The sequence below is a fragment of the Paenibacillus sinensis genome, assembly GCF_019904155.1.
GTDB classification, from domain to species: Bacteria; Bacillota; Bacilli; order Paenibacillales; family Paenibacillaceae; genus Paenibacillus_AQ; species Paenibacillus_AQ sinensis.
In genome coordinates this window covers 113,803-171,473 of record NZ_JAHCMB010000191.1, presented here as the reverse complement: position 1 = coordinate 171,473, position 57,671 = coordinate 113,803, and the positions used below count along the sequence as shown (strand labels likewise).

Annotated in this window: 53 protein-coding genes and 1 pseudogene (1 of these 54 running past the window's edge); 25 read left to right on the top strand and 29 right to left on the bottom strand. The window is 52.2% G+C overall.

The features are described 5' to 3' along the window. The 8 genes and pseudogenes from KIH86_RS24000 to KIH86_RS23965 form a co-directional block, all read left to right on the top strand. Nucleotides 1-563, top strand: partial view of a hypothetical protein gene (locus tag KIH86_RS24000; protein ID WP_223085910.1) — the 3' portion only. 43 nt of this gene lie to the left of the window's left edge; 563 of the gene's 606 nt are visible here — the last part of the coding sequence; its start codon lies beyond the left edge, outside the window; its stop codon occupies nt 561-563. Nucleotides 564-616: 53 nt separating this feature from the next. Further along, nucleotides 617-847, top strand: coding sequence for a hypothetical protein (locus KIH86_RS23995; protein WP_223085909.1), 231 nt, complete (start codon nt 617-619; stop codon nt 845-847). A gap of 251 nt (nt 848-1,098) precedes the next feature. Further along, nucleotides 1,099-3,087: a hypothetical protein gene (locus KIH86_RS23990; RefSeq protein ID WP_223085908.1), complete on the top strand. Its 1,989-nt coding sequence runs from the start codon at nt 1,099-1,101 to the stop codon at nt 3,085-3,087. An 83-nt stretch (nt 3,088-3,170) separates the two neighbouring features. After that, nucleotides 3,171-3,506, top strand: a pseudogene (locus KIH86_RS23985) (glucosaminidase domain-containing protein); the annotation flags it as partial. Nucleotides 3,507-3,510: 4 nt separating this feature from the next. Then, nucleotides 3,511-7,869 (top strand): LPD38 domain-containing protein, encoded by a 4,359-nt coding sequence (locus KIH86_RS23980; protein ID WP_223085907.1) that lies wholly within the window; start codon nt 3,511-3,513, stop codon nt 7,867-7,869. Beyond that, on the top strand, nt 7,866-8,018 hold the full coding sequence (locus KIH86_RS23975; protein WP_223110695.1) for a hypothetical protein: 153 nt from the start codon (nt 7,866-7,868) through the stop codon (nt 8,016-8,018). Before KIH86_RS23980 ends, KIH86_RS23975 begins: the two co-directional genes overlap by 4 nt. 358 nt (nt 8,019-8,376) lie before the next feature. Further along, complete coding sequence (locus KIH86_RS23970; protein ID WP_223085906.1) at nt 8,377-9,225, top strand: N-acetylmuramoyl-L-alanine amidase family protein; 849 nt, start codon at nt 8,377-8,379, stop codon at nt 9,223-9,225. Nucleotides 9,226-9,237: 12 nt separating this feature from the next. Next, the gene (locus KIH86_RS23965; RefSeq protein ID WP_223085905.1) at nt 9,238-9,594 is read left to right on the top strand and encodes a phage holin, LLH family; all 357 of its coding nucleotides are present in this window, start codon (nt 9,238-9,240) and stop codon (nt 9,592-9,594) included. A 1,057-nt stretch (nt 9,595-10,651) separates the two neighbouring features. Here the strand turns inward: KIH86_RS23965 and KIH86_RS23960 are convergent. Further along, nucleotides 10,652-10,930 carry a hypothetical protein gene (locus KIH86_RS23960; protein ID WP_223085904.1) on the bottom strand — a complete coding sequence of 93 codons (279 nt, stop codon included), beginning with the start codon at nt 10,928-10,930 and terminating at the stop codon, nt 10,652-10,654. 381 nt (nt 10,931-11,311) lie between these two features. Between KIH86_RS23960 and KIH86_RS23955 the strand changes: the two genes are divergently transcribed. The 8 genes from KIH86_RS23955 to KIH86_RS23925 all read left to right on the top strand — a co-directional run bounded on the left by KIH86_RS23955 (nt 11,312) and on the right by KIH86_RS23925 (nt 19,313). Next, nucleotides 11,312-11,776, top strand: coding sequence for a DinB family protein (locus KIH86_RS23955; RefSeq protein ID WP_223085903.1), 465 nt, complete (start codon nt 11,312-11,314; stop codon nt 11,774-11,776). Nucleotides 11,777-11,832: 56 nt separating this feature from the next. Next, the gene (locus KIH86_RS23950; protein ID WP_223085902.1) at nt 11,833-12,018 is read left to right on the top strand and encodes a hypothetical protein; all 186 of its coding nucleotides are present in this window, start codon (nt 11,833-11,835) and stop codon (nt 12,016-12,018) included. Nucleotides 12,019-12,320: 302 nt separating this feature from the next. Continuing rightward, nucleotides 12,321-16,523, top strand: coding sequence for a DUF2252 family protein (locus KIH86_RS23945; RefSeq protein WP_223085901.1), 4,203 nt, complete (start codon nt 12,321-12,323; stop codon nt 16,521-16,523). A gap of 284 nt (nt 16,524-16,807) precedes the next feature. Beyond that, nucleotides 16,808-17,428 carry a hypothetical protein gene (locus KIH86_RS23940; protein ID WP_223110693.1) on the top strand — a complete coding sequence of 207 codons (621 nt, stop codon included), beginning with the start codon at nt 16,808-16,810 and terminating at the stop codon, nt 17,426-17,428. After that, nucleotides 17,370-17,900: an accessory gene regulator B family protein gene (locus KIH86_RS23935; RefSeq protein WP_223085899.1), complete on the top strand. Its 531-nt coding sequence runs from the start codon at nt 17,370-17,372 to the stop codon at nt 17,898-17,900. Before KIH86_RS23940 ends, KIH86_RS23935 begins: the two co-directional genes overlap by 59 nt. Then, nucleotides 17,897-18,022 (top strand): hypothetical protein, encoded by a 126-nt coding sequence (locus KIH86_RS29895; RefSeq protein ID WP_262416535.1) that lies wholly within the window; start codon nt 17,897-17,899, stop codon nt 18,020-18,022. Before KIH86_RS23935 ends, KIH86_RS29895 begins: the two co-directional genes overlap by 4 nt. A 4-nt stretch (nt 18,023-18,026) precedes the next feature. Beyond that, on the top strand, nt 18,027-18,758 hold the full coding sequence (locus KIH86_RS23930; protein WP_223085898.1) for a hypothetical protein: 732 nt from the start codon (nt 18,027-18,029) through the stop codon (nt 18,756-18,758). Nucleotides 18,759-18,932: 174 nt separating this feature from the next. Further along, on the top strand, nt 18,933-19,313 hold the full coding sequence (locus tag KIH86_RS23925) for a LytTR family transcriptional regulator DNA-binding domain-containing protein (RefSeq protein WP_223085897.1): 381 nt from the start codon (nt 18,933-18,935) through the stop codon (nt 19,311-19,313). Nucleotides 19,314-19,381: 68 nt separating this feature from the next. Here the strand turns inward: KIH86_RS23925 and KIH86_RS23920 are convergent, their stop codons facing one another. Then, entirely contained in the window at nt 19,382-22,243 is a 2,862-nt protein-coding gene (locus tag KIH86_RS23920) for an S-layer homology domain-containing protein (protein ID WP_223085896.1), read from the bottom strand. Nucleotides 22,244-22,521: 278 nt separating this feature from the next. Between KIH86_RS23920 and msrA the strand changes: the two genes are divergently transcribed. Then, nucleotides 22,522-23,487 carry a peptide-methionine (S)-S-oxide reductase MsrA gene (msrA, locus tag KIH86_RS23915; RefSeq protein WP_223085895.1) on the top strand — a complete coding sequence of 322 codons (966 nt, stop codon included), beginning with the start codon at nt 22,522-22,524 and terminating at the stop codon, nt 23,485-23,487. Nucleotides 23,488-23,629: 142 nt separating this feature from the next. On the opposite strand, the gene KIH86_RS23910 is transcribed toward msrA, so the two are convergent. From KIH86_RS23910 to KIH86_RS23900, 3 genes are all read right to left on the bottom strand, one after another. After that, nucleotides 23,630-24,931, bottom strand: coding sequence for an ABC transporter substrate-binding protein (locus KIH86_RS23910; RefSeq protein ID WP_223085894.1), 1,302 nt, complete (start codon nt 24,929-24,931; stop codon nt 23,630-23,632). 114 nt (nt 24,932-25,045) lie between these two features. Continuing rightward, complete coding sequence (locus tag KIH86_RS23905) at nt 25,046-25,882, bottom strand: carbohydrate ABC transporter permease (RefSeq protein ID WP_223085893.1); 837 nt, start codon at nt 25,880-25,882, stop codon at nt 25,046-25,048. Beyond that, nucleotides 25,882-26,841, bottom strand: a complete 960-nt coding sequence (locus KIH86_RS23900; RefSeq protein ID WP_223085892.1) for a carbohydrate ABC transporter permease — start codon at nt 26,839-26,841, stop codon at nt 25,882-25,884. The genes KIH86_RS23905 and KIH86_RS23900 overlap by 1 nt, the downstream gene beginning before the upstream one ends. 149 nt (nt 26,842-26,990) lie before the next feature. Here KIH86_RS23900 and KIH86_RS23895 point away from each other — a divergent pair, with 149 nt between their 5' ends. Then, nucleotides 26,991-28,832 carry a cache domain-containing sensor histidine kinase gene (locus KIH86_RS23895; RefSeq protein ID WP_223085891.1) on the top strand — a complete coding sequence of 614 codons (1,842 nt, stop codon included), beginning with the start codon at nt 26,991-26,993 and terminating at the stop codon, nt 28,830-28,832. 7 nt (nt 28,833-28,839) lie between these two features. Continuing rightward, nucleotides 28,840-30,456 (top strand): response regulator, encoded by a 1,617-nt coding sequence (locus KIH86_RS23890; RefSeq protein ID WP_223085890.1) that lies wholly within the window; start codon nt 28,840-28,842, stop codon nt 30,454-30,456. A 139-nt stretch (nt 30,457-30,595) separates the two neighbouring features. On the opposite strand, the gene mgrA is transcribed toward KIH86_RS23890, so the two are convergent. From mgrA to KIH86_RS23875, 3 genes are all read right to left on the bottom strand, one after another. Next, nucleotides 30,596-31,585 (bottom strand): L-glyceraldehyde 3-phosphate reductase, encoded by a 990-nt coding sequence (mgrA, locus tag KIH86_RS23885; RefSeq protein WP_223085889.1) that lies wholly within the window; start codon nt 31,583-31,585, stop codon nt 30,596-30,598. Between the two features lie 118 nt (nt 31,586-31,703). Beyond that, a complete protein-coding gene (locus KIH86_RS23880) occupies nt 31,704-32,546 on the bottom strand; it encodes an AraC family transcriptional regulator (protein WP_223085888.1) in 843 nt (280 codons plus the stop codon). 170 nt (nt 32,547-32,716) lie between these two features. Next, complete coding sequence (locus tag KIH86_RS23875; RefSeq protein WP_223085887.1) at nt 32,717-33,028, bottom strand: (2Fe-2S) ferredoxin domain-containing protein; 312 nt, start codon at nt 33,026-33,028, stop codon at nt 32,717-32,719. A 341-nt stretch (nt 33,029-33,369) separates the two neighbouring features. Between KIH86_RS23875 and KIH86_RS23870 the strand changes: the two genes are divergently transcribed. Beyond that, nucleotides 33,370-34,152, top strand: a complete 783-nt coding sequence (locus KIH86_RS23870; RefSeq protein WP_223085886.1) for a general stress protein — start codon at nt 33,370-33,372, stop codon at nt 34,150-34,152. 177 nt (nt 34,153-34,329) lie between these two features. Here KIH86_RS23870 and KIH86_RS23865 read toward each other — a convergent pair whose 3' ends face one another. Further along, nucleotides 34,330-35,541 (bottom strand): YhgE/Pip domain-containing protein, encoded by a 1,212-nt coding sequence (locus KIH86_RS23865; protein WP_223085885.1) that lies wholly within the window; start codon nt 35,539-35,541, stop codon nt 34,330-34,332. A gap of 137 nt (nt 35,542-35,678) precedes the next feature. On the opposite strand from KIH86_RS23865, the gene KIH86_RS23860 reads away from it, so the two are divergent. Continuing rightward, nucleotides 35,679-36,254, top strand: coding sequence for a TetR/AcrR family transcriptional regulator (locus KIH86_RS23860; protein ID WP_223085884.1), 576 nt, complete (start codon nt 35,679-35,681; stop codon nt 36,252-36,254). A 175-nt stretch (nt 36,255-36,429) separates the two neighbouring features. On the opposite strand, the gene glpX is transcribed toward KIH86_RS23860, so the two are convergent. The 4 genes from glpX to KIH86_RS23840 all read right to left on the bottom strand — a co-directional run bounded on the left by glpX (nt 36,430) and on the right by KIH86_RS23840 (nt 40,144). Continuing rightward, nucleotides 36,430-37,422, bottom strand: coding sequence for a class II fructose-bisphosphatase (glpX, locus tag KIH86_RS23855; protein WP_223085883.1), 993 nt, complete (start codon nt 37,420-37,422; stop codon nt 36,430-36,432). A 101-nt stretch (nt 37,423-37,523) separates the two neighbouring features. Then, on the bottom strand, nt 37,524-38,324 hold the full coding sequence (locus tag KIH86_RS23850) for a pyruvate, water dikinase regulatory protein (protein ID WP_223085882.1): 801 nt from the start codon (nt 38,322-38,324) through the stop codon (nt 37,524-37,526). 19 nt (nt 38,325-38,343) lie between these two features. Further along, the gene (locus KIH86_RS23845) at nt 38,344-38,988 is read right to left on the bottom strand and encodes a helix-turn-helix transcriptional regulator (protein WP_235775570.1); all 645 of its coding nucleotides are present in this window, start codon (nt 38,986-38,988) and stop codon (nt 38,344-38,346) included. Nucleotides 38,989-39,199: 211 nt separating this feature from the next. After that, the gene (locus KIH86_RS23840) at nt 39,200-40,144 is read right to left on the bottom strand and encodes a DMT family transporter (protein WP_223085880.1); all 945 of its coding nucleotides are present in this window, start codon (nt 40,142-40,144) and stop codon (nt 39,200-39,202) included. Nucleotides 40,145-40,283: 139 nt separating this feature from the next. Between KIH86_RS23840 and KIH86_RS23835 the strand changes: the two genes are divergently transcribed. Continuing rightward, a complete protein-coding gene (locus tag KIH86_RS23835; protein ID WP_223085879.1) occupies nt 40,284-41,774 on the top strand; it encodes an aminotransferase-like domain-containing protein in 1,491 nt (496 codons plus the stop codon). Nucleotides 41,775-41,841: 67 nt separating this feature from the next. Here KIH86_RS23835 and KIH86_RS23830 read toward each other — a convergent pair whose 3' ends face one another. The 10 genes from KIH86_RS23830 to KIH86_RS29655 all read right to left on the bottom strand — a co-directional run bounded on the left by KIH86_RS23830 (nt 41,842) and on the right by KIH86_RS29655 (nt 51,168). Continuing rightward, nucleotides 41,842-43,248 (bottom strand): nucleoside recognition domain-containing protein, encoded by a 1,407-nt coding sequence (locus tag KIH86_RS23830; protein ID WP_223085878.1) that lies wholly within the window; start codon nt 43,246-43,248, stop codon nt 41,842-41,844. Then, a complete protein-coding gene (locus KIH86_RS23825; protein WP_223085877.1) occupies nt 43,226-43,957 on the bottom strand; it encodes a FeoB small GTPase domain-containing protein in 732 nt (243 codons plus the stop codon). The genes KIH86_RS23830 and KIH86_RS23825 overlap by 23 nt, the downstream gene beginning before the upstream one ends. Continuing rightward, complete coding sequence (locus KIH86_RS23820) at nt 43,954-44,208, bottom strand: FeoA family protein (RefSeq protein ID WP_223085876.1); 255 nt, start codon at nt 44,206-44,208, stop codon at nt 43,954-43,956. The genes KIH86_RS23825 and KIH86_RS23820 overlap by 4 nt, the downstream gene beginning before the upstream one ends. 197 nt (nt 44,209-44,405) lie before the next feature. Next, a complete protein-coding gene (locus KIH86_RS23815; protein ID WP_235775569.1) occupies nt 44,406-45,497 on the bottom strand; it encodes a GerAB/ArcD/ProY family transporter in 1,092 nt (363 codons plus the stop codon). Nucleotides 45,498-45,501: 4 nt separating this feature from the next. Then, nucleotides 45,502-45,735 carry a hypothetical protein gene (locus KIH86_RS23810; RefSeq protein ID WP_223085875.1) on the bottom strand — a complete coding sequence of 78 codons (234 nt, stop codon included), beginning with the start codon at nt 45,733-45,735 and terminating at the stop codon, nt 45,502-45,504. Nucleotides 45,736-45,759: 24 nt separating this feature from the next. Further along, nucleotides 45,760-47,010, bottom strand: a complete 1,251-nt coding sequence (locus KIH86_RS23805; protein ID WP_223085874.1) for a Ger(x)C family spore germination protein — start codon at nt 47,008-47,010, stop codon at nt 45,760-45,762. Then, nucleotides 47,007-48,110, bottom strand: coding sequence for a GerAB/ArcD/ProY family transporter (locus tag KIH86_RS23800; protein WP_223085873.1), 1,104 nt, complete (start codon nt 48,108-48,110; stop codon nt 47,007-47,009). The genes KIH86_RS23805 and KIH86_RS23800 overlap by 4 nt, the downstream gene beginning before the upstream one ends. Then, nucleotides 48,107-49,615 carry a spore germination protein gene (locus KIH86_RS23795; protein WP_223086092.1) on the bottom strand — a complete coding sequence of 503 codons (1,509 nt, stop codon included), beginning with the start codon at nt 49,613-49,615 and terminating at the stop codon, nt 48,107-48,109. The genes KIH86_RS23800 and KIH86_RS23795 overlap by 4 nt, the downstream gene beginning before the upstream one ends. 376 nt (nt 49,616-49,991) lie before the next feature. Then, entirely contained in the window at nt 49,992-50,564 is a 573-nt protein-coding gene (locus KIH86_RS29660) for a phosphodiester glycosidase family protein (RefSeq protein ID WP_235775568.1), read from the bottom strand. Continuing rightward, entirely contained in the window at nt 50,503-51,168 is a 666-nt protein-coding gene (locus KIH86_RS29655; protein ID WP_235775567.1) for a copper amine oxidase N-terminal domain-containing protein, read from the bottom strand. The genes KIH86_RS29660 and KIH86_RS29655 overlap by 62 nt, the downstream gene beginning before the upstream one ends. 292 nt (nt 51,169-51,460) lie before the next feature. On the opposite strand from KIH86_RS29655, the gene KIH86_RS23785 reads away from it, so the two are divergent. Continuing rightward, a complete protein-coding gene (locus KIH86_RS23785; RefSeq protein WP_235775566.1) occupies nt 51,461-51,790 on the top strand; it encodes a TipAS antibiotic-recognition domain-containing protein in 330 nt (109 codons plus the stop codon). Nucleotides 51,791-51,893: 103 nt separating this feature from the next. Here KIH86_RS23785 and KIH86_RS23780 read toward each other — a convergent pair whose 3' ends face one another. From KIH86_RS23780 to KIH86_RS30020, 5 genes are all read right to left on the bottom strand, one after another. Continuing rightward, a complete protein-coding gene (locus KIH86_RS23780) occupies nt 51,894-52,640 on the bottom strand; it encodes a glycerophosphodiester phosphodiesterase (RefSeq protein ID WP_223085872.1) in 747 nt (248 codons plus the stop codon). Between the two features lie 102 nt (nt 52,641-52,742). Continuing rightward, nucleotides 52,743-53,753: a LacI family DNA-binding transcriptional regulator gene (locus KIH86_RS23775; protein WP_223085871.1), complete on the bottom strand. Its 1,011-nt coding sequence runs from the start codon at nt 53,751-53,753 to the stop codon at nt 52,743-52,745. Between the two features lie 188 nt (nt 53,754-53,941). Continuing rightward, nucleotides 53,942-54,190, bottom strand: a complete 249-nt coding sequence (locus KIH86_RS23770; RefSeq protein ID WP_223085870.1) for a glutaredoxin family protein — start codon at nt 54,188-54,190, stop codon at nt 53,942-53,944. After that, a complete protein-coding gene (ytxJ, locus tag KIH86_RS23765; protein WP_223085869.1) occupies nt 54,187-54,513 on the bottom strand; it encodes a bacillithiol system redox-active protein YtxJ in 327 nt (108 codons plus the stop codon). The genes KIH86_RS23770 and ytxJ overlap by 4 nt, the downstream gene beginning before the upstream one ends. Before the next feature lie 213 nt (nt 54,514-54,726). Beyond that, nucleotides 54,727-55,233, bottom strand: coding sequence for a hypothetical protein (locus tag KIH86_RS30020; RefSeq protein WP_316503291.1), 507 nt, complete (start codon nt 55,231-55,233; stop codon nt 54,727-54,729). 209 nt (nt 55,234-55,442) lie between these two features. Here KIH86_RS30020 and KIH86_RS23755 point away from each other — a divergent pair, with 209 nt between their 5' ends. Then, nucleotides 55,443-56,141, top strand: a complete 699-nt coding sequence (locus KIH86_RS23755) for an SAM-dependent methyltransferase (protein WP_223085868.1) — start codon at nt 55,443-55,445, stop codon at nt 56,139-56,141. A 157-nt stretch (nt 56,142-56,298) separates the two neighbouring features. After that, nucleotides 56,299-57,201, top strand: coding sequence for a L,D-transpeptidase family protein (locus KIH86_RS23750; protein WP_235775565.1), 903 nt, complete (start codon nt 56,299-56,301; stop codon nt 57,199-57,201). A gap of 226 nt (nt 57,202-57,427) precedes the next feature. On the opposite strand, the gene KIH86_RS23745 is transcribed toward KIH86_RS23750, so the two are convergent. Then, the gene (locus KIH86_RS23745) at nt 57,428-57,613 is read right to left on the bottom strand and encodes a YvrJ family protein (protein ID WP_223085867.1); all 186 of its coding nucleotides are present in this window, start codon (nt 57,611-57,613) and stop codon (nt 57,428-57,430) included. Nucleotides 57,614-57,671: the final 58 nt, after the last annotated feature.

Below are 57,671 nucleotides of genomic sequence, written 5' to 3'. Positions count from 1 at the left end.
CCGTGCTGACATTCTCACCACAGATTTACGGAGCTGGAGCTAAACTGCTTGGAAGTAAAGTAGATAACACGCTTGATATAAAGTTGAATGGAAAATCAATAGGACAGGGCGCAGTAATCAATGGGACCAGTTACTTGCCTGTTAGGTCAACTGCTAAAGCCTTGGGACTGGAGGTTAAAGTGGATAGTACAACGGTTGATCTTACTGGTAAATCGAGCGAAGAACTTTCTGCGATAGCTAAAGCTGAACAGAAAGAAATGACGGATAAAGAGAATAAAGAAAATAAAATAACTGACCTCACGGCACGTATTGAAAAATCAAAGAAGGATATATCCGGATACGAAAGTGCGATTGATGCAAGCCAATCTAACGTTACATCTCGCAAAGCACAGCTTGATGCCGCAAATTCGAATCCTAATCTCGCTCAAGTATACAAGGACCGGGCACAAAGTAACTACGACGAAGCTGTTATATCTTTAGAGTTAGCAAAAGCTAGCCTTGAAGCCGAGAAAAAGAATCTTGCTGACCTTGAGGCGCAACTTGCCGCACTTCAAGCACAATAACATACAAAAAGGACTCTCTTATGAGGGTCCTTTACTATTAGGAGGAATGAGATATGGAAATCACAAAATTATTTGACGAGTCACGGTATGTCCGTGTGGTAGGAAATCAAAAAGAAGCGTCAGTTATTCAGCACATTCTTGAATTTCTTGCTCAAAAAGGATACACAGTAAAGCAAGCTGTCGATATCTTGGAAAAGTCGAAGAGCATTGCTTTCGGCTGCACTCCACTATCCAGTGATTACCCCATTAGTAGTTCCAAGGAGGAGCAGATTCATCAAGAATAGACTTTTCTAGTACTTTAGAAATGTCGTTTCTTACTTCTAAATATAACTTTGCGAAATCTTCAACTGCACCCACTCCGTTCTGGTAGTGGAGTTTGATGTATTCTATAGTCAAATTATGAATTAAGTCTTTTTCCATATTTCACCTCCAAATCTACCACACGAACAGACCAATTATACAAGTTGTGGATGATATTGGATATGCAGAGTCTGCAAATGAGCAGGCTCTTTTTCTATTGCAAAGGAGGAACAACATGGCCACTCCAACAGGATACGGAACAGCAATACGAGATAGCTTAGTCAGCAAAGGAGTGAAAAACTCCGACATCGGCTATAACTCAAACAATGGATACATCACTGTAGGCGGTAGTGATTTCATGAAGCCGTCAAAGGTACTGAATGGTGTATCTTACGATACATCGAACAATTTTAACAACGCATGGGCGAATTATCAGAAATCGGTTGGGAACACGTCTCCGGTTTATTCTCCTAAAAACACCGGATCGTCAGCGACCGCATCAGGAGTATCCAGTGCGTCAAGCAGCCCATACGGAACGGTAGGCGTCCGAAACAGCCTTCAAGCGTCTGGATACAATCCGAGCAGCATTGGCTATCAGAACGGCGTGGTTACGGTTAACAACCAACCGTTCATGAACGCTCCGAACATCAACGGCACAACGTATGCAACGCCTGAATCCTATAACCAGGCACTCAGCAACTACCGGATCAACGATCTGCAAGGCCAGATTTATAACAATATGTCATTGCCAACCAATCAATACACCTCGCAGATTGACAATCTGATTAGCCAATTGCAGTCACAGGCACAGACTCAATCCAACATAGATGCCTACTCTACGCCTGAATACGCTGCGTACCAAGCACAGTCTGACCGTAGAGCAAATGAAGGCACACGGGCCGCACAGGAATCGCTAGGTTCGTCTGGATTCGGTCGTTCGACTATGCTTAGCGATCGCGCTCAAGGCATCCAGAACGGAGAGAGAGAATATTTGGAGACACAAGTCGTACCGCAGATCCTAGCCAACGAACAGGCAAAACGCCAGCAAGAGTACAACAACTTATCATCGTTGCTCACACCTTTGGCTAATCAGCAATCTGTTGCAGAAAGTCGCGCACAAACTGAAATGAATAACCGGTACAACGCCTTGAATGCACTCACGACAGAGAACCAGCGCGGACTTGATAACAGACGGGCTGATGCTGCACTCACCGGATATTACTTAACACCGCAACAGCAAACGCTGATCGATTCACTTTACACGCTGAAGCAACAGGCTGAGCAGCCTACAACCACTAAGGACCAACGAACATCATTAAGCAGCCAAGCGGATAATATCCGTAGCCAGTTGCAAGCATCGGGATTAGACATTAGCAGTCTTGGTGCTAATACTAGCCTTGCAAATGCTATAGCTTCTAATCCTGGACGTACACTTCAAGGACAAGCATTGGACGACCAAGAGGCGCAGCAAGCTTGGGAGAATAGGTTTAACTATGGTAATGCGATCGGTCAATTTTCCAATGGTCAGAAGACCTTGGAATCAAAGAATCAAGCATTTAACCAAAATGTCACTATGGCTCAGCTTACCGGATACCTTCCAGATGGTACGCCGACATCAGAACAGCAGCAGATTCATCTTCAGAATCTCTGGACCGTTGCTCAGCAAACCGGTGTCATTCCGGACGCGCTTGCTACCTTATACGGTTTGCCCAAGGGTACACAGACACAAGATGCATATCAATTTGCTGTTAACTCTGCTAATGACAGTCGTGGTCTTGATATTTCTCAATATAATGCTAAGACATCAAGAATGGGTACAGAGTCTGACATTAAAAACAGCAATGACAACAATTTATTCAAGTCGTGGGAAGCATCTGGAACGGCTCCTGCTGGCTTAGAAGCGTATGGTATCAAGTCAGGTACTCCGTGGTACGAAGGTGCGCAGCAGATTCAAGACAATCAGCTTACGGCAAGCGAAGTTCTGAAAAACATAAAAGACCTATATACCGTACCTGTGTATACAACTAATGCAGCAGGAAAGCAAGTGGATTCTGGAAAGACTCAGATCACCAAAGACCCGACTCAGCGAAAGGCAATGTTTAACAATGTAGCTGATGCCGGTTTGAGCGATGCAGCTACAATGCAAGTCCTGTCTTCGCTAGGATTTAGCAAAGAGGAAATCCAGAAGTATTATGACGAGGGCATTGGCTCGGGGGAGCAGTAAGCCCCACGGCAACGGCTAGTGGGGCTAAACTAAATAATACACTAGGCGGAACCCTAAAAAACAAGGGTGATGTATTCGCAGCTGCCGGCAAGCAATACGGAGTTGACCCTGCGCTCCTGGCCGCAATTGCTGTCCATGAAACCGGAAACGGAACCAATCCGGGATCAAGAAATCGTAACAATGTGGGCGGCATGATGCGTTCTGACGGTAAAGGACAGCAGAGTTTCAATTCAATCGATGATGGGATTTATGCTCTGGCTAAGCTGATTAAAAACAGCTACTTGGACAAAGGACTCACAACTATAGAGCAAATCCAGAAGAAATATTCGCCGGTTGGAGCTTCCAATGATCCTAAAGGGCTCAATAACTACTGGGTTAGTGGCGTGACTAAGTATTACAATATGTTCTCCGGAGGTTGATTGTATGGCCGGATATGATTTTAACGAATACCGAAAGAGACGTACCGGAAACACATCTTCCGGCGGGGGAGCATCAAGCGAAGGAGGCTTAGACTTCGCCGCCTACCGTAACCGCAAAGTCGATGCGTCCAATGTTCCATCAGGTTCACCGACCGGAACGCCCATGACTGATCTGTTCAAGTCCACCGGCGGAATGATCGACATGAATCCTCTGAACTCTACGTTATCCCGGGCCGTTGCTGGCGACCCGGGAGCCGTTCAGACTTATCGTCAAGCCACGGGTGTGGATGTCAATCAGACAAGAGAACAGCCGAAGACCAAGACTCAAAAGCTCATGGATGCTGTTGATACGTTCAACGCATTTTCCAACCGGCTCAGATCGGCTGTAACCTTTGGCGGTACGGAGGCGATTGACAGGTTATTTACCAAGATCGGCCCCGAGGAATCCCGTAAATTCGTGCAGGACGAATTGGATCGTGCTAAAAATGTGAAAGGCGGTATGATTGCAGACATTGCGGGTTCACTGATTCCAGGTGAAGCTACATATCGTCTTGGAACGAGTCTGGTTTCTCCACTTCTTAAGAACGCTCCTAAAGCCGTTCAACTGCTGGGCAGAGGCGCTGCCGGAGGGGCTCTTTATCAGACAGGCCTTGAAGCCGGACAGCTGGCGAATCAAGCGCTTGGCGGACCAAGTGAGTCTTTGGCTAATCGAGCAAAGGATATCGCAACCACAGCCGCATTAGGCGGAGCTGGTGAGCTTGCTTTTGCTGGACTTGGCTCAGCGCTTAGTAAGGTATTTCGCAGAAATAATATACCGGAAGAAGCTGCATCTGAACTTATCCCTGCCGTAAGTCGAAGAGAAACCTTGGCATTACCAGAAGGACGCGGAACAGTACGTCAATCTCTCGCATCTGAGCGCTCTAATCTATCATCAAATGCTGATCCTATCATCAATCCAACCGACTGGAAGCCTGAACCATTGGCGATCACAGAAGGTACAGCTCCAGGACCTACAGTAGCGCGTACCGGTACATTGTCAAACCCATACCGGCAGAAGTTCGAAAGCCTAATTGATGAAGCGAAGAAGCATGAATTCACTCCAGGCCGAGAAGATGCAGAGCTTGAAAACCTATGGTCGCAGATGGCCGGACCCAATGATCCAAGTCTTGACGAACTCATAACGCTTGCGTATAAGCCGCGTACAATGCCTCAACGCGGTATGGTACAGGCAGCACGTAGCAATCAGGAAGCTCGCGCTGTTGCTGGTGTGGGGAATCCTGTACGGTCCGCTAATGAAGCTTATCCATCGTCCGTAACAGGTGAAGCAGCAGCGCCTAGAACGCTTGTAGGACGTGCTGGAGCAACGCCTAACGCAAACACAGGACGTTCGAATATCAGTCAACCGCTTGAAGGACAGCAGCTAACCCGTGATCAGCAGATCAACGCTAAGATTAGCGCAGGAGGACAAATCGACCAAAACGACATTGAATATCTCTTAAACTCAGGAGGAAATGTACAGGTAGATGATATTCCAAACTTCTCTGCACTCCGCAACCGACCTAGAACCGAAGTGAATCCTGAAGTTAATCCGGAAATATCTACACCAACTCCTGCACACGAACCGGCAGCACCTATGCAACAGGACGTTATGTCCGCACTATTTGGAGATCAAAACATGGGCATTGTCGCTGGCGGAGGAAGTCGTATCGGTGGCCCAGTTGATACAGCAGACCAAATTGTACGAAGCAGCATTAAGAACGACAAGGAAGGAATAAAGCAATCTATTGCTGCGCAAGCTCGTTCGACATATCAAAACTTGGTGGACAGCCTTTCTCCACTAAAGCGCGTCGGTGAAGATGTATACGAATCGGCAATGGACGCGCAGCGGGCAAATCAGCTTGCGAATACGATCGTTCGAGATAAATTTGTGAACATGGAAGGGCAAGTTATTGGCGAAAGTTTGAACGATATCTTCAAAAAGGTTGCTCGCGGACAGGACAAAAATTTTCTTGACTTCCTCAACCTGAAGCGCGCTACTACTCGAATGGCTCGTGGAGAACGGGTATATGCCAAAAACCTGAACATGACGCTGGATAAAGTGAATAACAAGCTTCAAACGCTGGAGCAACGTCACCCTGGATTCGAAAATATAGCCAATGACTATTACAACTTCTGGAATAATGTTCGTCAGCTCGGCGTTGATGAAGGCTTGATTAGTCAGGAAACTAAGCAAGCTTTGGAAACTGCTGAACCTTACTACGTTCCGCAGCGCCGTCAATTCAAAAGGTCTGAGAAGCCTGGTCAAAAATTTCTTGCCAAGACCTCAAAGACAGCATTCAGCGGGCAGAAAGCACCGATTCAGAGTGTTAATCCGAATGGTTCAGGAAGAGACATCGTAGATGCCCGCAAATCAACCATAGAGGCTATTGGATCGTGGACGAATGCTATCCTGCGGAACCGCACCATGCAGAGCATAGTAAAGGCTGTAGATGCTGATCCGGACAAGTTCAGCGGCGTGATTGAGTTCGCGGATATGTCAGACAATGTACGTCAGTCCTCAATCAAAGAATTGAATGACCTGATCGAGCGAGACGGCATAGAAGGCATGTTGGAGTCACTGGACAAGGATTTTGACCTCTTGTTCAACAAATCCAAGGAACTCATGAACAAATCAGATGAAAATGTAGTCCGCGCTATGGTAGACGGAAATCCGGTATACCTGAAGGTGCACGATCCGGAAGTGCTTAAAGCTCTGCTTGGGATGGGCCCGCAAGCTTCGAACGTGCTGATTGACGTTATGGCCGCATTTTCTAATGCAACAAAACGCGGTGCTACTGGTGTTCTTGCCCCGGTATTTGCCGTAAAAGGCGCTACGATGGACCTTGTGCAATCGGCTATTCAGTCTAAAAGCCCGCTTAAGCAGACAGCGTACACCGTGTACAGCATCCTGAGTGGTGTTGGCGATGCTCTTAACATACCAGGACTCCGAAACTGGGCCCAGGAATACCGGCGCGCTGGAGGTGGATATTCGGCGCTGCTTCGCGGTGAGAGACAGCTTAACAAGAGCCTGGACGAACTTTCGCGCGATCCCTTCTTGTCGCCAAAAGGTGTCGTGAAAGGCGTTAAGAAGGCCGCTATGGCCCCTTTGAATATGCTTGAGAGTGTCGGCAGTATCGCTGAAAACGCTCCGCGTATCGCTGCCTCCAAGATTGAGCGCCAGTCACTCGGTAATGAGATCACTCCGGAGAATATTCGTAAAGTCATGTCTGCCGGCCGCGAAGCAACGATCAACTTCAGCCGAAAAGGTGCAATATCCCGGGACATTGAAGCATTCGTTCCATACAACAATGCAGCAGTACAGGGAACATACCGTGTCCTTCGTGCATTCAAAAAGAATCCAGTACGTACCGTTGCGGCTATTGGCGCTCTTTCAGTTGCTCCAAAGATGTACGAATATGCGCAATTCGCTGATGACCCGGATTATCAAAACTTGCCAGAGCGAGAGCGTATGCGGTATCTGATCGTCAAGAAGAACGACGATGGAACATTTACACGCATTCCGATGGACCCGGCATACAACAGCTTTGGAGAAGCAACAATTGCTGCACTACGTGCATTCAAGGACAATGATCCTCAAGCATTCAAGGGATTTGCTGATGCTCTGGCTAACGCATGGACGCCACCGATGGTTACCGGCGCACTTCAAGGAATCACTAAGGGAACTGGGGCGGAAGGAAGCATTGCAGGTGTAGTAAATTCAACAATCGCAGCGCCTTTCGTAGCCAGCGTATCTAATCAAAGTTTCACCGGACTTCCGATCGTTTCGAAATCTCTGCAAGATCGCAGCCGTCCATATCAATATGACGAGCGTACAAGTTCCATAGCCAAAACGCTTGGAAAATACCTGGATATGTCGCCGCAGAAGGTTGATTACATTATGCGGTCTTATGGCGGTGACCCGGCTCGTCTTTTGCTTCCGCTCACTTCAGATGTGGGTAAAGGAAATGTTCGCAACACGTTGCTGAAGAACTTCATCGTCGATCCAGCATTCAGCAATACACTAACCGATGATTTCTACACGGCAAAAGATAAGCTTAATCAAGCCTATGCTGACTACAACGAGGCTGGTGTTGAACTTCCATCGTGGTATGACGATAACCTTAGAAAAGAGCTTAACTCTACGTCTCGGAATTCGGTATCTAGCCAGCTTGCAGACCTTCGCGACTACAAGCGTGAAGTTACCGCAGACAAATCCATTAGCAACGAAGAACGCACGGCGAAACTGCGCGACATTCAGCAGCAGATAAACCAGATTTATATCGACATTAACTCCGTGTTGCAGGAAACGGGCGTGATCAAATGATCGAATTAGACGAATCAGAGCACCAATACAGCGACCTGACGGACCTGACGTTGCAGTTTATCGCAGACATGTACGGTCCGGAGGTACGTGACATGCTGCTTTATCCGGTGGTGGAACCTATTGTGGAGTATAATCGAAGCGCTATTTGATGTTTTCTACTATATATCCAGAGAGATTGTCACAGATATACGACATTTCAACTGGAGTAAATTCTGGAAAGGCTTCCGCTGGGAGGCCTTTCTTTTTTACATCTTTTATTTGTGGGGAAAGCGTTCTGGAATGAAGATGTTCCGCAAGTTCCTGGCTGAGCATTCCAGGTACTTCGCGGACGAAGAAGGCGAGTGGAAGCGTTGGGTAAGCAAACAGATCGTAAATCTAGGCGGAAACCCATTCATCCCTTCCCGGGAGTATGGGAGTACAAGACCATCATGGAAACTGCTTCGGAAGAACTCAAATACATCATCGATCTTATTACAGCAGGAAGAAAACCAGGGGAGGCAATCAGAGATGAAGACAGTAGTCATTGACGCTGGGCACGGAGGAAAGGACACCGGGGCAATCGGAGCAACCGGCAAGCTGGAGAAGGACTTCAACCTTACTATGGTGCTGAAGGTTCGCGATCTGCTGAAATCCAAAGACATAAAGGTAATTCTTACGCGCGACACGGACGTATTCATTGAGCTTACAGATCGCGCTAAAACCGCCAACAAAGCTAAGGCAGACGCGTTCCTCTCTATTCATGCTAACGCCTTGTCAGCTACTTCTACGGGCACAGAGACGCTTTACACGAAGGATATGGACGTTCCGTTTGCTCAATCCATTCATAATTCGATCATGGGCGTAACAGGCTTTTCAGACCGCAAGTGTAAGTATCAGAACTTATCCGTATGCCGTAATACAAAGATGCCAGCCACGCTGATCGAACCCGGATTTCTAACGAATCCAGATGAAGAATCCAAGCTGTTTGACCAGGCATGGCAAGACAAATTAGCCGAAGCGTTAGCCCGCGGAATCTGCGAATACCTGGGAGTGGATTATGATGCGAAACCGGCGCCTGAAGCGTCGCCAATGGTTAAGATCGACATTGTGGTCGATGAAACCAAACAACGCTATACCGGCTATCTGAGCAATGGACGTAGCTGGGTCCCGGCAAGATACATCCTTGATTACTTAAATGCAAACTGGACGTACAAGGGTAAACAGGTATACGTGAACGATACAGCTATTGAGACGATGCTTGTCGATGATTCGGCATTTGTGAAGGCGTCTGACCTATATGCGCTCAATGTTACCCGGGTATTTTACGATCCGGCAGCAAATAACCCGAAGCAAGTTTTGATTTACAAACCATTATAAGGAGTGATATCAATGAATGAAATTGTGAACGAAGCACAGCCGTATATCACAGCAATTGTACTAGCTCTCATCGGACTGTTAACCACGGTGATCCTGCGCAGTATCTCAATCTTGCAAAAGCGTGTAACCATCTGGATTGATTCCAGGCAATCAGTAAGTGAGCGTGAACTGCTGCACAAAATCGCAGCTGAAGCATTTGCCATCGCAGAAAAAGAGGTGTCCGGCGCAACATTGAAATATAACGCTGCGTTCGCGTACACCTCTGACCGGTTGGGTAAAGCGGGGATTAAAGTATCGAGTGATGAAATTAAAGCATCCATCGAAAAGGCCGTGCTCGATTACAATGCAAAAACTAAAACGTCAGCGTAGCTCATGGTATAATGGAGTTACATCCTTGAACCACACTTGCCCACCCGTTGAGGTGGGCTTTTTTACTTATCCACAGTGGAAATGTTGATAAAGATGTTACCGGCAACAAAAAGGTAACAAAATACACAGATAACAACATGCANATATTACAATTGAGAATATGTTGAGGTCGAAAAAATCCAGTAAAATCAATACTCAGCATAACACCAGATAACTATACATAAATATATTACAAAATCAGTAGATCATGGGCGGCATGATGTAATAAGGGCTGAACCCTTGCTTAGCAAGGGTTTCTCCTCGGGGCAACACTGATTGCCCACATTTTGCCCACATTGTGTAAAATGAAGATAAAGATGAAGACACCTTAGAGTGATGAAAATTGCTCCAAGGTGTCTTCTGTTTTTTAAGAAAGGGAGGAGGTCTTGCTATGGAAATTAAGCATCTTGAGCAATTTTTTGAATACATAACTACTCAGAATGTTGAAGTGTATAATGAGTTTAGCCTTCAGCACGAGTTAGGTAATTTATGGGACAACTAAAGGAACAGGGATTTTCAAAAACGTTTACTGCAGCTCTGGTAAAGGATCGTCCATTTTACGAAGGTAAGGACAATTCGGGCATATATGATTACTTCAGAGGAAGCAAGGTAGTTCAGGGAAGGGGTTATAAACCAGCGGAACGGTAAAGACAATACTGTAGTGGTGAGGGAAATATGGGGCAATGATTATCACATTTAATAAAAAAAGTTCTAAATGACCTTTTGCTAGAGCATAGGATCATTTAGAACCTTTTATTCTGCCGTACATGCTTCAATGCTGTAATTGTATATTTTGTACCCTCCTTAGAGGGACGAAATGAAACAATAAACTGATCAATGTATACAATAAACGTGTTCTTAAAATGCCGGGAAGGAAAAATCGTCCCCGTCTGCAGGATCTTCGTTTCGATACGTTTTACTAATCTTACTCTATATTCATCTGTTTCCTGGGTCGAGAAATATTTGCTTTGAATTAGGGAAACACGTTTTAACGCCGGAGCCGTCCATTCTACGAACATTAGATTTCTCCGTTATTGATCATCTCAATCACTTGTTGCGTAGTATACACTTGGCCTTTTTCAATTGCTTGCTCTGATTCTGCGATCATTTGCTGAATTTCCGGATCAGAATCAAAATCGGCGATCAATTCAGCCATTGCACCAGTACCATTATTATCATCATAGGATGGTTCCAGAATTTCATATTCTTTGCCATTCAGCTCCACGACAGGCTTATCATCTTCATTTAGAAAAGGGCTGATAATATTCCCGTTGCTATCTTTAAGCTTGAAGTGCATGCTGGCTAACCTCCCTTTCGAATTTTCGATACAATTATTATATCTTAAACGGAATCAACGTTGGCAAATTTCTTCAACGCACCTCTAGCCGAAGCAGGGCTAATTGTTGACATTGGATTTGAAACTGATTTCTCAATTGGCAATATATCCACTTAATTATGATCAGGCGGTCATGATATCCTTTATCACTCCGATCTTTACTTACATTTCATTATACCCGATAATGAAACCGTCGGATACGGATGCGGAAGCATCGCGTGCTTTTTTAAAATCTGTCCCAAAGCCCATAGCATCAAGCTCATGCAGTGAAACAGAAGCCTCTCCTGAAGTTCAATGAGCTTTGGGGAAGGCTTTTCTTTTTTAAAAGGAGAGGACAAACGAATGATCGGTGCCAAGACTATATTGTTGGATCAACTTCTGGCTAATGCTAATGATCGTAGTTGGTATGCCTCATTCTATGAAACGGTTGATGGACTATCTGAAGCAGAAGCATTTTGGAAACCTGATGATTCAAGCCATAGTATTGCAGAGATTGTCCAGCATCTAATTTATTGGAATGAAACTTGGCAATTATATTATAAGGAAAATCAGGTTAATGCCGGTGCACGAACCACTGATAATGCGGATACCTTTCTTGTTAAAGATGAGAAAGCTTTCTATGAGTTAAAAGAAAAGCTGTTAACAACACTGCTTCGATGGCAAGAACTCATTGAGGAAGATCAATTGTTATCTGTTGTAAATGGATATCCTGTGAAGGCTGAATGGTGGGCAATTATTTCAAATGCGGCGACCCATAATGCATACCATATTGGACAACTAGCCTATATTCGTAAAATGAAAAAATAGACAGTTCTCTGTTATGCCTACTGGATTGCGCCAATTACTTAGGAAGGAGAATCGCGATGACCTATTCACAAATGTCGCATAATTCAGGCCGCGGGTCCGACATTCGCTATCTGGAAGAGCAGATTGCAGCCGTCAAGCAAGAGATCGCGCGGGCCAAGGCCGCGGGTCTGCCGAAAGAGTTGGATGAAGCGAATAACAAGCTGGCCGAGCTGGAAGCGGAACTGGATAAGCTGGAGGATTAGAAATAGTCTCCCTCTCAATCCAGCCGAAAATATAGATGTATAATCAACTCTTCTGAGCGTTTGCTCAGGAGAGTTTTTTTGTATAAGAAAACCCTCAGTTCGACTGGGGAGGGTTGAATGTGCGCTCATCTATTCATTAATCGAAAATGGCCGCTCCTTGTTTTAACGCGCATTTAACTTAGTTTAACACCTCGATAACCCTCGTTCATTAGAATGATCAAATTAGTAATTTGCATCTTTCGACAATGATGCGGAATGTTCGACAATGAAAAGTGATTTTCGCCGAGGGAGGAGTAGTCAAATTGGAGATCAAAAGGAATAGAAAGAGGTGGGTAGCCGTCTTCTTGACGGTTTGCCTGGGACTTAACGGATGGTTTGGCACAGTTGTTCCTCAAGTGTCAGCCGCTTCAGTCGGAAATGCCGACCATATCGTGATCAGTCAGATTTATGCGGGAGGAACGGATAACCCTTCCAAAGGAGCTTCTGCTTATACCAATGATTACATAGAACTGTATAATCCGACTGATTATCCTGTAACATTGACGGGTTGGTCTATTCAATATGTTCCTTATACGTATAGTGCGGGTTCAAACTGGAACGTCATTGAACTGGGGACCGGACCGGTGACGGCGATTCAGCCTCATGGCTATTATTTAATCAAAGGCTATCATGGCAATTATACCCTTGATCCAGCGTCCAAAACCGTAGATAATCCCGATACGGCTGCAGATACAGGACAATTCCCGCATATGAGCAAAGATGGCGGTGTTGTAGCGCTGGTGAAGGACAGTGCAGCGCCTCTGACAGCGGATAGCCCTGCCGGAGGCAGCACTGTTGATTTCGTTGGCTACGGCACATCGTCCAAGACGCCCAAGGCCTATGAAGGTGCTTCATTCGCGCCTGACGGCTCTTACAAGAAGGCCATCGTTCGAAAAGGTGTAAATACGGAAACCCATACGGTTGTTGCGCCTGTCTCATCGTCGAGCACAGGTTATGGCAACGGATATGATTCGGATAATAATGACTTGACGGCTGGCTCGGGCTCAGGCGATTTCCAGCAGATGGATTCGGGCTTGTTCGCTCCGCGCAACAGCGAGGTAAGGGAACCGGCAATTAAAGGCGCTGCGAATGCCGCTATTGAGATGGACTCGGATAACCGGACGATCCTCTCTTCGAGCAATCAGGCGCAGGTGGACTTGTCGATCGGCACTGTTCGTAACGGAGTCCTGACGGAAGGGACAGATTACACGATTAATGGTCTTCCGGCAGGAAGCTTCACTTCGACAGGCGTAGGCTCTTCCTCTGATAATTCCATTACAATTGTGCTCAGCGGCACAGCCGATGAAGCTCTGACGGCGGATGTTGATTTAACGGTCACGGTCAAAGGAGCTGCACTGGAAACTCCAGGCTCCTATCCGGATTCGGACGCCATCGGAGGAATTAAGCTTGCTCATGCTTCGGCAGTTCCCAAGGTTGGCGGAGCTGTTGTTGCGGGCATGGACAAACTTGTGATGTCCGGCGATACGGAAATTGGCCAAGGAACGTTTGCGGTTCAACTATCGGATAAAGTCCATGTCCGTCCAAATGACGACACGGCTCCTTATGTCTCCGGTACTGATTATACGGTGACGGGGCTGCCGGCTGGACTGGAGCTGTCTGCGAAGCCGGATTCGGAGACGAACCGGATTATCTTCACAGTAACCAACCCGTCCCAGGTTTCTGTTGCCGAGGACGCCTCGCTTAGTATTGTCATCAAAGGAAATGCGGTGCAGGAAGCAGGAGCAGCTGATTCCGATCCGATCGTGGGAGTGACGCTCCAGCGGTTCAGAATGGCTGTAGACACCACAGACAGCCGGCGAGCGTTCGTGGAACAGACGATTAAGGAGAGCAATTCCTTTTTCGCAGACCCGTTAACGAAAGCTTATAAGTACAGCACAGATGCGGTCGCTCACGATGCATTCACATTCCTGCGCGGTTCGGCGGATGTGTTCTACCGGGACCTGGGGACATCCGTGTTACCACTGCCGGCTTCTCTGGCTCCGTTCTCGGGTGTGCTGACGTATTCGGAAGGGGATGCTCATTTTCAAAATGTCGGGTTCTATAATGACAGTGCGGGAACGCCTGTCTTTGGATTGAATGACTTTGACAGTGCGCGTGTAGACGCTTTTTACACAGACTTGCTGCGTTTTGTAACGAGTATGTATGTGGTCCGGTATGAAAAGGACAGCGCCGCCATCAGTCAGTCGAGCGATGCGGAAATCCGGTCTGCGGCCAAGGAGTTCCTGGATACTTACAAGGATACGGTGCTAAGCACGGTCGGCCATGACGATCAGAAGCGGACGAAGCTGACGGCTAATACTCTCCAGGCTTACACACTCAAGGCGATGAATGCTGTAGTCGGAGGCAAGAGTTACGAAGAAGCCCGAAAGAGCCTGAATACAAAGTGGATCAAGGATACGGTCACGAGCCCGGACACCTCGAAGTATGAGACGGCTACAAGCGAAGAGATCGCGGATATCCAGCATTCCTGGAGCGACTACGTACAGGGAATCGCAAGCGATCCGGCAAGCCCGTTCCATTCGCTGTCGGCTTCGGAATTAGACGGATATTTCACGGTGAAATCCGTTGTTCGCCGCATCAATCAAGGACTCGGCAGTATTGGAAGCAAGCGTTATAACGTACTGATCGAGGGTCCGACTGCATCTTCCGATGACGATGTGATCCTTGATGTGAAGCAGCAGCTTCGCGATGCCAGCCTTTCGAAGAAAGCCTATCAAGCCATGGTTCCGGACCCGGACATCTACCTAGGTGTTCTGGATGGATCGGACGCTCAATATCTGATTCGGGAAATCTCTCCTTATAAAGGGGATTATTCGAAGAAAACCTTCGTTAATCTGGATGAATTCAGCCAATATTCGGTCGATTCGGCAAAAGCGTACGCTTATATGCAGGTTTATTCGTCCAGCCAGGTAAACAGTGGCTTCGCAGATACGTTCAGTACACAGATTGCGCCGGTGTGGGATGTGATCGAAGCCGGCATTCTGAATGCCGCAGAGGACTATTCGCATCAGATCGTTGCGGACTATAACCTTGTCAAAGATGATATGGTAGCCGGCAAATTAATCGATGTCGCCACATTGGACAGCTTAACGGTTGACAACGGCGTGTTGATTCCGGATTTCACCAAGGACAGCATGGATTACCAGGTTAAGGCAGCCGAGGATGCGGCTAATGTGGAGATTACGGCAGCCGCGACAGATAAGCTTGCAACGATCTCCTTAGATGGAAACAGCTATTTGGCGGGACAGCCGGTCACTGTTCCCCTGGCATCTCGGGAGACAAATGTTGCGATTGTCGTGACTGCGCAGGATGGTGCAACCACAAAGACCTACACGCTCCATATCCGAAAGGGCTCGGCTGTTGTTTCGGTTACCGGCATCACGGTTACGGGTGAAGGCGGCGCAACCGGAATTTCGACGAATCGCGGGACGCTTCAAATGAAGGCCGAAGTCATGCCGGCTGACGCTGCGGATGCTGCTGTTGTATGGTCGGTCGAGAATGGTACCGGCAGCGCCACAATCAGCGATTCGGGCTTGCTGACGGCAGCTGCCAACGGTACGGTGACGGTCCGGGCTACCGCACATGACGGTTCGGGTATTTCAGGGACGACTGTAATTACCCTTACGGGACAAGGTGACAATTCGGAATCTTCGCCGACTCCTACAACGACACCGACTCCAACGCCGACAGTTGCACCGACTCCTACACCACCAACAACACCGGTATCGACATCAACTTCGTCATCGTCGTCGGCAGCTACGCCTACAGTTACACCAACAGCATCACCGGCACCGACGGCATCTTCAGTACCAACGTCGCAACCGACAATTGCTTTCAAAGCCGGTGTGGCAGACGCGGGAGCATTGAAATCCGCGATCGCGCGAGATATGCAGACCGCTTCCGTTATAAGCTTCAGAGATGTACCGGAATCCAGCTGGAGCGCCTTTGCTGTCGGTGTGGCCAGTCAAATCGGATTCGTGAAGGGATACGGGGACGGTACCTTCCATCCGAATGCTGATGTTACCCGGGCTGAATTTGCGACAATGCTCGTGTCGGCGCTCGGTCTCAAGGCGGACGGAAGCGATGCATTTACAGATACGAAGGGCCATTGGGCGGCAGAAGCGATCCATGCTTTGCAAGCAAGCGGACTTGCCGGCGGATATACTGACGGTTCGTTCAAGCCTGACCGGAAGATTTCAAGGGCTGAAATTATCGCCATTCTCGCTAGAACCGTATCTGGTGCAGATGCAGGCTCAAACGGGAAATTTACGGATGTGAAGGGCCACTGGGCTGAGGGGGCCATCAATTCGCTTGCGAATGCCGGGATTATCAAGGGGGACGGAGCGGCGGAGCTTAACCCCAACGCTAACGCGTCGAGAGCAGAGTCGGTCATCATGATTGTCCGTATGCTGAATACCGTTCTGGGCCTCGGTCTGTCACTATAAGTCGATAGCATTGTATTCTATGAAAAAGGGCCTATTGCGAGTTCGTTGAACTTGCAATAGGCCCTTTCGATCTGAAAATCTTCTAAAATAGAAGACCAATTGTCAAAATTCGACAGCGTTTTCATTTTAATGATGTTAAAATAAGGGAGGATATTGTCGATGATTAGTCGGAGGGCGGTGATACCAGGTTGCGAGATCTCATATTTGTTGTTCTCGGTGTTTTTGATGCCTTCGCGGCGTTATTCCTCATTCTCAAGCTGTACATGCTTCCGGTTAGAGAATATATGGCTAAAATCCTTATTTTCACGGCGTTTATCGCTGTTGTCTCATATGTCATGAGGATTATCCTGAAACAACCCAGTTACGATCTGCCCTTACAGTACTTGTTGTTTATTTTGTTCCTTAGAACAGGTTTAAAGATCAAGTTTCACCTGGCGTCCTTTATAGCGGGGACAGGAATATGTGCCTATGCGCTGCTTCAGGTTGTCGTCTATTATTTCTATACATGGACCCATCTGATTGATGCCGAGGTCTTGACGGCTACCGGCGGTTTCTACGTATATCTGCTACAGATTACCTCCATCCTTCTGGTCTACGCGATCTGCTGGCTGTTTGAGCGATACAGTCTCGGTTTTTCATTCATTATTGTTCCTCCCCATGATTTTCTGGTGAAGGAAGATTACTTCACGAACCGGAACCTGTTAATTGTAATCGGCAGCATCGCTTCACTCTCCACCATTTCCATCACTATTTTACTTCTATACAAATCCAATACGATCGCCCTATTGGCGGTTGAAGCTGTGACACTCGGCTTGTCCTTTTACTTTTCGAGATGGAGTGATCGGGATGATATTAGAAGAGCTATCGAGGCTTATCGCCGTAAAGATAAAGAAGCTAGATCCTGATGGACCCGGTTCTCTTGAAGTATTAGCCTATGGAATTGGTCTCAAGCTCAATCTATATACTGGAATCCTGCTAACGGTTCTGCTCGGGGCTCTGATCAGTGATGTTCTTCATTCGCTTCTGGCTCTTGCCGCTTTTATGGCTTTACGTAAGTTCTCGGGCGGCTTTCACCTCCCCATAACCATATGCACCCTTGTCACAGGGCTGGGAGCTGCAATTATTCCTCTAATACGAATGAATCAAGGACAAGTAATCGTCCTAACGCTTCTGTCAGTATTCCTCGTGCTTCTCTTTGCACCTAATAACTATGAAGACATTAATCTAGTTGAATTTGATTCCTGGTCCAAGTGGATATCGGCGGCGATCGCCTTGAGCAATCTATTCATACAATCCTCCGTTGTGGCGTCTGCCTTTATCTTTCAATGTCTGCTGCTGCTCCCGATATACCCCAGGAAAGGAGGTGATCAAGCATGAAAAAAGCAATCGCACGTAAGATGGCTGAGAAAATCGTAAAATCCGCGACAAATTCTGCCAGAAGCCGTAAGACGATTATCGGTTCGATGCCAGTTCCAAGCGAATTGAAAAAAGGCGAATAGCAGCATGAAAGAATCACGCAAAATTGTCGGGGTACAGGTATCTCAACCTGCCGACGGTGCTTCGCAGTTTTACTTTAAGGAAGACGACATCATGAGCATCGAAATGTGGAAGCCGAAAAAAAATTACAGTGTTCCGATTTTCCACACGAGAACCGGTACCTTCACGGTGCTGACCACGCTGGAGGAATGCAGTATTGCTTTTTCGGCTTTCCTCTCTCTGGATACTTGGAATCTGGTCAACCTGCGAAAAGGCGAAAGGCTGGAAACCGGGACATATGGGGGGCGCCTGTATTTTCAGGGCTCCTCGTTGTATACCGGAGTCAACCTCAAAAGTATTGGCATGTGGGAGGACCTTGCGGCAAAAGCCAGGGAAGCCGAGGAGGACGACCGGGATATTTTTGTGAATCGGATCGACGAATTCGGCAAACTGGAGGAAGGACAATTTATCCGCGCCAGCGAAGTCTTCTATGTGGATACCTGGGAGCCCAAGCGGAATTATCATGTTCCCCGGTATTTCACGAAGGACGGCGTTTATTCAGCCGGATTGACCTTCCAGAGCTGCAGGGAAGCGATGCCCCATTTATTCCCGGCGTATAACGGAAGTCTGGTTAACCTGGACTTGATCGAACGTATTGAGGAGAAAATATACGGCGATACTGTATTCTTCAAAGACAGTACCCATAAGACGGGGATCGCGCGCAGCAAGGCCAAATACTTAAAATGCATCCTTCCATGATAACCCTCTTCTCCATGTGAGATGAGGGTTATTATATTTGGGCAAATTTGTCAAGAAAAATCGAACCTAGGATAGCACTGAAATTTCCGATCTATTTCGACAAATTACTTAAAAGGTGTAGTTTACACTAAAGAACAAGCTATTTTACTGTCTATAGGGGAACGGAGAGATCAGATGCTTAGCCTGACGGTCACGGAGGATGAGAATGGGGCGGGAATCCAGCCGGTGTCAGTCAATGACATTTTGTTTTTGCAGACCAATATGAAAGCTCTCGTGGAGGTCCACACCAGGGGAGGCAAATACTACACCGTAGGGCCGCTGCGGTTCTGGGAAAGCGCATTTGCGCAGGGGGGCTTTCAGTTTGTCCGTCTGGACAGAGGAGTGCTGGCCAACCTGGCGCAGATTAAATGCATTAACACTACGCTGAAGTTCGCATATTTTGAATATCCGGTAACAAACCGGACCAAATACTGCATGATGTCCGATGGAAGGTATAAGGCGATTATGGAGGAGCTTCCTGCCGATATTCCCCGGATTGAAACCATATTGGATTAGATAAAAAAGGGACCGCTTAAGGATTAACTCCTAAGCGGTCCCTTTATTTGAAGCTCATTCAATTGCTGTTAGTGAGTAGCATCCCAAATGGCTTCGTTCAGCAGATAGAGGGCATTGATGTAAGCCTCGGTTGTAGCCTGCTGATCGTTAAGCACGGCTTTTGCTTCCGTCACGCGGGCGGCGACCACAGTGTTGTTAATGGTACCAGCCGCGGCAATGCTGCCTTGAAGTGCTGTGCGTACATCCGGAACGGTCAGGATAATGTACTTGGTTACAATGGAAGAGCCGCGTTTCAGCTCAAGGGAAACCTTGTACTGCACAGGACTGCTTGTACCATTGAAATGCTGGAGCTTCACAGCACCGTCTGTGTATTCGAGATACACATCGGAGCTGACCGTTCCGATCGGCTGAACGCTCAGAACGTTAAGTGTAATATCTGCCGGCACCTGGACTCCAGGAGTGTTCAGATAGACGTTCTGGTAGACGGCTTGGGTAGCTGATACCGTAAAGTCGGTGTAGACTGTATTGGCGACAGTCACCAGCTCATTGTAAGCCGATTCGCTGATGTAATCGACAGTAATGCGTGAGCTATACTGGCCGAAGGCATCTTCCCGGTAAAGAGTGAGGGAACCGCCTGAGCTCTTGAGATTGAGATTTGTGAATGTTACGATATCGGATTCTGCAGTTGCTGTAGAAGAATGCAAATTGCTGATATTCTCGTTGCTCAGAACCACATGTTCTCCCGGAGCAAGGCCGCTGACGGTAACGGTGTCATTCGCTTCGGACTTGTTCACTACATGAACGGCATCCGGATCGATGGGTTCCAGGACAGCCGGATTGCTAACGGTAGGCAGTGAATCAGCCAGTACGTTGGTGTCGTTGAAAGACAGGTTGCCCGCCGAGATGGTCAGATCGAATACATGCCAGTACAGCTCCGGACTGGTTCCAGCCGGGATGTTGTAGGTCTTGACCGGAGTCGCGCTGGCCCCGCTGTAGACCTCAACCTTCGCACCGGAAGCGGTGAGAGTATAAGCGTTATCCGGTCCGTTGCCACTGTAGTTATGGACGTAGAACTGATAAGTGCCGTTAATCTGCTTGCGGATCGTAGTGGTCTCGGGACCATAGGAGTCCACGTCATCATGATCCAGATCGGCGTATAGCTCGTCCTGATAGCCGTATTGCTTCTTGCCGTACCACGTATGGAACGTCTGTCCATCCGGAGTAGGTCCGAACAAATGGGAGTCCTCATCGTTCGGGTTCTCGTTCCAGGTCAGCACGATCCGGATTTCATCAGCTTTTGGAATGCGGATTGCCGTGGCATCCTGTCCGTAGTTCTTGTAGTCGCTTAAGGATACGCCGACTACATAAGTTGTAATGAAGCCTGCTTTGACCAGCTCGCCAGTGTAGATGCCGGGCGCGAGATTGGCAAAGTAATGACCGTACACATCCGTAACCACGGTTGCGGCGATTTCGCCTGAAGTAGTTCCGAGGCCTCTGCGGAAGTTGATTGTCATATCCGCAACAGGCTGGTTGTCCACATCGGTGATGGTGCCTTCAAAGCCGTAGACGGTATCGGTGACCGAACCGCCGGAGCCACCGGTGCCGCCAACTGGAACGCCAACCGATACGGTTACATTTGGAGCCGTAATGACTTGGCCAGGCGTCTGTGCGATCGTCGAGCCCGACGTGTTGACATATGCCGTTCCGATGGTTCCCTGGCCGGTAATATGAGCGATTGCGTTCAGGACCAGAGTCTGGACGCTGGTTCCGGCAGCCAGATCAATGGTCGTATTGCCGGCGGTAGGAGCAACCTGCAGATTCTGCACGGAGCCGGAGGTGAGGCTGACGCGGATAGATGTTGCAAAGATATCTACCGTGTTGAAATTCCCCGCCAATTCAACTTGAGCGCCTACCGGAATCAGATCGGAGAGGCTGACATTGCCGAAGCCGCTGCCGCTGCCCGATTCCTGCAGAAGGGCTCCGGATTGAAGCGTAGTCTGCTGTACCGAGGTCGATCCTTCGGTAACGATGCGGATGCTTCCGTCTTTCTTGTTCACTATAACAGTAACGAGAACGGAATCATCGACATGAATACTGTTCTTGCCGCCGCCGTTAATGACGGTTGTACCCTTAACGGTGACATTCTTCAGCGTGATATCACCTTTGCCGACATCCTCGCCGATAATCAGATTACCGTTGATGACGGTGTTGCGAAGGGTGATATCCGGAGCATTCAGATACACGGAGCCGTTAACAGTAACGGTTCCGTTCTCCGGACCGTAAGTGCCCGCCTTGTCATACACGACAGTCTGGCTGCTAGCGCGAAGCTTCAGCGCCCGGTCGAGGACGACGACAGCTTCGGCGCGTGTAGCGGTGTCTTGCGGTCTGAATTTACCGCCAGAGCCCTGCATGAGGCCGGCCTCAGCGACTGCTGCGATGGAATCCTTGCTCCAGGCATGGCTGGCAACAAGGTCTGTGAAGCCCGTATTTGAAGCCGAAGCGTTCAGCTTCAGAAGAGAGGCTACGATTACAGCCAGCTCTTCACGGGTAATGGATTTGTTCGGTTTGAAGGTCTGGTCGCTATATCCTTTTATGTAGGCCGCAGCGGATGCTTTGGAAATTTCGTTATAGTACCAGGCGCCGTTCTTAACATCCTTGAATGAGATGGAGGCGATTTCATTAAATCCGAACGAATGGTTAACGAGAGCTGTAAATTCTGCGCGGGTGATCTGGTTATCCGGCTTGAGCGAACCATCCTGGTATCCGGAGATCAGTCCCTGCGACTTCCACTGCTCCAGTATGTCTGCCGCCCAATGCCCGACTGTGTCGGCTGCGCCTACAGCAGGCTTCGATGTGTCGGCGGCAAATGCCTGGCCGAACGAGGCCAGAACCAGGCACAAGGTCAAGACCAGCATCATGCTCCTCTTCATTGCGCTACTTCTTTTTCTCAATTGTATACACCCCACCAGTTTTTGATTTCTGTCTTAAAAAGGTGACAGTGAACCCTCTTTTCCTCCCTTCTAAGTAAAGTTTATATCTATCACTTTATCGGCAATCTTATGAGCCGAATGAACTATTTAATAGGATTTTCGTATCATTTCGTCTGAAAATGAGTCATTTTACACAGAATTTACATATTAGCGAAATAGGGATGACAATCAGAGTTTCGGTTAAATATGAAGTATGAATCAGAAGGGAGGGAGTAGAAATGGAGAATCATCACAGCCTGGAGCTGGCAACTTTCGCGGGCGGCTGCTTCTGGTGCATGGTCAAGCCGTTTGACGAATTGCCAGGCATCGCTTCGATAGTTTCGGGCTATACGGGCGGACATACGGAGAACCCTACATATGATAGCGTCGGAACCGAGACGACCGGCCATTATGAAGCGGTTCAGATTACCTTTGATCCGGAAGTGTTTCCTTACGAGCGTCTGCTGGATCTCTATTGGCGGCAGATCGACCCGACGGATGCGGGCGGGCAGTTTCTGGACAGGGGCTCATCTTACAAAACGGCGATTTTCGTTCACAATGAAGGGCAGAGGAGAGTTGCAGAGGCGTCGAAACGGGAGCAGCAGGCCAGCAGGAGGTTTAAGGGGAAAATTGTCACGGAGATTTTGCCCGCGGGCCGCTTTTATCCGGCGGAAGATGAGCATCAGGCCTATTACAAGACGCATCCCTTCAAATATAAGCAGTATTATCAGGGGTCAGGACGGAATGATTATGTCCGAAAGCATTGGAACGGAGAGCGGGAGCGGCAACTGTTGCGTTCTCGATTAACCGAGCGGCAGTACAAGGTTATCCAACTGATGGAGCAGGAGCCTCCTTATCAGAATGAGTACTGGGATAATAAGAGGGAGGGTATCTATGTGGATGTGGTGGACGGGACGCCGCTGTTCAGCTCGAAGGATCAGTTCCCTTCACCGTCAGGCTGGCCCGCTTTCGCGAAGCCGCTGGAAGAGGGATTCATTACAAGAGAAGGGGGGCGAAGCGAGGGGAAGCCGGTGACCTTGCTGCGGAGCAGATTGAGCGGGGCTTATCTCGGCAGGCTGTTGTTCAATGGTCCGGAGCCGGAGAAGCTTCATTACAGCGTGAACTCCGCCGCCCTCCGGTTCATCCCGAAGGAGGATATAGCCGGAAGCAGGGAAGAGCGGTACGCCTCTTTTGGAGAGGACTAGCCTAAAGCCAAAGTGTGATATACCGCATAATCTAAAAGAGAGCCCCCTATAGCCGGCTGCCCAGAAGGAAGCTCTGGGCGGCTGCAGCCAAGGGGGCTCGCCATTTTATTGCTCGCTTATGCGATTACTCTAGACTCTTTGATTACTGCTTCACGATATCCTGAACGGCTTTGTCGAGCTTATCCAGCAGCTGGTCGCGGTTGATTTGTCCGCCCAGGTATTCCTGCATGGCAGCGCCGAAGCCTTGAGTTACGCCATCCGGGAAACGGTCCCAGTTCCAGCTCAGAGCGGTGGAGGACTGACTTTGAACCGCCACGGCTACCTGGCCGATGTCCTCAGCCGTGGTTGTGATGTCGGATTCGGCCGGAATGAACTTGAACTCCTTGGCCAAATATTTCTTGCCTGCATCGGAGGATACCATCCAGTTCAGGAATGCCTTGGCTTCTTCCGGATGAGCCGACTTGCTGTTCACAATCCAGTTGTTCGGTACGCCTACATAAATATGGCCTTCCTGATCGTTGATCGGCATTGGCAGCAGGCCGAGGTTGAGGTTCGGGTCGATCTTGTCGATGTCGCCCTGCGTCCAGTTGCCCTGCATCATCATCGCAGCTTTGCCGGCGGCGAAGTCGGCAACCTGTGTAGCGTAATCGGTCGTTACTTTATTGTCTTGTGCGTTGTCAAAAATTACGTCCACGAGATCGAGCCATTGCTTGAAGACTTCATTGCCTTTGATCGTCTGCTTGCCGGCCTTCAGATCATCGATGAAGGTAGCCGGGTCCTGCTGGTTGGCAAGGGCGACGTTCACGAGATGGATACCCATGGACCACCATTCGTTGGTCGCTTCAAAAGGCGTGATGCCTGCGGCCTTCAGCTTCGCGACAGCGTCCTTCAGCTGTGCCAGTGTCTTAGGCTCTTCTGTAATGCCGGCTTTGGTGAACAGATCCTTGTTGTAGATAAGGCCATAGCCTTCAACGTTCATCGGCATGCCGTAGAGTTTGCCGTCAACGGTCGTCGGGATCTTGGAGGATTCGATCAGCTTGCTTACCCAAGGCTGATCCGAGAGATCGGTTGCGCGGTCCATGTAAGGAACAAGTGCCGCGAAGCCGCCGTTGTTGAAGATTTCAGGCTCTGAGCCCGAAGCGATTTCGGCTTTGAGCAGCGCGCCGTAGTCTTCGCCGCCGCCGTGAGTTTCGACTTGCACCTTGACGCCAGTCTCTTTCTCGTATTCTTCGGCCAGGGCGTTAAGCTGTTCAGCGATTTCAACTTTGAACTGGAACACTTTAATCGTTACATCTTTTTTGGGAACTGTGGATGCAGCCGGCGCGGCTGAGCCGGAGGTACCGCTGTTGTTCGCGGCGGAGTTGTTATTGCCCCCGCCTCCGCAACCTGCAATAATAAGGATGCAAACGATTGCGAGGAGGAAAGCGAACCGTCTTTTCTTCATAATTTAATGCCTCCCTTTGTTTTGTAAGTGTTTACATTCATATCGTAATGCAATCTTGCATGGACCAACACTTAATTTTTTGTCTGAAAAGGTGGATATTGTTGTCGCTGCCTGTCAGCCTTTCACCGACCCGGCCGTAACGCCTTCGACGATGTATTTTTGCAGGCTCAGGAAGAACAGCAGAACCGGAACAATCGCCATAACGAGGCCTGCCAACGCCAGATCCCACTTCTTGGTATACTGGCCGAAGAATTTCGTAACAGCCACCGGCAGCGTCGTCAAATCTTTGTTGCCGCCTATAATGAGGACGGGCAGCAGGTAGTCGTTCCAGATCCACAGTGTATTTAGTATAACCACAGTTACGATGATCGGCATCAGCAGCGGGAAGACGATCCGGAAGAAGACGCCGAAGGGTCCCGTTCCGTCAACGCGGGCCGCTTCCTCCAGCTCATAAGGCACGGTCTTGATGAAGCCGTGAAAGAGGAAGACGGACAGCGGCATCCCGAATCCGAGATAGCAGGCTACAATGCCGTAGAGCTCGCCGCGCAGCTCCAGCATGCTGGTAACGCGCACCAGCTGAAGCATGAGCGACTGAAAGGGAATGATCATGGCCGATATGAGCAGCAGGAAGACGAAAGAGTTGAACTTCGTCGGCTTTCTGACAATCTGATAGGCTGCCATGGAGCTGAACACGACGATCAAGAGCACGCTTAGTGCCGTTATCTGAAAAGAGTTCCAGAACGCCTGCGGGAAGTCGATCATTTTCCAGACATCGGAATAATTGCTGAAGTGGAACACCTGCGGGAACGAGGCCGCGTCGAGCAAAATCTCCTTCAGTGTCTTGACCGAGTTGGACAGCACCAGATAGAAGGGAGCCAGGAACACCAGCGCGAGCAGGATAGCGACGATTTCCAGGGCAAAGGTTTTGGACTTGTACGGGCTGATATTCATCAGGCTGATACCTCCTTGCGTTTCGTAATCAGCACCTGAGTAATGGTAATCAGCGATACGGCAACGAAGAACAACAGTGCTTTGGCGGTTCCGAGTCCGTAGCGGTTGTTGATCAGGGCTTCTGCGTAGATGTTATAGGCCAGCGATTGCGTCGAAGTGCCCGGTCCGCCCTTGGTTAGCGACAGGTTGAGGTCGAACATTTTGAACGCATTCGAGATGGTCAGGAACAGGCAGATGGTGATGGCCGGCATGATCAGCGGAACGTACACGCTTCTGAACAGCTGCGCCGGACGAGCGCCGTCGATCTTGGCCGCCTCGACCAGATCCTTCGGAATCCCGGCCAGCGATGCGATATAGATGATCATCATGTAGCCTGCGGTCTGCCAGACGAATACGATGACCAGTCCCCAGAAGCCGGTGGACGGCGTTCCCAGCCAGGGAAGCTTGAAGAACGGGATATGGGTGAGCTCGCCGATGGTGGCGAAGCCCTTGGTGAAAATGAACTGCCAAATATAGCCGAGCAGGATGCCGCCGATTACGTTCGGCATGAAGAAGACGGTACGCAGCACATTCTTGGTCTTGAGCGAAGCCATCAGCATGAAGGCAAGGATCAGGGCCAGCACGTTGGCGATAATAACGGATACAACCGTGAACCGCAGCGTGAAGTACAGCGAATTCCAGAAGCCATCGTCATGGAGAATCCGGCTCCAGTTCGCAGAGCCTGTCCACACCGCTTTGTTCAGGTCAAGACCGTTCCAGTCGGTGGAGGAATAATAGAAGCCTAGAATGAAAGGGGTTACCACTATGGTCAGAAAGAAAAGAAGACAAGGACCCAGAAATACGATCTGCTGGCCCCATCCCTTGCGTCTGCCCCGCTTTTTTCTTGTGGCCTGCACTGCCGGCGGATTGATCCCGGTGCCGAGTTTGGATTCGTTTGCAACACCCAGCGCTTTTTTCATGGCGGTTCTCCTTTGTACGTAGTATCATTGCTTCACACCTTCATTATAGTAACCCCTGCTCATCGCCAACACTCATTATGATGACCATAAAAGTGGATTTTATTGCAGCGCTGTTCCGGTCGATTGCCATGAAATAAGGAGGAGCCTCATTGTTCAAACACAGCATCCGAACCCGGCTGATGGCCCTTGTGCTGCTGGCTGCGGTCATACCGGCCGGCGTCTCGGTTATCTTTTCTTATTTGTATACGAAGCAGTCGTTCACCGAGCAGGCGCTCAACCAGAACCGCAAGCTGCTGACACTCGGAGCGGCCAATCTGTCCAGCTATTTTCAAAAAATAAACCAGCTGGGCCTCAGCATCTACAGCGGAATCAATATCCAGAACTCGTTCTACACCTCCATTCTGACCACCAAGAATCCGAACGGCGTCCCGGAAGGGACGATTCAGCCGGACAACCGGAATGTGGTGCTCTCACAGCTGTACAATCTGTTTCTGTCGGACCGGAATATATTCAAAATCCATCTATACGTCCGGGCCAACAGCCAGTCCAATATGCTGCTGAACGGACAGTTCCGGCGGGAGACCAATCTCACCTATAAGGCGCCCGCCAATCCGAACGGCACAAACCGTCCTTTTATCGAGGTGACGCATATGGACCAGCAGTTCGGCATGAGGTCGGGATTTCCGAATTTCAAACCCGGACAGATGCCGGTATTCACCGCCCATGTCCCGATCTACAAAACGCCGAGCGACGAGGTTCTGGCCGATCTGTCCATCGATTTCAAACTGGCCGATATCGAGGAGATTGCTAGGTCGATGTTCAGCCCCGGCACCGAGACGCTCTATGTGATCAATGAGCAGGGCCAGATTCTCTATGCTCCCGGCAGCGCTGCGGACAATGAATGGAACGGGCGAACCGTGGGGGCGGGCTGGGTCAAGGAGCTGAAGTCGGACAGCGGAAATTTCTCCTGGAGCGATAAGAACTTTAACGGAATCGTCATGTACAAGAAGGTTGATTCCACGCTCTTTAGGGGATCGGTGGTGAAGCTGACGCCCTATGAAACGCTGTACAGCGACGCGAGGACCATCAGCCGGATCAATACCGGAATCGGTGTGCTGTTTCTCATCATTTCGGGGATTGCGGCCGTTCTGATCTCCATTGGCTTCACCCGGCCGATCAAGAAGCTGATCTCCTATACCCAGCGGGTTCAGATCGGTCAGTTGGACGCTTCCGTCGATTCGATAAGCGAGGATGAATTCGGGCTGCTGACGCGCAAAATAACGGAGATGACCCGGACGATCAATGATCTCATCCTGCAGGAGTACCGGTTGGAAATCGCGAATAAGACCAACCAGCTAAAGGTGCTTCAAGCCCAGGTCAATCCGCATTTTCTGTATAATGCGCTGCAATCGATCGCTTCCTTGTCGCTGCGGTATAACGCGCCGAAAATCTACGATCTGATCTATTCTCTCGGCAGCATGATGCGGTACTCCATGACGACGAACGAGGGCCAGGTCACGCTTCAGGACGAAATCGAGCATGTGGAAAATTATTTCATCCTGCAGCAGGAGCGTTTCGGCGAAGAGAACCTGAGGATGGAGACCGATATTGAAGACAGGGTGCGGGTACTGCCGGTTCCCAAAATGATTCTTCAGCCGCTCGTCGAAAATATCTTCAAGCATGGCTTCCGGAGCGGAATCAAGAATGGCATGATCTGGCTGAAGGCGGGAATCGACGATGAGAACCGTCTGGTTATCACCATTCGTGACAATGGACAAGGCATATCCGAATCGCGGCTGGAGGAAGTGAGAAAGGGACTGGAACGAAATGAACCGGGGGACGAGGAGGGCATCGGACTGCGAAATGTACTGTCGCGGCTGCGGCTGCAGATCAGCGAGAATGCCCGGCTGCTTCTGATAGGAGGACAAGAAGGCGCCGAGGTAACACTGATCGTTCCCATGCCAGAATCAAGTGGTCGATATGAGGAGTGAACCTGAAATGAAAGTCTTGATCGTCGACGACGAGAAGCATGTACGCGAGGCCATCCGGTATTTCGTCCCGTGGGAACAATACGGGGTTACCGGTATTTACGAAGCGACGAACGGACAGGAAGCGATGGAGATTGTGCTGGAGCAGGAGCCGGCGGTTGTGTTCACGGATATGCGCATGCCGATGATGGACGGCGCCGAGCTGCTGGAATGGCTGCACCGCTGCTCACCCTATACGAAGACGATCGTCATCAGCGGCTATCAGGATTTCAGCTATGTGAAGCCGGCTATTGTATACGGAGGTATAGATTACCTGCTGAAGCCGGTGAACCGTAAGGCGCTGGTCGCCGCAGCGGACCGGGCCTTCCAGAAATGGAACGAGGAGAAGCAGGAGCGCGAACGTTCTTTTCATCAAAATATCCAGCTCAACGTGCTCCGTCCCCTGTACTGGGACAAGAGGCTCACGGATTTGATCAGCGGAACCGTAGCCTATCCGGATCTGGAAGAAGCGATGCTGGGGGAGCTTGGGCTGCCCCGCGGAGCCGGACGCTGCCGGGTCGCCGTCATCGCGCTTCAGTCCTCGGGCGGACTCCTGCTTCGGAAATTCGGCGGGGACGTCCAGCTTACCTCCTTCGTGCTGGCCAATGTCTGCAACGAAATCGTAAGCCGGAATCAGGAGGGCTTCGCCTTCCGCTACTGGCATGACGGGGCCGATGTGGTTATCCTGCTCTGGTCCGGCCTGGAGAACGCGGAGAAGATGCTGATGGATATTAACGAATCGGTGCGTTCCGCCTACGGCATCCCGCTGGATATCGGCCTCAGCCCCGTGCTTCCTTTTCCGGATCGGTTGAAGGACGCATTCACGGGGGCAAAAACGGCCCTCACGGAACGTAATCTGCTGCGGACAGGAAGCCATATTCATACCGCAGCCGAAGCGGCGCTCGTGCCGGAAGTGCCCGGAGCCGGAAGCGGAGAGCTGCTGGAGAAGCTGCGCCTGTCGCTGATGTCCGGGGATTCGGAGCGCATCCAGCGCAGTCTGGAGGAGTGGGCCGATTTCGGAGCAAGATCGGGTGTGCTGACCTTAAGCGGTCTGCGCATTTTGGAGGACAGCCTGAAGGACATGCTGGGCAAATGGAAAAAGGAGTGGGCGGACAGCGGGTACGCCGCGGCTGACAGCCTGCCCGCATTCCGTTCTCCGCTGGATGAGCATGGCGAGTTCTCCTTCCTTCGCTGGAAGGAAGGGCTGAAGAATATTATTCTCGGCCTCTCCGGGGAGAGCCGCTTGTCCCGGGCCTCGGACAGCCGGATTGTACTGGAGATCAGGGAGTACCTGGACCGAAATTTCCAGCAGGAAATTACGCTTCAGCATATTGCGGACCGGTTCTTCCTCAGCCGGGAAAATGTATCGCGGAAATTCAAGCAGGTGACGGGGGAGAATCTGTCCGATTACTTGACCAGCTTGCGGATTGAGAAGGCGAAGGAGCTGCTCCAGAATTCCGACTTGCGGATGTCGCGGATCGCCGAGCTCGTCGGGTATGAAGATGAGAAATACTTCAGCCGGGTCTTCAAGAAGGCGACGGGTCAGACGCCGCGTGAATTCCGCAAGCAGGAGGACGAGGAGCAGTAGAGGTACACGGGTGGAAGCGGATCGAGTAGATTGAACAGGATCGAGCAGGGAAACGGCTCCATGTCCGGACAAATCGTCCGGGGCATGGAGCCGTCTTGGTTCAAGGATGCTTGGACTATACCCAGGCGCGGGAGTCCTTCTATGCCTTCAGAATCTCTTCAATCTTCTCAAGCTCTTCTACGCTGAGCTCCGGCGCGGCGAGCGAGCCTACCGCGTCCTCGATCTGGCTCACCTTGCTGGCGCCGATCAGCGCCGAAGTGACGCGGCCGCCGCGAAGGACCCAGGAGAGCGCAAGCTGGGACATCTTCTGTCCGCGCGCTTCCGCAATCTCGTTCAGGCGGCGGACCTTGCCGATCGTGTCATCCGTAATCTGCTTCTCGGACAGGAAGACGCTCGCGCCGGCCGCCCGGGAATCGGAGGTGATACCGTTCAGGTAACGGTCGGTCAGGATGCCCTGCTGCAGCGGCGAGAAGACGATGCTTCCGATGCCTTCCTCGTCCAGCACATCCTGGAGACCGTCTTCGATCCAGCGGGACATCATGGAGTAGTTCGGCTGGTGAATGAGACATGGCGTGCCGAGTTCGCGAAGAATGCGGGCAGCCTGCCGCGCTTCCTCCGGCCGGTAATTGGAGATGCCGACGTACAGCGCCTTGCCCTGGCGGACGAGGTGGTCCAGTGCGCCCATCGTTTCTTCAAGCGGTGTATTCGGATCGGGACGGTGATGGTAGTAAATATCGACATAATCCAGTCCCATCCGCTTCAGGCTCTGATCCAGGCTGGACACCAGGTATTTGCGGGAGCCCCACTCGCCGTAGGGACCCGGCCACATATAATAACCGGCTTTGCTGGAGATGATCATCTCATCGCGGTAAGGCAAGAAGTCTTTCTTCAGGATCGAACCGAAGGTCTCTTCCGCCGACCCGGCTGGCGGCCCGTAGTTATTGGCGAGATCGAAGTGGGTGATTCCCAGATCGAACGCTCTGCGCACCATTGCTCTGCCGTTCTCAAAGACATCGTTGCCGCCGAAGTTATGCCACAGCCCGAGGGAAATCGCGGGCAGCTTCAGGCCGCTGCGTCCGCAGCGGTTATATTTCATGTTCTCGTATCGTTCCGTGCTTGCCGTATACATACCGGTCTGATCACCCCGTAAATGGATTTGTTCGCAACCCCTGACCTGCCGGGTGCTTACGCTTCCATTGTAGTGGAAAAGAGAGAGACGGCGAATGTCAGCAAGGGAGGAATTTATGTCAAAATGTCAGATTGACATGCCGTTCCCGGTATTGCTTGGGGGAGCAGCCATTGGATTTCTTGAACATGCGCGAGAACAGAAGGGCATCCGCATATCCGATCGAGCGGGCGATTTCCCCTATGGTGCAGTCGGTCCGGGTAAGCAGCTCGCAGGCTTTGGCCATGCGGAAGCCGAGCAGATACTGGCTGGGCGGCATGCCGACGGCCTGCTTGAAGAGCGCCGACATATATTTGCGGTCAAGCTGAAGCATCTCCGAAATCTGCTCCATGCTTATGTCTTCGCAGTAATGGGATTGAAGAAAATGCAGGGCTTTCTCCACATGCTGATTCCGCCGTCCCCGATATGCCGGAACGCCGGATTCACTCGGAACGGTGCGAAGCAGATCGGCCAGAAATTGATACAGAACGGCCGTCAGCCGGAGGTCCAGCACACCTTCGTCCTTCGCGGTCTCCGTCAGCCGTTCGTACAAATCCTCCATCGCCTTGCCTTCGATGGGGAAGACCGGGCATTCCGGTGTGAGCGAGGTCCGGCCCAGCAGATGATCGACCTTGGCTCCGGTGAAAGCGATCCAGGAATACTCCCAAGGGTCCAGTTCATCGGCGGCATAATAGCTGACGATGCCGGGATAGGTGAGAAAGGCCTGTCCCGCGATCAGGGCATGAGCCTGTCCTCCGACTTCAAGCGAGCCGGTGCCGGAATGAATAAAATGGATTTTATAATAATCCCGGATTCCGGGGCCGAAGGAATGTCCGGGCAGACACTGCTCGCGTCCCCAGAACAGCAGATGCAGATCCGGATCAGCCCCGTAAGGCCGCTCTGTATTATAATGAAAGACCGCCATTTCCCAAGGCTCCTTTCTGATCTCATGAGGTGTACGGCGAACCGCTTCTTTCATTATAAAACAAGAATGCCCGGCAGTCTGCCAGGCAAAATAAAACCGGCACTCCTTCAAAGAAGCCGGTCTGTATACATATGGAAGGTAGACAGGCGCAGTCTACCGGAAAAGAAGCCTTAGGCTTCCATCTTCAGCATGACCAGCTCGTCTACCGGATTGCCATTCACCAAATGCTCCTGAACGATGCGCGGCACGTCTTCGGTCGTCAGATTGTAATACCAGACGCCGTCCGGATACACGATCAGGAACGGGCCGTTGCCGCAAAGACCGAGACAGCTCGTCTTGTTGATCTTGACGGTCTTGTTGATTCCCTGCTCAACAAGTTCCTCCTTAAAAGCCTGCATGACATCCTCTACATCCTGATTGTTGCAGTGTTCGCTGCAGCAAAACAGCAGATGCTTCTTTAAAACCTTAAGCCGCATGTTCATGGTTTTCCTCCTTGGTCGGTGTTGCTTTTATTCACATCTTTAGCATGAAGTATATTCCTTTTGCAGGCGTTTGTAAGGAGAAAAAGATGAGTGTTCCAAAAGATGTAATAAATCGAAAATTAATTTACGATTGCTGTGATTTAACCTAACGCCACTATTACAGAGAGGGGATTTTGTGACAAATTTATTCGAGATCCTTGACGATTTCAGGTTTGAAAATTTTAATTCGGGAATCCTGTGGCTCCCGGCGAGCTCTCCGTTTATACATAGTTCATTTGGTTAATTAAGCTATAAGCAAGGCGAGCTCCGTCTGAAAAAAGAGTACTCAGGAGGTAATCGATATGAATAAGAGAATTGTTGGCGTCTTTACAAACGAGCAGGATGCTTCTTTCGCTATCAACGATTTAAAGAATCATGGTCTTCGGACAGAGGATATCTCCGTTATCGCGAGCAACAGAGACGATATAAATGCCATTGGTGATGTAACGGGTACAAAAGCGACGGAAGGAATGGCTTCCGGTGCGGCGACAGGCGGTCTGCTCGGAGGTGTTACCGGATTGCTTGCCGGGATCGGCGCCCTGGCCATTCCGGGGATCGGCCCTATTATTGCGGCCGGTCCGATTGCGGCAACTCTGGCCGGAGCAGCGGTAGGGGCCGGAACGGGAGGCCTGGTCGGCGGCCTCATCGGTCTTGGCATTCCGGAGGATGAGGCGGAGACATACGACCGCTATGTGGACGAAGGCCGGATATTGGTTATGGTCGATGCCGATGTTTCCCGGGAAATGGATGTCTACGACATCTTCCGCTCCAATGGCTCGCTGAATAGCCATTACTATAGAGAGCAAGATCCGATGGACGGCGACCGTGTGGACGCGGAGAAATTCACGGGCCGTTCCGTGTCCGATTCCGTAGATGCCATCTCAAGCGGATCGGGTCTGGAAGGGCGTAATGACACCGGGCTTGACACAGCCAACTCCAATCCGGCGGGTGGAGCGGAGCATTTGAAATTGACCAGTCCGGCGGCGAAGCATAATTCGCCCGATGCCGTGTCAGATGAGCCGGAGGAGGATCGCATGAAGCGTATGCGGGAAGAGGAGCTTAGAGGCTCAAGGGATAAGAGGTAGCCAGTTAAGCGGGCGACGGAAGACGAGTCCATACCGGGCAAACGGGCGGAACGCCAAGCTTATGCGATTGTTGGACGGACAGGGAACTGCTCTATTGTAAAAGCACTCTCCGGAGTTTTCCGGGGAGTGCTTTTTTTGGGCGGAAGCCCGGCATAGGCCTCATCCTAGCGTAATCACTCACACAGAGCTGCTGGTTGCATGGGCAGTTCCCTGGATGTTGGATTTCATCGGCTTGAATACGGATAAGAGTGACAGAACAAATGAAATAGCTCCTGCAACGGTCAGAACCGTTAATGGCGAGCCCAGGTTTTTTCCTTTACCGAAATATAAGATATCCCGGAAAATCTCTGCTCCAAAACGCATCGGCGTCCATGAATACAACCAGTTTCTTGAAAAAGACGGCAGCATTTCTTGAGGTATTGGCAGAAGCGGCAATGTGAAGAAGAAAATCAGAATAATAATGGCCACTCCCCCCATCCCAACCCAATTTAGAACGAATGAGTGAATCAGGAAAAAACAGAAGCAGACAATTCCGAAATACAGGCAGAATTCCGCTGCATCAGGAATGGTGAGATTGACTGCTTTGGCCCACATTAGAGCCGTTAGTGAGGCTGCCGCTGCGAAAATAACTCCAAGTACCGCCTGAGATATTTTTATATACATGTTGCTGATTCTTAATTCAGGCCGCTTGTTTTTCCCCGATACGAATATGAGAATGGAAGTCGTCATACCCCCCAGCCAGGCCAATTGCGTAAAAGACACCGGTGCGTTGCCGTTTGCACTATGTGTAGGTACAGGATTGATGAATTTGGAAGTGAACTGTACGGGAGCCGCCAGAGCCTGGGCTTGTTCAGAGCTAAGACTGTTGCCTTTGCTTTTATACACTTGCATTATTTGAGTTCTGAAATTGGAATTGATGTTCTCGCTTATTGTGTTTACAACTTGCGTTAGCATGGAAGCGGCTGTCGAATTCATTCCCTGATTAATATACACTTGTATTTCGCCGGGTGAGGGATGCCCCCCTTGAAGCGAAGCGATCTTTGTACTCAGGTCCTCAGGCAAGATCAAAGCCCCGTAAAATTCTTCGTTATCGAGAGCGTTCATTGCTTGGGCTTCGCTGTCCAGAATCGTCCATTTCAAAGGCTGATCTTCGGTACCTGCTGCTGATTTGGTGATGTTATCCGTGATGATCTTGCCAAAATTCATTTGCTCCTTTCCGGGTATGCTCACACCCTTATCCAGAACGACTATGGCCATAGGCAGATTTTTTGGAGCCGGATTTACCGATGATCCCAATAGCGCCAGGGTTAGCAGAGTTATAACTGTAAAGACTGCAATAATTCCGAGCCAGGTCATTTTTTGCTTGAAAGGAAAAAGAAAATACTTCACGACTTAACCTCCTCTGGTTATCTTGAAATAGACAACGTGTTGACTTACAATTTCATTATACGATTGGGAAATTAGGATTCAATAATCACTTTACTCAGGTTTGTTGATTTGAAGTGAGCCAAATTGGAGGTGGTTGTGTGTCAAAAGACACCGATAGCGAAAGAGTAAAAATGACGAAGAAAAAAATGAAAGATGCCTTTGTGGAAATATTGAAAGTTAAGACGATCGACAATATTACGGTGAAGGAACTGACCAACAAGGTCGGAGTTAACCGGGGGACGTTCTATATTCATTACCAGGATATCTATTCTCTCTGGGGTGAGATCGAAGAGGAAACTTTAGCTGAAATCCATAAATTGGGCAGTGTCATCAAAGACTATGAGCTTACTGACGCTGAAGATCTGCAGGAGCCCATCCCGGCAACGCTGGAAGTTCTTCATTATCTCAAAAGCAATGAAAATTATATTCAAGCCCTTTTGGGGCAAAATGGGATGTCTTCATTTACATTGAAATGGAAAGCTGTCATGAAGCAATACCTTTTTTCGAAAGCCATATTTGAAAATAAGGAATACAATGAGTATTTGCTGGAATTTTTATTGTCTGCGAATATCGGGGTGATTGTGTTCTGGGTTCAATCCGGAATGAAAATATCCCCTGAGGAATTGGCTCTTCTGCTTAAAAAAATGATCATCAAAGGTCCTTTAAATGTGTGATTCACATCACCCGGCTGAACGGGAGAAATCCGTTGGACAAGCCTCAGCTTCAGCGGATCATTGAGGCTGCATGCTGGTCGTCATGGGTAATGCGGCGGCTGGAACGCAAAAAAATCCAGCAAGACACCACCCGCTGCATACGGGATGGTCCTGCTGGATGCGAAAAAGCGTTAGTTTATAGTGAAGCAACCTGTCTTCCCGGCGAGACCTGTGGAATCTCCTTGCCCGGCAGGAAGTGTATGCTGCGGATATAGCGGATGGTACGGCTCTGGGCGCGCATGATGACGGAATGCGTCTCTGCGCGTTCCTTGCCGATGAAGCGGACGCCGCTTAAGAAGTCGCTGCCGGTGACGCCGGTCGCGGCGAAGATTACGTCGCCGGTGCCGACCATATCGTCCATGTGCAGGACGCGGGTCGGGTTCTCGATGCCCATGCTCAGGCATCTTTGCAGCTCGAACGGGCCCTGCGGCAGCAGCTGGCCCTGCATTTCGCCGCCGAGGCATTTCAGCGCGGCGGCGGCCAGAACGCCCTCGGGCGCTCCGCCGGAGCCGAGGTAGAGATCAACGCCGCTCTCCGGAAGAGCGGCCGCGATCGCCCCGGCGACATCGCCGTGGCTCAGCAGCTGGATGCGGACGCCCATGCGGCGGAGCGTGCCGATCAGTTCCTTGTGGCGGTCCCGGTCCAGCACCATGACCGTCATCTCGGACAGGGACTTGCCGAGGATATGCGCAGCCTTGGTCAGCGTTATTTCGACCGGGTCCGCAAGATTCAGTCTGCCGACCAGTTCGGGGCCGCAGGCCAGCTTCTCCATGTAGATGTCCGGCGCATGGAGAAGGCTGCCCTTACCTGCGATGGCGATCACCGACTGGGCGTTCTGCAGGCCGGAGGCGACGACCTCGGTGCCTTCCAGCGGATCGACGGCGACGTCGACGGAAGGCCCTTGCTTGTTGCCGACCTTCTCGCCGATGTACAGCATGGGCGCATCGTCCATTTCGCCTTCGCCGATTACAACCGTTCCGTCGATGGAGACGGAATCAAACATGGAGCGAATGGCCGTAGTGGCCGCATCGTCGGCGGCATCCTTGTCCCCCCGGCCGATCCAGCTGGCCGAAGCCAAAGCCCCCAGTTCCGTTACCCGTACAATCTCCAGAGCCAGTTCACGTTCCATTGTTTATATTCCCTCCAGTCCATTTTTGACCAATCTATATACTTTGTAGACAAAATACCGGAATCGGCTTCGAAGCATCACTTCACTTTGTGGGGATGAATTTAGATGTAGCCCATGATGATGCCGGCCGTTTCCTCAATCGCCTTGTCGGTAATGTCGATCACCGGGCAGCCCAGCCGCTTGAACAGCGCTTCGGCGTAGCTAATCTCTTCCTCAATGCGGGAGAGGCTGGCGTACTGCGAATCGACCGGCAGGCCGAGCACCTTAAGCCGCTCCGAGCGGATCTTGAGCATATGCTCCGGCTCCATCGTGAGGCCGATCAGCCGCTGGGGCGGAAGCTTGAACAGCTGGCCCGGCGGGGTGATCTCCGGCACGATCGGATAGTTGACGACCCTGTTGCCCCGATGGGCCAGGAAAATGCTGAGCGGTGTCTTCGATGTGCGGGAAATGCCCATCAGCACAATGTCCGCCTTTAGCATGGCGCCGAGATCCCGTCCGTCGTCGCAGGCGACCGTGAATTCGATGGCGTCGATCCGCCGGAAGTAATTCTCGTCCAGCTGATGCAGCATGCCCGGCCGCTGGGTCGGGGCGTCGTCGAACGTATCGATGAACGCCTGCATCATCGGCCCCATAATATCCACGATCCGGAGGTCCAGACGGACCGCTTCCTCGCGAATGGCCTCCCGCAGCTCCGGCTGCACCAGGGTGTAGGCGACAAAGCCGTTATGCCGGGCAGCCTCCTCCATAACCTTTCGAAGCTCGTCTTCAGATCTGACATTGCCATACCGTTTGATTGTGACACGCTGGTTCTCGAATTGGTGCAGGACGGCTTGAACAACCGCTTCCGCCGTATCCCCCAAAGAATCCGAGCATATCGTTACGTAATGTGAAGGCTGGACCATGCGCTTTCGATTCCTCCCGTTATCCTTTGGCTTCGATATCGAGGAGAAGTTTTACGATGGAAGTCTTGGTCAAGCGCCCTACAACGTCCAGCTTTCCGCCGGCGCCTTCTCCTTCGCAGGGAACAACCACCGGCAAACTGTCTACCTCGTGAAAAATCATCTTGTGCGCGGCGTCAAGCACCGGGTCTTCGGGTCCGGTCGTAATGACTTTCGGCTGGCGCGTCATCACCATGCTGACCGGCATGGACGAGGCGGCGGGGTTGCCCAGCGTGACCTTGAGGAAATCCTTTCGCGAAGCGACCCCTGTCAGCTTGCTGTCCCCGTCGCAAATGATGAGCGTGCCGACATCCTGGAGAAAAAGCGTCACAACTGCATCGTGAATCGATGTAGTCTCCCGGATAATGATCGGCACGCTTTGGATATCCTTAACCTTCGTTTCCTGAAGAAGATAACCGCTGCCCAGACTGCGGGTCGACTTCCCGCCCGGAAAGTATCCGACCTTCGGTTTGGCGTCGAGATAACCCATCATGACGAGAAGCGACAGATCGGCACGGATGGTCGGCCGGCTCAGTCTCAGTGATTCGGCGATCTGCTCACTCGTTATGGGCGCGTTCTTCTTGACAATTTCAATGATTTGCAGCTGCCGGGACGTCAGTTCGATCACAAATCCCTCCACATCCTTTAACAAGAAAGCGATCACCCTCGGAAAAGGGCTGCCTAACTCTGCCTCCCCTCTCCACATGAGACATTATGGAAGAATAATCCCTTTCGTTGTTTATATAATACGCATTATTGATCATAATTGCAACAATTAGTATGTACTATTTATTAATAAAACTCCTAATAGAATAAAAAAAGAGAAGGATTAGTCCTCCTCAATCCTCCTCTTTCAGCTTACCGCGGTGCAGCGTGGGAATCGTAGCGTGCCTTCGAAGCAGCTGCTTCAAGGGCTCCGCATTGACCAGCATAGTCCCGAGAATGATGGTTGCCACTCCTATGGCGGACATCAGCTGCACCTTCTCGCCGTAGAACAGCATGCCTGCACCGACGGCGATCGGCGGCGAGATATACAGCCATGTGGACGGGAAGACCGGATCGGTCTTGGCGACGAGCCAGTAATAGAGGCTGTGGCCGATCATCGATCCGACAACCGTGAGGTACACCAGGGAGCCTATGGCATCACTGGAGGCCAGAATGGCGGTTGGCGGCGGGCTCTCGGTCAGCAGCGAGAGCAGCAGCATCGCGGCTCCGCCGTACATCATCTGCGCTGCGTTAAGCGCGATTGGATGCGCCTCCGGCAGCCGGGCCGTAACCGTCCTCGTATAGAGCGTCCCGGTGGCATAGGCGCATTCGCCGATCAGTACGACGATGCAGCCGGCGAGCCAGAGCAGCGACATGTTCAGCTTCAGGCTCGGCAGGACGAGCAGCAGCACGCCTGCAAGTCCGACCAGACAGCCAATCAGGGAGACGTCGGACACCCGCTTCTTCTGCACCGCCGATTGCAGCAGCAGGATCATGATCGGGCCGGTTGCGGAGAGGACGGCGGCGAGTCCGGACGAGACATGCTGCTCGGCCCAGTAGAGGGCGGCGAAGGTGCCGAAGGTCAGCAGCAGGCCGGTAAGAGCAGGCTCTTTGCGAAACAGCAGCTTGAAGGAGGCTTTTCGCTGGACAGCCATCCATACGAGAATTGCCGAGCCGGCGACGAGAAACCGCAGCCCTGCGGAGAAGAAGGGAGGCAATCCGGCGTCAACGCCGATTTTGATCGCCAGGAAGGTGGTGCCGAAGATGAGGCACACGAGGGTGTACGCAATCAGGATCATGTTCAGGGCTCCTTTGGTTCCGTCATTTTCTCTCATCATATCGGGGTGACCGCAGAACAGATGTGAAGTGACAGAACAGTTGAGGAGGAAAATCAGGTACAATAGAACCACGAATTCACGAATCAACGGAGGGGAGGACATGGCGGTGAATGACAATGATCTAAAGAGCGGTTCGCAGCCGCTCTTCCGGCAGGTGTATGAGCATATGGCAGCCCGGATCGACCGGGGGGAGTGGCGGGAGCATGACCGGCTGCCTTCCGTCCGGCTGCTGGCGGAGGAGCTTCAGGTACACCGGCTGACCGTGTTCAAGGCTTACGGGGCGCTGAAGGAAGAAGGACGGGTGTACGTGCGGGATAAGTCCGGCTATTATGTGGCGCCTGTTCTCCGCCGGGAGCACGGGGGGGCATCCGGCGGTGGACAGCGGGAGCACTGGGGCACAGCCGGCGGTGACGGTGGACAGCGCGGAGCCGCCTCAAGCCCGGAAGCGGCCCTGACGGGCAGCCGCATCCGGAATCCGCTCTCGGATATCCAGCGCAGGCCAGTCAAATACCAGTTCTCCCAGGCGCTGATCGACCCCAATCTGCTGCCGAATTTGTATTTATCCGATTATGTGAAAGAGGTGTTCGACCGGTACCCGAAGGTCATGGGAACCTATTCCGGGGCCCAGGGAGATGAAGAACTGCGCACCTTCCTAAGCGGTCACTTCCGATTCAGCCGGCTGCTTCAGGCCGAACCGGATGAGGTGCTGATCACCTCGGGCGCGCAGCAGGCGATCAATCTGATCGCAACCATCCTCCTCGGTCCCATGGACTGCGTGCTGGTGGAGCGGCCAACCTACGGAGTGGCGCTGGATATTTTCCGGCACCGGGGAGCCCGTCTGCTGCCGGTCGATATTAACCCGGGCGGCTACGATCTGGAGCGGCTGGAGGGGCTGATGGACAAATATCGTCCCCGGCTGTTCTATATGAACCCGACGCATCATAACCCGACGGGCTACACGGTTCCGGTCTGGCAGCGCAAGAGGCTGGCCGAGCTCGCCGAGCGCTACCGCTGCCTGATCGTCGAGGACGATCCGTTCCGGGATATGTATTTTCATTCCGAGCCGCCTCCCCCCGTATTCGCATACGATACAGAAGGCTGGGTCATCTATTTGGGCAGCTTCAGCAAATATATCGCTCCCGGGCTGCGCATCTGTGCCGTCATCTGCCGCTATCCCTTCATGGAGCAGATGATTACGGCGAAGTCGATCGCGGATAACGGGACGCCGCTGCTGAATCAGAAGATCTTTCTGCATTATTTCACTTCCCCGCGTCTGCAGGGCCATCTGGCCAAGCTGCGGATTGCGCTTCAGGTCCATAAGGAAATTGCGGAGCAGGAGCTTGCGCCGACAGGATGGCGTTGGACTGCGCCCCGGGGAGGGCTCAACCTGTGGGTGAAGCTGCCGGAGCAGTTCCCGGCCGGTGGCCTGTTTCAGCGGTGTCTGGAACAGTCGATTGCATTCGTGCCCGGAACGATTTGCGATCCGGGACGCGAAATGCATTCATGGATACGCCTGAGCTATTCCTTCACTCCCGAGGACATCCTGCGCGAGGGGATGCGGAAGCTGGTAGGGATTGCGCAGAGCCAATAGCGATCCGGGAAAAAGACCAGGGATGCCGCCGCCGCAGGATTCATAGCGGCAGGGTATCCCTGGTCTCTTACACCCAGCCAAAAGCATATGCGGCCTGCGCGACTGCAAAGGTCACCGCAATGGCGATGCCCAGCGGGATGACGGCGGAGAGGACGGCCCATTTCATGCTTTTCGTTTCTTTATAGATGTTGACGAGCGCCGTGCCGCAAGGATAATGCAGCAGGGAGAAGAGCATCATGTTCAGCGCGGTCAGCCATGTCCAGCCCTGCCGGAGAAAGATATCCTTGATATTCTCCAGGCTGTCAACATCGACCATCGCGCCGGACGCCAGGTAGCCCATCATCAGAATCGGCAGCACGATTTCGTTCGCCGGCAGCCCCAGGATGAAGGCCATAATGATATACCCGTCCAGCCCGAGCAAGCGGGCGAAGGGATCGAAGAAGGCTGCCATATGGCTCAGCACGCTGCTATCGCCCACATAGATATTTCCCAATATCCAGGTGGCCACTCCGGCAGGCGCCGCAATGACGATGGCGCGCGTCAGCACGTTCAGGGATTTCTCCTTGGAGGAGACGAGTATCGTTCTCCACATCTGGGGCTTCCGGTACGGCGGCAGCTCCAGCGTGTAATGCGTGGGAACGCCGCGAAGCGCCGTCTTCGACAGTATCCAGGATACGCTTAATGTAACGGCAATGCCGAACACCACAAGCGTCATCAGAATTCCCGCAGTGGCCAGCGAGCCAAGCGCACCTGTCCCTGCCGCTCCCGCCATGAATAGGGAGGACAGGAGAATCAGTGTCGGCCAGCGGCCGTTGCATGGCACGAAATTGTTCGTGAGAATGGCCAGCATCCGCTCCCGGGGCGATTCGATGATCCGCGTGGACAGGATGGCGGCTGCGTTGCAGCCGAAGCCCATCGACATGGTCAGCGCCTGCTTGCCGTGTCCGCCGGACTTCTTGAACAGGCGGTCCATATTGAACGCGACACGCGGGAGATAGCCGAAGTTCTCCAGCAGAGCGAAGACGGGGAAGAAGATGGCCATCGGCGGCAGCATGACGCTGATTACCCAGGAAGTTCCCCGGTACAGTCCGAGAACAAGCACGCCGTGCAGCCAGTCAGGCGCATGAAGCGCTTGAAATCCGGCCGTGAGATACCCCTCGAAGTAGCCGAACATGGAAGCCAGCCAGCCGGAAGGATAATTCGCCCCGGCTATCGTGATCCAGAACACGGCGCCGAGAATGGCCAGCATAATCGGGAATCCCCATATTTTGGAGGTGACGATACGGTCCAGCTTGTGGGTGTCGTTCAGCTTGCCGGGTTCCCGGTAGTTGACGGCTTCCCGGCAGATGCTTGCGGAGACCTGGTAGATGCCGCTGACGATATCATCCCGGATGCCGCCGCCGCTCAGCCGTCCTGCGGAGGCAATGAGGTCATTCAGTGCGTCTCCTCCCTTAATGGCAGACGGTTGCTCCATGGCCGGACACCTCCTTTATCGCGATGGTTCTGGTTCCCGCAAGAGCTTGGCGCAAGGAGCCAAGCAGGCTCTCATCGCCGTCAAGCAGCCGCAGCGCAATCCAGCGGGCCGGATATTCCGGACCTAAGGTTTGCTCCACCAGCGGAAGAAGCTCGGCGATGCCGCGTTCGATGTCCGCGCTGTACGGAATACGCATCGGCTCTGTGCCCACCGGAAGGGCGGCGGCCCGCCCGATTTCGTCCAGCAGTTCCCTGATCCCTGTCTTGTTCCTGGCCGATACGGCGAGAACCGGGACGCCCAGATGCCGGGATATCGCCTTAAGATCGATGTCGATGCCCAGCCTCTCTGCCTCATCGATCAGATTGATGCACACAACCGCCCGGCCGGTGATCTCCAGCACCTGAAGCGCAAGGTTCAGGTTCCGTTCGAGAGAGGTCGCGTCAAGCACGACCAGGGTGACATCCGGCCGCTCGAAGATGATGTAATCGCGGGCCGCCTCTTCGTCGGCGGAATTGGAATAGAGAGAATAAGTCCCGGGCAGATCGACAGCGAGGTATTCATCTCCCATAAACCTGAAGGTCCCTTCCGCAGCCGCGACCGTCTTGCCGGCCCAATTGCCGGTATGCTGCCGCATTCCCGTCAGAAGATTGAACAGCGTACTCTTGCCCGTGTTCGGATTTCCGGCAAAAGCTACCGTGTAGCGTTTCATTCCGCATCTCCTCCAATCCGTTCTCCGTATATGAGCGAGCCTTCTTCCCTCCGAAGCGCAATCGTCGTATTGCTTACACGATAAGCGGTGGGGTCTCCCAGAGGACTTCGGCGCAGCACTTCCACCGTATTGCCGGGGACAAAACCGAGATCAAGCAGTCTCCTTCTCATGACACCCTGCACACTCATGCCGCTGATCCGCAGAATGCTTCCTTTAGCCGCTTCCGATAACGGTATACCTGCCTTGGTCATTGCGTTCCTCCTTTCTTTGTGGTCAAAAAAGTGATTGTTGCACATCGCCATGATATTAGTATATGTGAAATATTTTGTCCAATCAACAAAAATGTTTCATCTGTGCAACATAAATTCACAAAAAATCCCCCGCTCAAGGGTACACGGGGAATGAATGCCGGGCTGAAAGGGACTGAAAGGCATGGCCCGGTGGATGTCTATGATGAGAAATGCTGACGCAGCGCAACGCTTACGGCCATCACCAGCGGAATGACAATTTGAAACAGGAGGTCGACCTTCAGGGAAGGTCCAAGACCGACGGCAATATGCTGGGTATAGTTCCGTTCCAGAAATGCCGACGAGTAGATCAGCGCGATGACGAGAACGATCAACCATTTCGCGGACAGCCGGGTCAAATTGGCCAAGATCTCGACAGCGCAATAGAAGTAGAGCAGGATTTTGATCATCAGCCCGACGAAAATCATAATTGTTACCAGAATGTCTAGCCGTTCGATAAACTTCAACTCGACCAGCGCCCGGGAAGCTTCGAGCAAGGGGAGAATGGAGTTGGCAGCCAGGCTTGGACCGAGCACGGCTGAATTGAGCACGTTCATGAGAACCAGAAACAGGCTGACCGCTGCATAAGCCCAGAGGGTGTTTCTGACGGGCACGCCGTTCCCGTTCCACAGCGGCCATACCATCAGAAAGACGATCATTTGTCCAAAGGGGAACGAGATGAGATCCGGCAGCGCCGCCTGCACGATCGGGAGCAGTCCGTTCTCAGCCACGGGCAGGAGCCACCTGATATCGGCTCTTTTGAGGATGAAGAACAAGGCGATTAGCAGGGAATAGCTCAACATCAGCCCCGGAAGCAGAATCTCCGGCAGCCGGAAGATGATCTCGGCGCCTTTCCAGGTGGCATAGCCCGCAATCAGCAGGAAGATCAGCATGGTGATGAATATAGGGGTTGTTCGCAGCAGGGTCAGTGCGGTCATCTCGCCGATATCGCGGACGTTGCGCATCGATTCATAGGCAAAATAGCAGAAGTACAGGACTCCGGCCACGGAACCGGCAATCCGGCCAAAACCGTATCGCAGCATTCCGGTCAGTTCCATCTCCGGCATCCTTTTTTGCAGCCATAGCAGGAGCAGCAGGAGAACTAGCCCGACGGCAGCTCCGACCCCTATCGCCAACCAGGAATCCTGCTTCGCCTTGGCGCCGAGATGGAACAGGGGTACGCTGCCAATTTCAAACAGAATGATCATGAACGAGATTTGCAGACCGCTGATCGGCTTGTTTGTCTGTGACAAGGCTCTAACCTCCTAGCCAATTGATAAATGCTCTGCCGACGGGCTGGAACAAGGCGATGTATAGCGATGATATGCTCAGATGGGGCATCATGGCCAGACCGGACAAATTGACGTACAGCGCCCAGCCGAGCAGGCATCCGAGCGCCACACGGTGCAGGATGGTTGCTTGTGACCCCAGCTTTTTCCACCCCCAGACATATACGGCAATATACAGCGCGACAACCGCCGCCGCTCTCATGGCATCACCTTCACTCGCAAGACGTTACTTTCCACTTGGCTCCAGGGATTTATAGGATTTGTTGCCAAGCCCGATGCGTTCGATTTTGATTTTGACATGCGGACGAATTTCAATGTTCCGGAATACGCTGTCCCAGCTATCTTCCTTTTTGATCTTCTTCCAGCGCTTCGGATCATGACGATGAATTGAAATGGCGAAGCCGGTCGCATCGGCATTCATTTTCTGGATGGACGCCCAGGAGTCCTTCACAATGTCAACAATATTCGCCTCAATGGAGCGTTCCATCCGCGCTATGGAGGACTCCTTGGTTAAATCCAGCTTGCTGCCGATCTCGCTCAAAATGCCGCCGCCATGGATGTCGATATCCATGACATAATGATCGTTTGTCCAGACCGGACGGACGGTTGTGGAGGAGTGCTGCAGGATAATGGAGGCGTCGTCCTTGTCGCTTTCTCCGGGGATGGATGAGAACGACAAGTTGGTCATTTTGATTTTGTCCGTCATGAATGACAACCCGAAGGCTTCTCTTTGCGACAGCCAGCCGGCAAAACGGTCCTTCTTCATAACGGCCAACCGGCCGAGATCCATCCGGGAAGGCATATCAGTCTGGGCAGTGTCGTCGGTCTTATCCATCACTTTATTGCCGGTCAGCTTAAGCTCTGGTATTGTGCCGCACTCCGACTCCGATGTCAGCTGCATGGCCAGTTCAAATACCCGAGTCCCCGGATAGAAAGAAGTCTGAGTAGCCTCCTGCTCGATCATGAGCTGGATGCCGGCTCCCTGGCTTTTGCTGAATTGCATCAGTTGGCTGAGCAGCCGGCCCGCCTCGCCCTCGGCAATGAACATGTAGACCGTCTCACGGGCTTCGGGTCTTCGCATAAACATGTCGATCAGCTGGCTAAGCCCCCGCTTGGCCAACTTCTCGCTGATCACGGTGATCCGGGAATGGGAAAAGAACATTTGCCGCGTACTGGTCAGATTGGAGCGTTCAATGGCCTGCATGATCGTGCTGCCTCTTACCGTAAACGTCAGGAAGGGCGGCGAGCTTGTGCTGCTTGAGCCTCCCCCGCCCATGCCGCTGGCACCGGAGGAAGGATTGATAACCTGGTAGGTCGCTTTCCAGTGGTTGTCCTCCCAGTCGTAAGCGGAGGCCGAGACGATGCCCAGCTCGCTGAGCTCCCGGTCGTCCCAGCAGCCGCTCACTGTCATGGACATCAGGATGAGTACCAGCAGGAGGCTGCCGGCTTTATGGACTTTGCGCGTGCCCCGGCTCATGTCTGTGCTCCTTTCTTCACGCTATGCTGATCTTTAACCCGGACCCATAGCAGAATCCCGAGCGGCAGCAGGACATTGAGGAGAAGGAAAACCAGCATTCGGCCTTGCTGGTTATAGGTGTCGATTTTGCCCGGATCTGCCCATGTATACAGACATTCCACGATGGCGATGAGCGATAGCGCCACGCTGTATGGCCTTTCATTCTGGATGCGGAAAGTCTGTTTGAAGCACTGGACGGTGACGAACGTGAAGATGGCGAGCTTCATGTAGACATTCATGATCCAGAATGAAGTGAACAGAATATCCAGGTTCTCGATATACCGGCCGACCTGGATGATGCTGACCGTAGAGAAGATCGGGTAACTCACGCTCTGGATATACTGGGGTCCCAGTACGAGCAAGGTCGTCAAAATGTCCACCAGCAAAATCCCCGATACGATGGAAGAGCCGATAATGTTGATTCGCGTGGCCTTGCCCGGATGTCTCAGATAGGGCGAAAGAAAGAGCAGGATGCCTACTTCCGACATCCATCCCGCCGGCGTCAAAGTAGCGAGCGCTAGGGATGCTGCAGAGTGGTCGAACATAGGCAGCAGCCGGGGCAGACTGAAATGCTTGATTAATCCGCCGATATACAGCGGCACGATAATCGTGATCAGCAGCGTCGCAATGCTGTTAATCCGCGATATCGCCACAATCCCCTTGTCGGCCATGTATAAGGCAACCAGCATAATAATGACCGTAAGTACGGCATCCGGCGTGTTGAGCAGGACATTATCCCGGATGAAATTCACATACTCCCGCAGAATGGCCACCGTTGTGTCCATATAGTATTGGAGCAGCAGTATGCCGATTATGAAGGCAACTACGGGCGAGGTAATGCCTTTAACCCAATCCAGAAAAGGCTCGCCGTTGTTTCTTTTGGCTACGGAGCCGATAAGCCAGGCGATGGCCGCACCCACGAAACCGGTTATTACGACCGATATCGGAGAATCCTGCTCGAGATACTTCCCGATGATGACGGGAAGCACGATCAGAGCGGTGGGGAGAATGGTGCTGACAATAAGCAGGGTAGCTTGAACCGTGCCGATTTTTTCTTTCAAGAAGGGTCGCCTCCCTGCCCGCCGGAGCGGTCTTTGGACATCTGGGATTTATCCGGCGATTGGTTTTTTTGTCTGCGTTCTGAATTTCCTCCATAGAGGCTCGGACGGGTACTCATGTTCCACAGCGGTACGCGGATGAGAATATCCTTCAAGTAACTCAGCTTCATTGGTGCCATTGGAGACAAATAGGGAACACCGAACGATTCCAGGGATGCCATATGGATCAGGAGCAGCATCATAAAGGACATGATGCCGAACAGACCGACAGTTCCGGCAATCAGCATCAGGAGGAAACGGATGAGCCGGATCGAGTTGGCAATGGCCAGCGACGGGATGACGAAGTTCGAGATCGCCGTGAACGAAACCACAATGACCATCGCAGCGGATACCAGTCCCGCCTGAACGGCGGCCTGGCCCAGCACGAGTGCGCCTACGATGGAGATCGCGGGCCCGATCGCCCGGGGCATGCGGACCCCGGCCTCACGGAGAACATCGAAGGTAACCTCCATCATCAGCGCTTCGACCAGAGCCGGGAACGGCACGCCCTCGCGCTGTGCAGCCAGGCTGATCAGCAGCGTGGTCGGGACCATCTCCTGATGAAAGGTGGTGATGGCGATATAGAGCGCAGGCAGAAGCAGGGACACGAAAAAGGCGCTAAACCGGATCAGCCGCAGAAAGGAGGAAATATCATATCGCTGATAGTAATCCTCACTCGATTGGAAGAAGCTGAAGAACGTGGACGGCGCCAGCAGGGCGAACGGGGTTCCGTCGATGATGATGCCGACCTGGCCTTCCAGAATGCCCCCGGCCAGGGCATCGGGCCGCTCCGTGTTCTGGATGGTCGGAAAGGGCGTCAATCCGCCGTCCTGAATGAGCTCCTCGATATAATTGCTCTCCAGAATGGCGTCCGTATCGATGGCGTCCAGCCTTCTTCGCACTTCGGCAAGAACCTGCTCGCTTGCGACGCCTTCCAGATAGACAAGAGCGATGCCGGTGCGGGTGCGTCTGCCAATCTTGTATTCCTCGATCCGCAGATCGGGGGATTTCAATCTCCGCCGCAGCATGGAGGTCCCGGTGCGCAGATTCTCGGTGAAGCCTTCCTTGGGGCCGCGGATGACGCCCTGCGAAGTCGGCTCGTTGATGCTTCTCGTCTCCCAGCCGGTGGTGCTGGCGGCCAGAGCGACCGTATGGCCGTCAATCAGAATGATGGTGTTGCCTTCGAACAGCATGCCGAGCAGGCTCTCTATGGTCTTGCAGTCATGGACGCCGCCGGCAGGCAGAATCTGTTCCTTGATCAGCGTAAAAGCCTTGTCCGGCTCCTGACGCTTTCCTTCCAGCTCCTTGTTCTCCGTCAGCGGCTGAATAACAGTCTGGGTGACCAGTTCGGCGTTCACCAATCCGTCCACATAGATGAAGCCCAGAGAAGGAGAGTCCGATGCCGGATTGGAATAGGAACGGAACACAACATCCGAACTGCCGCCGATACGCTCTCTGATCTTCGTCATATTGGCGTCCAGGGCGGCGTCCAGAGACAGGGGGGCTGCCACGGTCTTTTGCGGCTTCTTTGCGGGTTTTGGATTGAACAAAGATTTCAGATTCAAGGCTACTCCCTCCAAGAGACAGCTTTCGGCTATGATGCTGTATTATTCCCGGCAGGCGATTCCTTATTCTGTCTTAGCGGGAGGTATTCACCAAACCGCAGTTTCGGGAGCAGCAGGGGACGGTGAGACAGAGGAGCCAGCGACAAAAAGAGCGCGTACCTCTGCGGACGGCAGGGTATGCGCTCGTTGGTTCAGCGTGAAATCCTTGAAAAGATTTCTAAAAGTCTGTATATTGCATCTTCAAGCGTTTCTATTCGAATTATGCAAAATGGGGAATTCATTAGCGAGTGCTGACGACAAGCGCATTGCTGATCAAGCGGCCGGGCGTAGTCAAATACTGTCCGCCCGCATACAGCCCGCTCGACGCTCCGCCGTCGAGATTCATGGCCTGGTAAGCGCCGGCCTGCTTCATAATCTCGGCCAGCTGCGGGATCGTCGCGCCCGGAACGGTCACGAGCAGCAGCTTATGGTCCTTCGTCAGGCCAAGCGCGCTCCGCGCACCGCCGCCGGTCAGAATCTTGGGATCGCGGAAGCCTTCCGCGGTTACATTCAACGAGACCTTGCCATCCACGAGCAGGCGCGGACCGGCTTGCAGGCCGCCATCGAATTCGCCCGCCTGGAACCGGGCCAGGAAGTCCTGTCCGGGAACAAGCTCGGCCAGCCCGTTGGGGTCGTAGGCGAACACCGCCCGGCGGTCAGCGGGACTGTTCTTCAGCAGCTTGCCGCCCGAAGCGATATAGCCGTAAGGGGCTTTATAGCTGCTGGACGTATAGGCATCGAAGAAGGTGCCGTTAATAGCGGCTGCCGCGCTGCTGCGCTTCGCGATGCTCCGCAGCTCTTCCGTCCGGCCCACATTGCCTCCGGCGAGAACGACGCTCAGCGAGACGGAGGGATGAAGCAGCGGCACTGTGACCGTCTGAATGTTGAAAGGACCTCCCCGCCGCCTTCACGGACTTGCGGGCAGTGACTACCGCCTGCGTTCCGGCGGAAGGCAGGCTTCCGGATTGCACCGGCAGCCTGGAGGCTATGCCCTGGGCGTCGGTCAGGGTTACGGCTCCGGCTGTGCTGTCCCATTCCGCCTTCAGGCTGAATGCCTGGATGACGATACCCAGAGGTACGTAGACCGTCCCGCCCTCACGGTAAGGCGCCTGCGAGAGCTTGGTCTTGACTCCGCCAAGACTTGCCTCCTTGACGCCCAGTGTCAGGCTAATTGTTACACCGTCTTTCGTAAGCGTAATCTGCTTGCTGGCTTCGTCAAAAACGGCAGAGCCGCCGGCATAGCCGTTCAGAAAGCGGAGCGGCAGATAGGCGCTGCCGGTCTTGGACTGAAGGACGGCGTTCTTCGCCGGAGCCGCGGCATGGGCCGGCATGGCGGGTGGTGCCAGGCACAGGGCGAGGATCAGGGCGAGAGAGGCTAGGAATGTCGGTTTGCTGTTGCGGGCTAAAGAAACAATCATGTACAGTCGGTTCTCCTTTTTGGCTGCGGCTGTCAAAGTCATCAGGGACAGGCCGGGTTATGTATGTGGGGGACAAGACTGGGTCTTCAGACCCCCTTATTTATCATCGGCAGAAGAGAGAAAAGTCTTTATTGACTCTCCCCTTGGAGGAGCCTTTACGCTTGGGAAGGAGAAAGGGTGAGGATCATTATGTACACGGTTAAGGAAGTTTCGTCCTTGTCCGGGGTAACGGTTTCAAGGCTTTAACACCAGAGAAGAGTGGGAGGATGCGCTGAAGGAACAGAACGCGCATTTGAAGGACACTTACGGCTACGAGCCGGATTTATCGGCTCTTGATCCCGGTGAGATGAACGAAGCGGCTGCCGGGGCCGCCGCCTTTATGGAAGGGATGGCCCGGGCGCTTCGGGAAGGCATGCGGCATGATGATGCAGCGGTCAAGGAGGGACTTAAGCGGCATCTGGCCTTTCTGGCTCATAGCGGCCATGCCGTAACGGCCGCCGAGTTCGCGGCCCAGTGCCGCTTCTTCCTCGGTGACGATTTCCATCTGCGGATGCTTGAGGGCCAGCAGGTCGGACTGGCCTATTATATGGCCGCCGCCGCAGAAGCCTTCGCCGCTTCATAGAAGGGCGCCGACTCACGGCACAAGAGGGTGGCCGTCGGCATACGGCACAAGGTCCGGTCTTCATCAAGACCGGACCTTTTTTGCCATGCAGACAGACAAGAGTTCAATGCCCTTTGCGGGCGAGTATGCCGGCCAGCACATCCGGCACATCCGTAATAATGCCGTCCACCCCGGCTTCGATCAGCTCTTGCATGCGCTTCGGATCATTCACCGTCCACGGATGGTAGACGATGCCGGCTGCAGCGGCTTCGGATACGAACTCCGGCAGCACGGCCGGATGGTAGGAATGAAGCGCCTGGGCGCCCAGTGTCAGCGCATAATCCCATGGACGATAGAGGCCTTCCATATACAGAATGCCGGTCTCGATGTCCGGAGCCAGCTCCTTGAAATGGACCAGCGAATAATGATTGAAGCTGGAGATGATCACCCGGTCGCTCATATCGTATTGGCGGATGGCGGCAATGACCTTCTGTTCCATTCCGGGATAGTGGAAAATTCCGTTCTTCAGCTCGATATTGAGCAGTGTATCCCGGTTCGCCAGCAGCTCCAGCAGCTCCTCCAGAAGCGGGATTTTCTCGCCGGCGAAGGCTCCGTCCTGAAACCAGGCGCCTGCGTCGAGCGCCCGCACTTCCTTAAGCGTCTTGTCCTTGATATAACCCTTGCCGTTTGTCGTCCGGTCGACCGACTCATCATGAATCAGCACCATATGCCCGTCCTTCGTCAGCTGGACATCGGTCTCGATACCCGTCGCGCCGAGTTCAAGGCTCCGCCGGAAAGCCGCCATCGTATTCTCCGGACATGCCGCCGACGCGCCCCGGTGCGCGAAGTTGATCACTTTGGTCACTGTCATTTCCTCCGTATTCTTGAATTGGACTTCCCCCACTATAAAGGGTGATTGATTTCGGGGGATAAGCCGAACGTAAAAAATGGGGCAGAGCCTCTTTTTAACCGCTCAATCCACTACAGCTCTAACTGAATCCCGTTCGATAATCGAGTGGTGGACAATGTTCGCCTGCTCAGGGATTTCACCGCTCTCGATCATCTCAAGAATCAGTTCGAAAGCGAGGCTGCCCATCTCGACTAATGGCTGTTGCACCGTAGTCAGCGGAGGCACCGCCATCCGGGATAGCTCCAGTCCATCGAATCCGATAACTGAAATATCGTCCGGGACCCGGATTCCGTGCTTGTAGGCAGCGGACAGAGCTCCAAGTGCCATTTCGTCGCTGGCCGCAAAGATGGCGGTTATATCCCGGGCCGACTCCAGAAGCGCTTCAAAGCCTTTATATCCGCTCTCGTATCTGAAATCGCCGTAGATGATGCGGCGCTCGTCAACCGGAATATGATGCTTGCGAAGCGCACCCAAATACCCCTCCAGCCGGGGCACGCCCGCCAGTTGGTCCTCTTGTCGCCCGCCGATCATAGCGATATTCCGGTGTCCTTTGCCGATCAGATATTCCACAGCCTCGAAGGCCGCCGTATAATTGTCGATTCTTACAAAAGGAATATTCGCATAGGAGCTTTCGGATGACACCAGGACAATGGGAACCCTCATGCCTGCCATGATCTCAACATATTCCGTTTTCAGTGCGCTGCTGCAAAAAATAACGCCATCCACCTGCTTTTCCTGCAGGAGTTCCAGAACTTTTAGCGTACGATTGCCGTCACCTCCGGTGTTGCAGATCATAATGCTGTAATCGTGAATATGGGCATATTCCTCAATTCCCTGCAGAATTCCCGAGGAAAAGGAGCTGGACACCCGGGGAAACAGCACCCCGATCGTTCTTGTCCGTTTGTTGATCAGCCCTCGGGCGACTGCGTTGGGCCGGTATCCGGTCTCATGGATGACCTGCATTACCTTCTCCCTGGTTTTATCCGAGTAACCCCCCAGATTGTTAAGTACACGGGAGACGGTAGCGATGGAGACGTTTGCTCTTTTCGCAACATCTTTTATCGTGGGATTCATAAGGATTCCTCCGGAATTCGTCCGTTCTGTTAGGCAACTTTTAGCTTGCCCGCATCCAGTGTATCACCAACCCGGAAATGGCGTAAACGACGGATAACGCAGCAATTGAATTTCTTGGCGGATTCGTCCATGACCAATCAAAAAAGGCCGGAATCTCAATGTTGAGACCCGGACCTTCATTATGCTGCTTATTTCTCCAATCCCGCCGCAGCGAGCAGCTCTTTGAGCTCATCCGGGTTAAAGCCCTTCACCGCGCGTCCTGCCGCGACAGTAACCGGAATGCCCATGAAGCCGAAGCTTTCCACTTCCTGCTGATAGGTCTCGCTTGCCAGGATATCCCGAACCTCGAACGGAACGCCCTCATTCTTCAGCATCTGCTTCACCCGGCTGCAATCGCTGCAGCCTTCCGTCGAATAGACGATGACCGGCGCGCTCATTGGGCAACAGCCTCCGTGATGCTCGCTTTCGTAATTTTCCAGTGGGAGGTATTCCAGGTCACCTTCTGGTCGTCCAGCAGGAAAATCTGGGGCGACTCATGCTTGATGCCGAAGTCCTCGGCGATCTTGTTGGACACGGGGCGGTCTTCAATGACCAGAACGACGGCTGCGTCCGTCTCGTTCTCTTTCAGATAGCTCTGGAATTCCTCATACGCCTTGGCGCTGATCGGGCAGGTTGTGCTGTGCTTGAACAGCAGCTTTTTGCCGGAGCGCGAAATATATTGCTTCAATTCCTCTTCGGAATGAAGTTGTTGAATGGACATGGAATCACCTTCCTTAATATAGCTGCTAATCATTTGTAATTTTGATTTTAGCATACTTAAAAATTAAAGCAAATGAAAATCACGTTACATTTGGATACGGAAAAAGGACCGTTCCCGCCGCAAGCCGGAAACGGTCCTGTAATCGCGCCTGAAGGCCGGCGGAAGAATCCTGACTGCGCAGGAATTCCCGCCGTTCCTTCCATCGCGGACGTCTTATTGCTGGTAGCCCCGGCCGATAGAGCCCATAGATCCGATGGACGATCCCGTATTCGAGCCCACGGGCGAATGTCCCAAGGGCGAGGAGCCGAAGGAAGAACCGAAGGAGGAAGAGCCCATCGAAGAAGAACCGATGGAAGAGGAACCGATCGGAGAGCCGCCGAAGGAAGGGGCTCCGAAGGAATGGGAGCCGATGCCCGGATTGGCGAAATTCGGCTGGCTGTAGGATGTGCCGATGGAGGATGCCGCAGATTGCTCCAGCTGGCGACAAATTTGCGATACCTGCTGAAGCTGCTGGATGGCGGTCTGATGGCCGTTCAACGCCGACTGGATAGTCTGCACGGCTCTGTGCTCGCGTTCGGCAATTTCATTCAGCTGGTTGGCGTTCTGCTGCTCCTGCTGAAGCAGCTGCTGATACATTTGGCTGGCCTGTTGGGTCTGGCTGATCATCTGCTGAATGAGCTGCTCGCATTGGTTGATCTGGTTCGAAATATTTGTGTTCAAGTGATTTCCTCCTAATGGAATTTATGGTGAACCGCAGTTAGTATGGTTGTATGCCGGAGGGTCTATTCATGAGAAGTATGCGGAGGTTCAGAAGGCTTCGGAGACTGAATAAAAATCTATGGCAGGCATGTGTCGCCTGTGCTAGAGTAAGGTCAGCGGCGCAGGCCGCTGAATATGAGATGAGATGAGCCGAGAAAGGAAGAGACGAGATGAGTCTGGAAGAGAGCAAGCTGGATTTAAGCCGGATTGTATTTATCGGAAGAACGTATGAGGAGTATTTGGCCATGTTCGGGCTGACCGAAGAGGAACTGGCCAGCCGCGATATCCTGGATTGTCCGGGCGGTGCCTGCGCGTTTACCGCAGGAGCGAGCCGTGCCGGAGCGCATGCCGTGTCCTCCGATATCGCATATGAATTCCCTGCCCGGGTTCTGGAGAAGAAGGGGCGGGAAGATATCGTCCATACACTGGAGAAAATGGAATCCGCCCGCGCGGGCTTCCGCTGGGACTATTTCCGGTCGGTAGACGAACTTGCGGAACATCGCCACCGGGCCTTGAGGGAATGCACGGAGGACATGGAGCTTCATCCGGAACGCTATGTTCCGGCCGTTCTGCCGAAGCTGCCCTTTGAAGACGGCCAGTTCGACCTGACCTTGTCCGGCCATTTCCTGTTAATTTACGGCGACCGCCTTGACTATGAATTTCACCTTTCCTGCCTTCGCGAGCTGCTGCGGGTCACCCGGAGAGAGCTTCGCATCTTTCCGCTTACCGGATTGGCCGGACAACGGTACGAAAGGCTCGACGAGCTGATCCTTGCCATCCGGAGGAAAGGCTTTGAGGCCCATGAGATCGAAGTTCCATATGAGTTTCAAAAAGGAACGGGGCAAATGCTGAGCATTGTCCGGCAATAAGCCGAACGCTGAACGGATAGATGATCATTACGAAGTTCCGGTCTTTTCCAAAAGGCCGGTTTTTTTCTTTTTTTATGCAACAAATTCCGCCCGGAAACCGTTATATAGAAAGGAGAGGATATACAGAAATTTGCAGCTTATGCTGGAGGGGAAGAACATGATTACTAACATGGGAGACAATATGCGAGGAACTCGTCTGTTCGGGCGCGCGCTGAGCGTTCTGCTTGCTGCCGTTCTGCTGTGCGTCACGCTGCTCGCGGGGGAAGCGCAGGCCGCAGGTTCCCAGATGATTGTCGTGAACAAGAAGACGAATAAACTGGCATTCTTTGAGGACGGCCGGCTGGTTCGGGTGTTTCCGGTCGCAACAGGGAAGGAGAAGAGCCTGACTCCGGAGGGAAGCTTCAAGCTGGTCAGCAAAATCAAGGACCGCCCGTACTATAAGGAACATATCGCCGGAGGAGACCCGGCCAATCCGCTCGGAGACCGTTGGCTCGGACTCGATGTGAACGGAACACGGGGAACGACCTACGCCATCCACGGGAATAACAACGAGAACTCAATCGGCAAATACGTAAGCGCCGGATGCATCCGGATGCACAACGACGATATCCACTGGCTCTTTCCCAGAGTCCAGAGAAATATAACGGTCGTCATTACCTCGACCACGCTTGATATGGAAGGGATCGCGCAGAAATACGGCTATGGTCTGGATCAGAAAATATTCGCCGGCTCCATAGTCGCTGACGGCAAGAAGGTTATCCTGAGCCGGCCGTTTCTGATGAAGGATTCCCGGGTCTACGTGCCGCTCCGTGAGACGACGGCTCTGCTCGGCTCCAAGCTGGGATCGACCGCGGACGGGGCACTGACCGTTACTACGGGCACCCGCGTCGCGACGTTCAAGCCGCTGGCCGGTACCGGGACCGTCAACGGTCAGACCGTATCCATCCTGCCGTCAAAAAATCTGGATGGCACGCTGATGATTCCGCTAAGCGCCGTTCCGCAGCTATTCGGAATGCAGGTGAAATGGGACGGGGCAAGCGGAACGGCAACGATTCAATAAGCATATAAAAAGCATATAGCCCACCTATAACCGGAACGGGAAGGCGGCCTTGTTATCATTTGATGACAAGGCCGCTTTTTTGGTTGGCTTCGTAAATTCAATTATTGATCTTGCATCAACTAATAAATCGCTCGTTGGTAAGCTCTTGAGACGCTTTTCCGACGGTAGTGGGAAACCCTGTTTGAAATATAAATAGGAAAAAATGATGATCTCGTAGTGGAAATCGTCATTTTTTTACGATCGTATCCTCATCTTTCAGAGATTGGATAACTAGTATTAGCTGCTTGATTGAAACATCCAATTGCTCTAACTTTTCCTCCATAGTTTGTAGCACATAGCGAACTAAGATCACACATAACGTTACAGGAAAGCCAACATTCGCAATCAAAGATACAATATCGGAAATTTCCATTTCGCACTTTTCCCCTTTCTATTTACTCTACATATATAGGAAATTGTCGAGTATCTCA

Bases quoted from the DNA above. Each gene is read 5' to 3' on its own strand.
- KIH86_RS23995 (WP_223085909.1), top strand. From the start codon at position 617: ATGGAAATCACAAAATTATTTGACGAGTCACGGTATGTCCGTGTGGTA.
- KIH86_RS23990 (WP_223085908.1), top strand. From the start codon at position 1,099: ATGGCCACTCCAACAGGATACGGAACAGCAATACGAGATAGCTTAGTC.
- KIH86_RS23980 (WP_223085907.1), top strand. From the start codon at position 3,511: ATGGCCGGATATGATTTTAACGAATACCGAAAGAGACGTACCGGAAAC.
- KIH86_RS23975 (WP_223110695.1), top strand. From the start codon at position 7,866: ATGATCGAATTAGACGAATCAGAGCACCAATACAGCGACCTGACGGAC.
- KIH86_RS23970 (WP_223085906.1), top strand. From the start codon at position 8,377: ATGAAGACAGTAGTCATTGACGCTGGGCACGGAGGAAAGGACACCGGG.
- KIH86_RS23965 (WP_223085905.1), top strand. From the start codon at position 9,238: ATGAATGAAATTGTGAACGAAGCACAGCCGTATATCACAGCAATTGTA.
- KIH86_RS23960 (WP_223085904.1), bottom strand. From the start codon at position 10,930: ATGCACTTCAAGCTTAAAGATAGCAACGGGAATATTATCAGCCCTTTT.
- KIH86_RS23955 (WP_223085903.1), top strand. From the start codon at position 11,312: ATGATCGGTGCCAAGACTATATTGTTGGATCAACTTCTGGCTAATGCT.
- KIH86_RS23950 (WP_223085902.1), top strand. From the start codon at position 11,833: ATGACCTATTCACAAATGTCGCATAATTCAGGCCGCGGGTCCGACATT.
- KIH86_RS23940 (WP_223110693.1), top strand. From the start codon at position 16,808: ATGGCTAAAATCCTTATTTTCACGGCGTTTATCGCTGTTGTCTCATAT.
- KIH86_RS23935 (WP_223085899.1), top strand. From the start codon at position 17,370: ATGATATTAGAAGAGCTATCGAGGCTTATCGCCGTAAAGATAAAGAAG.
- KIH86_RS29895 (WP_262416535.1), top strand. From the start codon at position 17,897: ATGAAAAAAGCAATCGCACGTAAGATGGCTGAGAAAATCGTAAAATCC.
- KIH86_RS23930 (WP_223085898.1), top strand. From the start codon at position 18,027: ATGAAAGAATCACGCAAAATTGTCGGGGTACAGGTATCTCAACCTGCC.
- KIH86_RS23925 (WP_223085897.1), top strand. From the start codon at position 18,933: ATGCTTAGCCTGACGGTCACGGAGGATGAGAATGGGGCGGGAATCCAG.
- KIH86_RS23920 (WP_223085896.1), bottom strand. From the start codon at position 22,243: ATGAAGAGGAGCATGATGCTGGTCTTGACCTTGTGCCTGGTTCTGGCC.
- msrA (WP_223085895.1), top strand. From the start codon at position 22,522: ATGGAGAATCATCACAGCCTGGAGCTGGCAACTTTCGCGGGCGGCTGC.
- KIH86_RS23910 (WP_223085894.1), bottom strand. From the start codon at position 24,931: ATGAAGAAAAGACGGTTCGCTTTCCTCCTCGCAATCGTTTGCATCCTT.
- KIH86_RS23905 (WP_223085893.1), bottom strand. From the start codon at position 25,882: ATGAATATCAGCCCGTACAAGTCCAAAACCTTTGCCCTGGAAATCGTC.
- KIH86_RS23900 (WP_223085892.1), bottom strand. From the start codon at position 26,841: ATGAAAAAAGCGCTGGGTGTTGCAAACGAATCCAAACTCGGCACCGGG.
- KIH86_RS23890 (WP_223085890.1), top strand. From the start codon at position 28,840: ATGAAAGTCTTGATCGTCGACGACGAGAAGCATGTACGCGAGGCCATC.
- mgrA (WP_223085889.1), bottom strand. From the start codon at position 31,585: ATGTATACGGCAAGCACGGAACGATACGAGAACATGAAATATAACCGC.
- KIH86_RS23880 (WP_223085888.1), bottom strand. From the start codon at position 32,546: ATGGCGGTCTTTCATTATAATACAGAGCGGCCTTACGGGGCTGATCCG.
- KIH86_RS23875 (WP_223085887.1), bottom strand. From the start codon at position 33,028: ATGAACATGCGGCTTAAGGTTTTAAAGAAGCATCTGCTGTTTTGCTGC.
- KIH86_RS23870 (WP_223085886.1), top strand. From the start codon at position 33,370: ATGAATAAGAGAATTGTTGGCGTCTTTACAAACGAGCAGGATGCTTCT.
- glpX (WP_223085883.1), bottom strand. From the start codon at position 37,422: ATGGAACGTGAACTGGCTCTGGAGATTGTACGGGTAACGGAACTGGGG.
- KIH86_RS23850 (WP_223085882.1), bottom strand. From the start codon at position 38,324: ATGGTCCAGCCTTCACATTACGTAACGATATGCTCGGATTCTTTGGGG.
- KIH86_RS23840 (WP_223085880.1), bottom strand. From the start codon at position 40,144: ATGATCCTGATTGCGTACACCCTCGTGTGCCTCATCTTCGGCACCACC.
- KIH86_RS23835 (WP_223085879.1), top strand. From the start codon at position 40,284: ATGGCGGTGAATGACAATGATCTAAAGAGCGGTTCGCAGCCGCTCTTC.
- KIH86_RS23830 (WP_223085878.1), bottom strand. From the start codon at position 43,248: ATGGAGCAACCGTCTGCCATTAAGGGAGGAGACGCACTGAATGACCTC.
- KIH86_RS23825 (WP_223085877.1), bottom strand. From the start codon at position 43,957: ATGAAACGCTACACGGTAGCTTTTGCCGGAAATCCGAACACGGGCAAG.
- KIH86_RS23820 (WP_223085876.1), bottom strand. From the start codon at position 44,208: ATGACCAAGGCAGGTATACCGTTATCGGAAGCGGCTAAAGGAAGCATT.
- KIH86_RS23810 (WP_223085875.1), bottom strand. From the start codon at position 45,735: ATGAGAGCGGCGGCGGTTGTCGCGCTGTATATTGCCGTATATGTCTGG.
- KIH86_RS23805 (WP_223085874.1), bottom strand. From the start codon at position 47,010: ATGAGCCGGGGCACGCGCAAAGTCCATAAAGCCGGCAGCCTCCTGCTG.
- KIH86_RS23795 (WP_223086092.1), bottom strand. From the start codon at position 49,615: ATGACGAAGATCAGAGAGCGTATCGGCGGCAGTTCGGATGTTGTGTTC.
- KIH86_RS29655 (WP_235775567.1), bottom strand. From the start codon at position 51,168: ATGATTGTTTCTTTAGCCCGCAACAGCAAACCGACATTCCTAGCCTCT.
- KIH86_RS23780 (WP_223085872.1), bottom strand. From the start codon at position 52,640: ATGACAGTGACCAAAGTGATCAACTTCGCGCACCGGGGCGCGTCGGCG.
- KIH86_RS23775 (WP_223085871.1), bottom strand. From the start codon at position 53,753: ATGAATCCCACGATAAAAGATGTTGCGAAAAGAGCAAACGTCTCCATC.
- KIH86_RS23770 (WP_223085870.1), bottom strand. From the start codon at position 54,190: ATGAGCGCGCCGGTCATCGTCTATTCGACGGAAGGCTGCAGCGATTGC.
- ytxJ (WP_223085869.1), bottom strand. From the start codon at position 54,513: ATGTCCATTCAACAACTTCATTCCGAAGAGGAATTGAAGCAATATATT.
- KIH86_RS23755 (WP_223085868.1), top strand. From the start codon at position 55,443: ATGAGTCTGGAAGAGAGCAAGCTGGATTTAAGCCGGATTGTATTTATC.
- KIH86_RS23750 (WP_235775565.1), top strand. From the start codon at position 56,299: ATGATTACTAACATGGGAGACAATATGCGAGGAACTCGTCTGTTCGGG.
- KIH86_RS23745 (WP_223085867.1), bottom strand. From the start codon at position 57,613: ATGGAAATTTCCGATATTGTATCTTTGATTGCGAATGTTGGCTTTCCT.